This is a genomic window from Pseudomonas sp. KH_017 (assembly GCF_057840285.1).
Window position 1 is genome coordinate 2,943,954 of the sequence record NZ_CM174509.1, and the last position, 56,167, is coordinate 3,000,120.

The 56,167-nt window shown below is 60.7% G+C and carries 54 protein-coding genes (2 of these 54 only partly in view); 23 read left to right on the top strand and 31 right to left on the bottom strand.

The features are described 5' to 3' along the window. A protein-coding gene (gorA, locus tag AC3IT6_RS13430; RefSeq protein ID WP_489356147.1) for a glutathione-disulfide reductase crosses the window boundary here: on the top strand, positions 1–1,311 show its 3' portion. The gene continues 48 nt to the left of window position 1, outside the view; only the last 1,311 of its 1,359 coding nucleotides appear in the window; its start codon lies off the left edge, out of view; its stop codon occupies positions 1,309–1,311. Here the strand turns inward: gorA and AC3IT6_RS13435 are convergent. After that, positions 1,308–2,324: a DNA-binding protein gene (locus AC3IT6_RS13435; RefSeq protein WP_489356149.1), complete on the bottom strand. Its 1,017-nt coding sequence runs from the start codon at positions 2,322–2,324 to the stop codon at positions 1,308–1,310. The genes gorA and AC3IT6_RS13435 overlap by 4 nt on opposite strands. Before the next feature lie 178 nt (positions 2,325–2,502). On the opposite strand from AC3IT6_RS13435, the gene AC3IT6_RS13440 reads away from it, so the two are divergent. The 3 genes from AC3IT6_RS13440 to ahpF all read left to right on the top strand — a co-directional run bounded on the left by AC3IT6_RS13440 (position 2,503) and on the right by ahpF (position 5,845). Beyond that, complete coding sequence (locus AC3IT6_RS13440) at positions 2,503–3,441, top strand: site-specific integrase (RefSeq protein ID WP_489356151.1); 939 nt, start codon at positions 2,503–2,505, stop codon at positions 3,439–3,441. Positions 3,442–3,579: 138 nt separating this feature from the next. Next, on the top strand, positions 3,580–4,143 hold the full coding sequence (gene ahpC, locus AC3IT6_RS13445) for an alkyl hydroperoxide reductase subunit C (RefSeq protein ID WP_007975937.1): 564 nt from the start codon (positions 3,580–3,582) through the stop codon (positions 4,141–4,143). A gap of 139 nt (positions 4,144–4,282) precedes the next feature. After that, positions 4,283–5,845, top strand: coding sequence for an alkyl hydroperoxide reductase subunit F (ahpF, locus tag AC3IT6_RS13450; RefSeq protein WP_489356153.1), 1,563 nt, complete (start codon positions 4,283–4,285; stop codon positions 5,843–5,845). Between the two features lie 190 nt (positions 5,846–6,035). On the opposite strand, the gene gloA is transcribed toward ahpF, so the two are convergent. After that, the gene (gene gloA / locus AC3IT6_RS13455) at positions 6,036–6,557 is read right to left on the bottom strand and encodes a lactoylglutathione lyase (RefSeq protein ID WP_489356155.1); all 522 of its coding nucleotides are present in this window, start codon (positions 6,555–6,557) and stop codon (positions 6,036–6,038) included. Between the two features lie 144 nt (positions 6,558–6,701). On the opposite strand from gloA, the gene AC3IT6_RS13460 reads away from it, so the two are divergent. Further along, on the top strand, positions 6,702–7,220 hold the full coding sequence (locus AC3IT6_RS13460) for a DUF4946 domain-containing protein (RefSeq protein WP_489356157.1): 519 nt from the start codon (positions 6,702–6,704) through the stop codon (positions 7,218–7,220). A gap of 163 nt (positions 7,221–7,383) precedes the next feature. On the opposite strand, the gene AC3IT6_RS13465 is transcribed toward AC3IT6_RS13460, so the two are convergent. The 3 genes from AC3IT6_RS13465 to AC3IT6_RS13475 all read right to left on the bottom strand — a co-directional run bounded on the left by AC3IT6_RS13465 (position 7,384) and on the right by AC3IT6_RS13475 (position 10,497). Next, a complete protein-coding gene (locus AC3IT6_RS13465; RefSeq protein WP_008065377.1) occupies positions 7,384–7,746 on the bottom strand; it encodes a histone-like nucleoid-structuring protein, MvaT/MvaU family in 363 nt (120 codons plus the stop codon). Positions 7,747–7,979: 233 nt separating this feature from the next. Then, positions 7,980–9,512 carry an EAL domain-containing protein gene (locus AC3IT6_RS13470; RefSeq protein ID WP_489356159.1) on the bottom strand — a complete coding sequence of 511 codons (1,533 nt, stop codon included), beginning with the start codon at positions 9,510–9,512 and terminating at the stop codon, positions 7,980–7,982. Between the two features lie 112 nt (positions 9,513–9,624). Further along, positions 9,625–10,497: a LysR family transcriptional regulator gene (locus AC3IT6_RS13475; protein WP_489356161.1), complete on the bottom strand. Its 873-nt coding sequence runs from the start codon at positions 10,495–10,497 to the stop codon at positions 9,625–9,627. A 78-nt stretch (positions 10,498–10,575) separates the two neighbouring features. Here AC3IT6_RS13475 and AC3IT6_RS13480 point away from each other — a divergent pair, with 78 nt between their 5' ends. Further along, on the top strand, positions 10,576–11,553 hold the full coding sequence (locus AC3IT6_RS13480; protein WP_489356163.1) for a DMT family transporter: 978 nt from the start codon (positions 10,576–10,578) through the stop codon (positions 11,551–11,553). Between the two features lie 229 nt (positions 11,554–11,782). Beyond that, positions 11,783–12,859 carry a 4-hydroxyphenylpyruvate dioxygenase gene (gene hppD, locus AC3IT6_RS13485; RefSeq protein WP_489356165.1) on the top strand — a complete coding sequence of 359 codons (1,077 nt, stop codon included), beginning with the start codon at positions 11,783–11,785 and terminating at the stop codon, positions 12,857–12,859. Between the two features lie 125 nt (positions 12,860–12,984). On the opposite strand, the gene rarD is transcribed toward hppD, so the two are convergent. The 3 genes from rarD to AC3IT6_RS13500 form a co-directional block, all read right to left on the bottom strand. Beyond that, positions 12,985–13,866: an EamA family transporter RarD gene (gene rarD, locus AC3IT6_RS13490; RefSeq protein WP_150757029.1), complete on the bottom strand. Its 882-nt coding sequence runs from the start codon at positions 13,864–13,866 to the stop codon at positions 12,985–12,987. 216 nt (positions 13,867–14,082) lie between these two features. Beyond that, the gene (locus AC3IT6_RS13495; RefSeq protein WP_489356167.1) at positions 14,083–15,096 is read right to left on the bottom strand and encodes an aldo/keto reductase; all 1,014 of its coding nucleotides are present in this window, start codon (positions 15,094–15,096) and stop codon (positions 14,083–14,085) included. A gap of 211 nt (positions 15,097–15,307) precedes the next feature. Beyond that, positions 15,308–16,618 (bottom strand): MFS transporter, encoded by a 1,311-nt coding sequence (locus AC3IT6_RS13500; RefSeq protein ID WP_150753539.1) that lies wholly within the window; start codon positions 16,616–16,618, stop codon positions 15,308–15,310. Between the two features lie 170 nt (positions 16,619–16,788). Here AC3IT6_RS13500 and AC3IT6_RS13505 point away from each other — a divergent pair, with 170 nt between their 5' ends. From AC3IT6_RS13505 to AC3IT6_RS13515, 3 genes are all read left to right on the top strand, one after another. Further along, positions 16,789–17,910, top strand: a complete 1,122-nt coding sequence (locus AC3IT6_RS13505; protein WP_489356170.1) for a sugar diacid recognition domain-containing protein — start codon at positions 16,789–16,791, stop codon at positions 17,908–17,910. A gap of 256 nt (positions 17,911–18,166) precedes the next feature. Continuing rightward, complete coding sequence (locus AC3IT6_RS13510; protein WP_489356172.1) at positions 18,167–19,309, top strand: glycerate kinase; 1,143 nt, start codon at positions 18,167–18,169, stop codon at positions 19,307–19,309. 118 nt (positions 19,310–19,427) lie between these two features. Beyond that, the gene (locus tag AC3IT6_RS13515; protein ID WP_489356174.1) at positions 19,428–20,615 is read left to right on the top strand and encodes a pyridoxal phosphate-dependent aminotransferase; all 1,188 of its coding nucleotides are present in this window, start codon (positions 19,428–19,430) and stop codon (positions 20,613–20,615) included. Between the two features lie 116 nt (positions 20,616–20,731). On the opposite strand, the gene AC3IT6_RS13520 is transcribed toward AC3IT6_RS13515, so the two are convergent. The 10 genes from AC3IT6_RS13520 to AC3IT6_RS13565 form a co-directional block, all read right to left on the bottom strand. Continuing rightward, positions 20,732–21,709 (bottom strand): 2-hydroxyacid dehydrogenase, encoded by a 978-nt coding sequence (locus AC3IT6_RS13520; RefSeq protein WP_151213601.1) that lies wholly within the window; start codon positions 21,707–21,709, stop codon positions 20,732–20,734. Positions 21,710–21,730: 21 nt separating this feature from the next. Beyond that, complete coding sequence (locus AC3IT6_RS13525; RefSeq protein ID WP_095053644.1) at positions 21,731–23,029, bottom strand: MFS transporter; 1,299 nt, start codon at positions 23,027–23,029, stop codon at positions 21,731–21,733. Between the two features lie 103 nt (positions 23,030–23,132). Beyond that, complete coding sequence (locus tag AC3IT6_RS13530; RefSeq protein ID WP_489356177.1) at positions 23,133–24,119, bottom strand: sugar kinase; 987 nt, start codon at positions 24,117–24,119, stop codon at positions 23,133–23,135. After that, positions 24,112–24,894 (bottom strand): sugar phosphate isomerase/epimerase family protein, encoded by a 783-nt coding sequence (locus AC3IT6_RS13535; RefSeq protein ID WP_489356179.1) that lies wholly within the window; start codon positions 24,892–24,894, stop codon positions 24,112–24,114. The genes AC3IT6_RS13530 and AC3IT6_RS13535 overlap by 8 nt, the downstream gene beginning before the upstream one ends. Before the next feature lie 150 nt (positions 24,895–25,044). Continuing rightward, positions 25,045–26,070 carry a LacI family DNA-binding transcriptional regulator gene (locus AC3IT6_RS13540; RefSeq protein WP_489356181.1) on the bottom strand — a complete coding sequence of 342 codons (1,026 nt, stop codon included), beginning with the start codon at positions 26,068–26,070 and terminating at the stop codon, positions 25,045–25,047. Positions 26,071–26,210: 140 nt separating this feature from the next. Beyond that, positions 26,211–26,819, bottom strand: a complete 609-nt coding sequence (locus tag AC3IT6_RS13545; protein ID WP_489356183.1) for a LysE family translocator — start codon at positions 26,817–26,819, stop codon at positions 26,211–26,213. A 51-nt stretch (positions 26,820–26,870) separates the two neighbouring features. Then, entirely contained in the window at positions 26,871–27,710 is an 840-nt protein-coding gene (locus tag AC3IT6_RS13550; RefSeq protein WP_489356185.1) for an AraC family transcriptional regulator, read from the bottom strand. Between the two features lie 76 nt (positions 27,711–27,786). Next, positions 27,787–28,428: a DUF1345 domain-containing protein gene (locus AC3IT6_RS13555; RefSeq protein WP_489356187.1), complete on the bottom strand. Its 642-nt coding sequence runs from the start codon at positions 28,426–28,428 to the stop codon at positions 27,787–27,789. 183 nt (positions 28,429–28,611) lie between these two features. Continuing rightward, positions 28,612–31,710: a multidrug efflux RND transporter permease subunit gene (locus AC3IT6_RS13560; RefSeq protein ID WP_489356189.1), complete on the bottom strand. Its 3,099-nt coding sequence runs from the start codon at positions 31,708–31,710 to the stop codon at positions 28,612–28,614. Between the two features lie 15 nt (positions 31,711–31,725). Then, positions 31,726–32,883 carry an efflux RND transporter periplasmic adaptor subunit gene (locus AC3IT6_RS13565; protein ID WP_489356191.1) on the bottom strand — a complete coding sequence of 386 codons (1,158 nt, stop codon included), beginning with the start codon at positions 32,881–32,883 and terminating at the stop codon, positions 31,726–31,728. Between the two features lie 293 nt (positions 32,884–33,176). On the opposite strand from AC3IT6_RS13565, the gene AC3IT6_RS13570 reads away from it, so the two are divergent. Both AC3IT6_RS13570 and AC3IT6_RS13575 read left to right on the top strand, forming a co-directional pair. Beyond that, the gene (locus AC3IT6_RS13570; RefSeq protein ID WP_489356193.1) at positions 33,177–33,878 is read left to right on the top strand and encodes a response regulator; all 702 of its coding nucleotides are present in this window, start codon (positions 33,177–33,179) and stop codon (positions 33,876–33,878) included. A gap of 4 nt (positions 33,879–33,882) precedes the next feature. Continuing rightward, complete coding sequence (locus AC3IT6_RS13575) at positions 33,883–35,184, top strand: ATP-binding protein (protein WP_489356195.1); 1,302 nt, start codon at positions 33,883–33,885, stop codon at positions 35,182–35,184. Positions 35,185–35,231: 47 nt separating this feature from the next. Here AC3IT6_RS13575 and AC3IT6_RS13580 read toward each other — a convergent pair whose 3' ends face one another. From AC3IT6_RS13580 to AC3IT6_RS13610, 7 genes are all read right to left on the bottom strand, one after another. Beyond that, entirely contained in the window at positions 35,232–35,993 is a 762-nt protein-coding gene (locus AC3IT6_RS13580) for an anti-sigma factor (protein ID WP_489356197.1), read from the bottom strand. Further along, positions 35,993–36,475 carry an RNA polymerase sigma factor gene (locus tag AC3IT6_RS13585; RefSeq protein WP_489356547.1) on the bottom strand — a complete coding sequence of 161 codons (483 nt, stop codon included), beginning with the start codon at positions 36,473–36,475 and terminating at the stop codon, positions 35,993–35,995. Before AC3IT6_RS13585 ends, AC3IT6_RS13580 begins: the two co-directional genes overlap by 1 nt. Positions 36,476–36,541: 66 nt before the next feature. Further along, positions 36,542–37,084, bottom strand: coding sequence for a tetratricopeptide repeat protein (locus AC3IT6_RS13590; protein WP_489356199.1), 543 nt, complete (start codon positions 37,082–37,084; stop codon positions 36,542–36,544). A gap of 265 nt (positions 37,085–37,349) precedes the next feature. Next, on the bottom strand, positions 37,350–38,303 hold the full coding sequence (locus tag AC3IT6_RS13595; protein WP_489356201.1) for a D-2-hydroxyacid dehydrogenase family protein: 954 nt from the start codon (positions 38,301–38,303) through the stop codon (positions 37,350–37,352). 12 nt (positions 38,304–38,315) lie between these two features. Further along, on the bottom strand, positions 38,316–39,341 hold the full coding sequence (locus tag AC3IT6_RS13600; protein ID WP_489356203.1) for an alpha/beta fold hydrolase: 1,026 nt from the start codon (positions 39,339–39,341) through the stop codon (positions 38,316–38,318). A gap of 85 nt (positions 39,342–39,426) precedes the next feature. Further along, complete coding sequence (locus tag AC3IT6_RS13605) at positions 39,427–39,861, bottom strand: YqaA family protein (RefSeq protein ID WP_095946089.1); 435 nt, start codon at positions 39,859–39,861, stop codon at positions 39,427–39,429. Beyond that, positions 39,861–40,307 (bottom strand): DUF411 domain-containing protein, encoded by a 447-nt coding sequence (locus AC3IT6_RS13610; RefSeq protein WP_150753558.1) that lies wholly within the window; start codon positions 40,305–40,307, stop codon positions 39,861–39,863. The genes AC3IT6_RS13605 and AC3IT6_RS13610 overlap by 1 nt, the downstream gene beginning before the upstream one ends. Positions 40,308–40,690: 383 nt before the next feature. Here AC3IT6_RS13610 and AC3IT6_RS13615 point away from each other — a divergent pair, with 383 nt between their 5' ends. Beyond that, positions 40,691–41,221 (top strand): hypothetical protein, encoded by a 531-nt coding sequence (locus AC3IT6_RS13615; protein WP_489356206.1) that lies wholly within the window; start codon positions 40,691–40,693, stop codon positions 41,219–41,221. 47 nt (positions 41,222–41,268) lie between these two features. Here AC3IT6_RS13615 and AC3IT6_RS13620 read toward each other — a convergent pair whose 3' ends face one another. Beyond that, positions 41,269–42,264, bottom strand: coding sequence for an aldo/keto reductase (locus tag AC3IT6_RS13620; RefSeq protein ID WP_489356208.1), 996 nt, complete (start codon positions 42,262–42,264; stop codon positions 41,269–41,271). Between the two features lie 117 nt (positions 42,265–42,381). On the opposite strand from AC3IT6_RS13620, the gene AC3IT6_RS13625 reads away from it, so the two are divergent. After that, complete coding sequence (locus tag AC3IT6_RS13625) at positions 42,382–43,308, top strand: LysR family transcriptional regulator (protein WP_489356210.1); 927 nt, start codon at positions 42,382–42,384, stop codon at positions 43,306–43,308. Between the two features lie 7 nt (positions 43,309–43,315). On the opposite strand, the gene AC3IT6_RS13630 is transcribed toward AC3IT6_RS13625, so the two are convergent. Then, positions 43,316–43,453, bottom strand: coding sequence for a hypothetical protein (locus AC3IT6_RS13630; protein WP_223444620.1), 138 nt, complete (start codon positions 43,451–43,453; stop codon positions 43,316–43,318). A 156-nt stretch (positions 43,454–43,609) separates the two neighbouring features. Between AC3IT6_RS13630 and AC3IT6_RS13635 the strand changes: the two genes are divergently transcribed. Further along, positions 43,610–43,798, top strand: a complete 189-nt coding sequence (locus AC3IT6_RS13635) for a hypothetical protein (RefSeq protein WP_489356212.1) — start codon at positions 43,610–43,612, stop codon at positions 43,796–43,798. A gap of 8 nt (positions 43,799–43,806) precedes the next feature. Here the strand turns inward: AC3IT6_RS13635 and AC3IT6_RS13640 are convergent, their stop codons facing one another. Then, positions 43,807–44,178: a fe2+ zn2+ uptake regulation protein gene (locus tag AC3IT6_RS13640; RefSeq protein ID WP_489356214.1), complete on the bottom strand. Its 372-nt coding sequence runs from the start codon at positions 44,176–44,178 to the stop codon at positions 43,807–43,809. 249 nt (positions 44,179–44,427) lie between these two features. Between AC3IT6_RS13640 and pvdQ the strand changes: the two genes are divergently transcribed. Beyond that, a complete protein-coding gene (gene pvdQ, locus AC3IT6_RS13645; protein WP_489356216.1) occupies positions 44,428–46,776 on the top strand; it encodes a bifunctional acylase PvdQ in 2,349 nt (782 codons plus the stop codon). 57 nt (positions 46,777–46,833) lie between these two features. Here pvdQ and AC3IT6_RS13650 read toward each other — a convergent pair whose 3' ends face one another. Beyond that, on the bottom strand, positions 46,834–47,835 hold the full coding sequence (locus AC3IT6_RS13650) for a FecR family protein (RefSeq protein WP_489356218.1): 1,002 nt from the start codon (positions 47,833–47,835) through the stop codon (positions 46,834–46,836). Positions 47,836–48,383: 548 nt separating this feature from the next. Between AC3IT6_RS13650 and AC3IT6_RS13655 the strand changes: the two genes are divergently transcribed. After that, positions 48,384–49,424, top strand: a complete 1,041-nt coding sequence (locus AC3IT6_RS13655; RefSeq protein ID WP_489356220.1) for an Ldh family oxidoreductase — start codon at positions 48,384–48,386, stop codon at positions 49,422–49,424. Between the two features lie 151 nt (positions 49,425–49,575). On the opposite strand, the gene AC3IT6_RS13660 is transcribed toward AC3IT6_RS13655, so the two are convergent. Continuing rightward, complete coding sequence (locus AC3IT6_RS13660) at positions 49,576–49,893, bottom strand: ElaB/YgaM/YqjD family protein (protein WP_489356222.1); 318 nt, start codon at positions 49,891–49,893, stop codon at positions 49,576–49,578. Between the two features lie 164 nt (positions 49,894–50,057). Here AC3IT6_RS13660 and AC3IT6_RS13665 point away from each other — a divergent pair, with 164 nt between their 5' ends. Next, positions 50,058–50,312 carry a hypothetical protein gene (locus tag AC3IT6_RS13665; protein WP_007970091.1) on the top strand — a complete coding sequence of 85 codons (255 nt, stop codon included), beginning with the start codon at positions 50,058–50,060 and terminating at the stop codon, positions 50,310–50,312. A gap of 9 nt (positions 50,313–50,321) precedes the next feature. Here AC3IT6_RS13665 and AC3IT6_RS13670 read toward each other — a convergent pair whose 3' ends face one another. Beyond that, positions 50,322–51,230 (bottom strand): LysR family transcriptional regulator, encoded by a 909-nt coding sequence (locus AC3IT6_RS13670; protein ID WP_150753563.1) that lies wholly within the window; start codon positions 51,228–51,230, stop codon positions 50,322–50,324. An 84-nt stretch (positions 51,231–51,314) separates the two neighbouring features. Between AC3IT6_RS13670 and AC3IT6_RS13675 the strand changes: the two genes are divergently transcribed. The 5 genes from AC3IT6_RS13675 to AC3IT6_RS13695 form a co-directional block, all read left to right on the top strand. Further along, the gene (locus AC3IT6_RS13675; protein ID WP_489356225.1) at positions 51,315–52,238 is read left to right on the top strand and encodes a carbon-nitrogen hydrolase family protein; all 924 of its coding nucleotides are present in this window, start codon (positions 51,315–51,317) and stop codon (positions 52,236–52,238) included. Between the two features lie 136 nt (positions 52,239–52,374). Then, positions 52,375–54,039, top strand: a complete 1,665-nt coding sequence (locus tag AC3IT6_RS13680; RefSeq protein ID WP_489356227.1) for an AMP-binding protein — start codon at positions 52,375–52,377, stop codon at positions 54,037–54,039. A gap of 16 nt (positions 54,040–54,055) precedes the next feature. Further along, positions 54,056–54,817, top strand: coding sequence for an SDR family NAD(P)-dependent oxidoreductase (locus AC3IT6_RS13685; protein WP_489356229.1), 762 nt, complete (start codon positions 54,056–54,058; stop codon positions 54,815–54,817). Positions 54,818–54,829: 12 nt separating this feature from the next. Further along, positions 54,830–56,023 (top strand): acetyl-CoA C-acyltransferase, encoded by a 1,194-nt coding sequence (locus AC3IT6_RS13690; protein WP_150753567.1) that lies wholly within the window; start codon positions 54,830–54,832, stop codon positions 56,021–56,023. 142 nt (positions 56,024–56,165) lie between these two features. Further along, positions 56,166–56,167 carry a 2-nt sliver of an acyl-CoA dehydrogenase gene (locus tag AC3IT6_RS13695; protein WP_489356232.1) on the top strand. Its footprint extends 1,126 nt past the window's final position, so only 2 of the gene's 1,128 nt are visible here; the start codon is cut by the window's right edge — 2 of its three bases fall inside, at positions 56,166–56,167; its stop codon lies beyond the right edge, outside the window.

Sequence of the window (56,167 nt, forward strand, 5' to 3'; positions counted from 1 at the left end):
GTGCGGGCTGCGCGGTTTGCCGCCGGGTTTGGCGCGAAAGTGGCCGTGGCCGAGAGCCGCTACCTGGGCGGGACCTGTGTGAACGTCGGCTGCGTGCCGAAAAAATTGCTGGTCTATGGTGCGCACTTCGCCGAAGACTTCGAGCAGGCTTCCGGTTTTGGCTGGGGTCTGGATGAGGCTCAGTTCGACTGGGCGACTTTGATCGCCAACAAGGACCGCGAGATCAATCGCCTCAATGGCATTTATCGCAACCTGCTGGTCAACAGCGGCGTGACCTTGCATGAAGGTCACGCGAAGATCGTCGACCCACATCGGGTCGAGATCAATGGCGAGCACTTTACCGCCAGAAATATCCTGATCGCTACCGGCGGCTGGCCGCAGATTCCGGAGATTCCGGGGCACGAGCATGCCATCAGTTCCAACCAGGCGTTCTTCCTCAAAGAGCTGCCCAAGCGGGTGTTGGTGGTGGGCGGTGGTTACATTGCGGTCGAGTTCGCCGGGATCTTCCACGGCTTGGGTGCCAAGACCACTCTGCTGTATCGCGGCGAATTGTTCCTGCGCGGCTTCGACGGTTCCGTGCGCAAGCATTTGCAGGAAGAGTTGACCAAGCGCGGCATGGACCTGCAATTCAATGCGGACATCGAGCGCATCGACAAACAGGCCGATGGCAGCCTGAAAGTCACGCTCAAGGATGGTCGCCAGCTGGAAACCGATTGCGTGTTCTACGCCACGGGTCGTCGTCCGATGCTGGACAATCTCGGGCTGGAAAACACTGGGGTCAAACTCGACAGGAAAGGCTTTGTCGAGGTCGACGAGCTGTATCAAACCGCTGAGCCGTCGATCCTGGCGCTGGGCGATGTGATCGGCCGTGTTCAGCTGACTCCGGTGGCCCTGGCTGAAGGCATGGCGGTGGCACGGCGCCTGTTCAAGCCAGAGCAGTATCGTCCGGTGGATTACAAGATGATCCCGACGGCGGTGTTCAGCCTGCCGAACATCGGCACCGTCGGTTTGACCGAGGAAGAGGCTCGCGAAGCCGGCCACGAGGTGCAGATCTTCGAAAGCCGCTTCCGGCCGATGAAGCTGACCCTGACCGAATGCCAGGAGCGTACGCTGATGAAGCTGGTGGTAGACGCCAGGACCGAGAAGGTCCTGGGTTGCCACATGGTCGGCCCGGAAGCCGGTGAAATCGTCCAGGGCCTGGCGATTGCCTTGAAGGCCGGCGCCACCAAGCGCGACTTCGACGAAACCATCGGCGTGCACCCGACGGCCGCCGAAGAGTTCGTCACCATGCGTACGCCGGTCGCCGGTTAATCGTCCTTCGCTGCGTCTGCCGCTGCCGCTGCCGCAAGGGTCGCGGCCAGACGTACGCGTTCTTCCAGATCCGTCCGGGTCTTGGCCAAATCCATTTCCAGTGACCTGCTGAGCTGCGACTGTTCATCGACGTTCTGTTTGAGTGCCTGGCTTTCCAGCAGGGCGACGCGCAGGCGTTCCTGGAGGAGGGTGCGCTCGCCGTCGACGCGAGTGGTCTGTTCCAACAACTGATCCTGGCGGGTATTGCTTTGCTTGAGCTGTTCTTGCAGCAGGCTCAGCTCGCGCAGCGTGCCGCGGTTTTCAGTCAGCAAGCGTTCATTGTCACGGTGCAACTGGGTGATTTCATCCTGGCGTACCAGTGCGCTTTGTTGTGCCTGGCGCAGTTCCATCTGTAGTTGTTGCACCTGGCCTTCATGGCGACTCATTTCCTGTTCGCGCTGTTCCTTGACCGCATTGCGGTAGTGCTCCAGCGCGTCGCGAGTGTGCAGGTGTTTTTCCTCAAGGGAGCGGATCTGCTCGTCCTTGTCTTTCAAGCGCAGTTCGAAATCGGCCAGCGCCTGGTTCAGCCCGGCGTTGCGGGTTTGCTCCGTTTGCAGAATGGCGCGGGTTTCTTGCAGGGCCTCGGATTCCTGGGTCAGCGCCAGGCTTTGAAATTCGTATTGCTGGTGCAGTTCGCTGTTGGCCTCTTGCGCTTTGCCGAGCTGGTTATCCAGCGCCTTGCGTTGTTCTTCGTACTGCGCGCGCGCCTGGTCGATGGGTTCCTGCGCCTGCTCCTTGAGTCGTTGTGCGAGTCGCGCCACCAGCGCCATCAGTTCGTCGTCAATCGGTTCCGCCGGTGCCTCGACAGGTTCGACCCTGTTATCCAGCTCCTTGAGGTAGCGATGGATCGTGGTTTTCGAGCCGGTATTGCCCATCTCGATGCGTACGGCATCGATGCTGGGGTTTTCGCCGCGGGCGAGGATCGCCAACCGAGCGGCTTGAACCACCGCTTTATTTACACCGCCGCGTGCCATGAGATCTCCCGGGTTTTGATGATGTGGTACGTACCACGTAAATACACATTGTACCATTCAATCTATAAAGTTAAATACTGAATGCTGTTAACACGGGATATACTGGTATTACCCCGTGTGATGCACCCAATACCGGTTTTTGACCCGTCAAAGCGGTATGAATTCAAGAGTTGACCCCATGACTGAGCTGGATCGTTACCTGCAAGCAGCGACTCGCGACAACACCCGTCGCAGCTATCGCGCAGCCATCGAACACTTCGAAGTCACGTGGGGCGGTTTTCTGCCGGCCACCGGCGACAGCGTGGCGCGCTATCTGGTAGCCCATGCCGGGGTGTTGTCGATCAATACGCTGAAACTGCGTTTGTCGGCATTGGCGCAGTGGCACAACAGCCAGGGTTTTGCCGACCCCACCAAGGCACCGGTAGTGCGCAAGGTGTTCAAGGGCATTCGCGCGCTGCACCCGGCCCAGGAAAAACAAGCCGAACCCTTGCAGCTTCAGCATCTGGAACAGGTGGTCAGTTGTCTGGAGCAAGAAGTGCAAACCGCCAGGGCCGCAGGCGACCGACCGGGTTTACTGCGGGCCAGGCGCGACATGGCCTTGATCCTGCTGGGCTTCTGGCGCGGCTTTCGCAGTGATGAGTTGTGCCGGCTTCAGGTGGAACACGTGCAGGCCAGCGCCGGTTCCGGCATCAGTCTCTATCTGCCGCGCAGCAAGAGTGATCGCGACAACCTCGGCAAGACCTATCAAACGCCGGCCTTGCAACGTTTGTGTCCGGTTCAGGCTTATATCGACTGGATTACCGAGGCGGCACTGGTGCGGGGGCCGGTGTTCCGTGGCATCGACCGCTGGGGGCATCTGGGCGAGGAGGGATTGCACGCCAACAGTGTGATTCCGTTATTGCGTCAGGCGTTGGCCCGAGCAGGTATCGCCGGCGAGCTTTACACCAGTCATTCCTTGCGTCGCGGCTTTGCCACTTGGGCGCATCAGAGTGGCTGGGATCTGAAGTCGCTGATGAGCTATGTAGGCTGGAAAGACATGAAGTCAGCCATGCGTTACATCGAAGCCAGTCCGTTCCTCGGCATGGCGCGTATCACCGAAAAGCCCGTGTCACCCTAGATACCGTTTTCTTCTATTAATACAGCTGGCTAATAGCGAAAGCCAATCAGCAGCATCAGGTTTGCCAATGAGCCAACCGTCCGTCGAGTGGGTAAAGTTCTCTCCATCAACTTCTTAACCCCTGACGGAGAGTCAACGATGCCTATCATCAACAGCCAAGTTAAACCGTTCAAAGCTGACGCATTCAAAAATGGCGACTTCGTAAAAGTCTCGGACGCTGACCTGAAAGGCAAGTGGTCTGTGGTGTTCTTCTACCCGGCCGACTTCACCTTCGTCTGCCCGACCGAGCTGGAAGACCTGGCCGACAATTACGACGCGTTCCAGAAGCTGGGCGTCGAGATCTACAGCGTTTCCACCGACACCCACTTTGCCCACGCTGCCTGGCACAACACTTCGCCAGCCATCGGCAAGATCCAGTACACCATGATCGGCGACCCGACCCACGCCATCTCCCGCAACTTCGACGTGCTGATCGAAGAAGCTGGTCTGGCTGACCGTGGCACCTTCGTGATCAACCCTGAAGGCCAGATCAAGATCGTTGAACTGAACGACGGCGGTGTAGGCCGTGACGCTTCTGAACTGCTGCGCAAAATCAAGGCTGCCCAGTACGTCGCTGCTCACCCAGGCCAGGTTTGCCCAGCCAAGTGGAAAGAAGGCGAGGCCACTCTGGCGCCGTCCCTGGACCTGGTCGGCAAGATCTAAGTCTGTGATCGCACCATCAGGGCGGAACTCCGCACCTACTTAGTAAGCTGCACCGCCCAATAAAAACGCCCGGGCGAGATTCGCTCGGGCGTTTTTTTATGCCTGCTTTATATGAAACAGCAAAAAGGAAATCGCCCGTATGTTGGACACCAATCTTAAAGCCCAGTTGAAATCGTACCTGGAACGGGTCACCCAGCCGATCGAGATCGTTGCTTCCCTCGACGACGGTGCGAAATCCCAGGAAATGCTCGAACTGTTGAAAGACGTTGCCAGTCTTTCCACCCAGATTACCTTGCTCGACAACGGCGATGATGCCCGCAAGCCGTCGTTCTCGATCAATCGCCCGGGAGCCGACATCAGCCTGCGTTTCGCCGGCATCCCGATGGGCCACGAATTCACGTCCTTGGTGCTGGCCTTGCTGCAAGTCGGCGGTCACCCGTCCAAAGCCAGTGCCGAAGTGATCGAACAGATCCGCTCGCTCAAAGGCGAGTTCAACTTCGAGACTTACTTCTCGCTGTCCTGCCAGAACTGCCCGGATGTGGTCCAGGCGCTGAACCTGATGGCGGTACTGAACCCGAACATTCGCCACGTCGCCATCGACGGTGCGCTGTTCCAGGCCGAAGTCGATGAGCGCCAGATCATGGCGGTCCCAAGCATCTACCTCAACGGCGTGAACTTTGGTCAGGGCCGCATGGGTCTGGAAGAAATCCTCGCCAAAATCGACACCAGCGGTATCGAGCGCCAGGCCGAGAAGATCAGCGCCAAGCAAGCCTTTGATGTGTTGGTGGTCGGCGGTGGGCCAGCCGGTGCTTCGGCGGCGATCTATGCGGCTCGCAAAGGTATTCGCACCGGCGTCGCGGCAGAGCGTTTTGGTGGGCAGGTGCTGGACACCATGGCCATCGAGAACTTCATTTCCGTGCAGGAAACCGAAGGTCCGAAACTGGCCGTGGCGCTGGAAGAGCACGTTAAGCAGTACGACGTAGATATCATGAATCTGCAACGCGCAGACAAATTGATCACTGGCAAAGAAGGTGAGTTGCACGAAGTCCACTTTGCCAGCGGCGCGAAGCTCAAGGCCAAGACCGTGATCCTCGCAACCGGTGCACGGTGGCGTGAAATGAACGTGCCGGGCGAGCAGCAATACCGCAACAAAGGCGTTGCGTACTGCCCGCACTGCGACGGTCCGTTGTTCAAGGGCAAGCGAGTGGCGGTGATTGGTGGCGGCAACTCTGGCGTCGAAGCGGCCATCGACCTGGCCGGTATCGTGTCCCATGTCACGCTGCTGGAGTTCGATGTGCAGTTGCGTGCCGATGCGGTATTGCAGCGCAAGTTGCACAGCTTGCCGAACGTCACCGTGATCACCAGTGCGCAAACCACTGAAGTCACCGGCGACGGCCAGAAGGTCAACGGCCTGCGCTACAAGGATCGTCAGAGCGACGAGTTGCGCAGTGTGGAACTGGAAGGGATCTTTGTGCAGATCGGTCTGCTGCCCAACACCGATTGGCTCAAAGGCACCATCGAGTTGTCGCCCCGTGGCGAGATCATCGTTGACGCTCGGGGTGAAACGTCGGTACCGGGTGTGTTCGCTGCGGGCGATGTGACCACCGTGCCGTACAAGCAGATCGTGATCGCGGTGGGCGAGGGCGCCAAGGCTTCGCTGAGCGCTTTCGATCACTTGATCCGGACTTCCGCCCCGGCATAAACCCTGGCGCTGAAAACAAAAAAAACCATGATTGATCATGGGTTTTTTTGTGTCTTGCACATTACCAATGTGGGAGCGGCGGTGCGGCGATCCGACTTGCTCGCGAAGGCGTAGTGTCAGTCACCTCAATGTCGAATGATACGACGCCTTCGCGAGCAAGCCCGCTCCCACAGGGGATGTGTGGTGGATGTTAGAGCGGTGCCGGCTGAATGATCTCGACCCAGTAGGCGTCCGGGTCCTTGATGAACGCCAGGCTCTTCATGCGGCCATCGCTCAAGCGTTTCTGGAAATCGCAGCCCAGTGCTTCAAAGCGTTCGCAGGCGGCGACGATGTCCGGCACCGAGATGCAGATGTGGCCGAAACCGCGCGGGTCGGTGTTGCCATTGTGGTAGGCAAAGTCCGCATCGTTCTCGGTGCCATGGTTGTGGGTCAACTCCAGAATGCCGGGGATCGATTTCATCCACTCGGTGCGCGCGGCGGCATCGGCCGGGATCTGATTTTTATCAACCAGCGCCAGGAAATACAGGCTGAACTCGGCTTCCGGGAAGTCGCGTTTTTCCACCAGGGTAAAACCCAGAATGCGTGTGTAGAAGTCCAGGGACTTGGTGATGTCCTTGACCCGCAGCATGGTGTGGTTGAAGACAAATTTCTGCGTAGCGGCGTCCGGTTGGGCGGTGACGCCGGGCAAGGTGTTCAATTCGTGCAGGCTCATGGGCCCTCCGGGAAATATGTGGGCTAACGAATGGCGACAATGATACGCAAGGGTTCGGACATCACCAAACCCAAACAGTCGGCTATTGCCTGACAGCCGGCCTGGGCCCAGACTTTACGGCTTGATCCTTGAGTGCCCATTGCAATGATTCGATTCCGTAACGTGCTGTTCATCTTGCTAAGCGTGTTTTCGCTGGCTGGCGTTGCCCGCGCCGATGCGCCAGAAGTGACCTGGCCGGAAGGCTGGCAGGTCGAAGTCGTGCCTGAATCGGCGTCGGGGGTCAGTCGCCAGCGGGCGGTAAAAAATGATCAGAATGGATCGCCGCTCATGGTGATGGAACTGACCATGAGCCCGGTGCAAAGCGATCACCAGGTAAACCTCGAAGGCGTATTGCTGGAGATGCGCAAGTCGGTTCAAAAAGACTTCTTTCAGGGCGGGTATCAAAGTGTCTGCACGCGCATTCATTCGACTACGTTGAGTCGATTGGCCGCGCTGGAAACAACCTGCACCATCACGCAAAACGGCAGGCATGTGCTTTCTCAAACATTGGTGGCCGCGGTGGATGCCGATAAGGCCTATGTTCTTTCCTACGCAGGGCAGGCCGAGGCTTATAAGGCGAGCCAGGATGAAATAGACGCTGCCCGTAACAGCCTGAAACTTTAGTAAGCGACAGTGCTTTTTCGATGCATGAAGAAAATTTTAGATATCCAAATGGATTAAGCACAAAGTTGCTGGCAGTCAGGTAGTTGACGGGTGTCCGCCCCGGGCATTTAGTTAACCCATGAAAAAGCCCTGCATAAGCAGGGCTTTTCTGTCGCCGCGAGAGTTAGCCCCGCAGCCAGGAATCAACGGTGGCTGCACCGTACTGTTCTTTCCAGGCTTTCAGGCCGCGGTGGTTGCCGCCCTTGGTTTCAATCAGCTCGCCGGTGTGCGGGTTCTGATAAACCTTGACCACGCGGGCGCGGCGGGTTTTAGGTGCTGCCTGCTGCAGGCCGGATTTTGCCGGGTTAGGGTCGAGAATGGCGATGATGTCGCGCAGGCTCTTGCCATAGGTTTTCATCAAACCCTGGAGCTTCTCTTCGAATTCGATTTCTTTCTTGAGCCCGGCATCGTTCTTCAGGGATTCCAGCTGCTTGAGCTGTTCTTGAAGAGCCTTTTCGGCTGCACGGAATTCAGCGAGTCTGGACAATATCTTTACTCCAATAGTGTGTTTGGCTGATACCAACCGCAAACAAAGCTATAAGCCAAGAGCCTTGAAGCGACTCGGTGATAGTGGCTCACCTGCCAATTTAGCGCAGGCATGTAAAATTGTAGTAGTTAATTGGCCAAGAGTAAATCCTGTCTTTTTTTTCATGTAACGGCAGTAGTATTTTGATTCAAATTGGTGCGCGTAGTCGTTGTTTTGTCGGTTAAATCCGCTAGTTAATGGTTGCTTAATGCACTAATGAATTCCGCGCCGGGCATGGGTTTGCCGAACAGATAACCTTGCAGGAAGTTGACCTGATGAGCGCTCAGGTAATCACTCTGTTCACGGGTTTCGACACCTTCGGCCACCAGGGCAAGGTCGAGTTTGACCGCCAGTTCGATGATGCTGTCCAGAATGTGGCTGGAGAGTGTGTCGATGCCGATCATGGCGACAAAACTCTGGTCGATTTTCAGAAAATCGACATTGAACTGCCGCAGGTAGCCAAGGCTTGAGTGGCCCGTGCCGAAGTCGTCGATGGCGATTTTCACGCCCAGTTCGCGAAGTTGCTCAAACAATTGCAGGGTGATGACCGTGGGCTCGATCAGTTCGCGCTCGGTCAGTTCCAGTACCAGATGGATCGAGCCTGGTTCAAACGCATCGAGAAACTCGCGGCAATCCTTGATCAGCTCCAGGTCCTGGCAATGGCTGGCGGTGATGTTGATACCAATGTGAAACGGCTTGTTGAATCTGGCGGAGTGCGGCGCGAGCAGGGCGGCGGTTTGTCGCATCAGCGAGCGGGTCATCGGCACGATCAGTCCGCAGTGCTCGGCAAACGGAATGAACAGATCCGGACGCACCAGGCCTTCCTTCGGATGTTTCCAGCGCATCAGCACTTCAGCGCCAGACCAGCTTTTGCTGTCGCCATGCACCACAGGCTGGAAATACGGAATGAACTCTGCAGCTTCCAGTGCCCGTTGCATTTCCTGGGTGGGTGCCGATGAGCGCTTTTGCAGGAAGTGACCAATTGCCCCGGCAATCACACCGAAGAAAATCAGCAGGCTGAACAACGGTGGATATTCGCTGCTCATGTATCGCCAGGTTTCGCCTTTGGGGAAACCCGCTTCCACGGCAAAAGCATAATGTTGGGAGGTCAATCGACTTTGCGCAACGGGCAGGTCAGGCGCAGCGCCCCTGTGAACCTTGCCGTCGGCGGATATCCAGTCCGGGCCAACTTGCAGCAATAGCAAAGTCTCGCGGCTTATCAGGCGCAGGATATTGCTCAAGTGATGACCATAGAGGGTCGTCAGTGCACCTTTTTTTCCTTCGCTCAGGCGGTATACCAGCAAGGCGGTGTCGGGTGTTACCGGGTTGCCGCTCATGAGCCATAAGGCGCCCTGAGTGTAGTCACCGGGGTTGACCTTCTCCTGGTAGTCGCCGAACAGAGAGCTGCAATAGAGGTTGTTGTCCCACACCAGATTGGTTGAGCTCACGAATGGGCGGCGAGTGACCTGTTCGCGCAGGGCCAGGCTGACGTCAGCGCAACGTTGGCCGGCCAGCGGCAGTAGTTCACGAGCGGCCTGGGCGGTGTTGTCGAGCATCAGGTCGAACTGGCGAATCGCTTCTTCGGCAGTTTGTTCGGTGTCTTGTTTGAGCGCACGTCCTGCTTGCATATAAAGAATGGCGGCCCCCAGCAGCACCGGGAGCAATCCACTGATCACGGTGACTGCAATTCTTGTGCTGCGACTGCGGGTTTTGGCTTTCAACGGCATTCGCGAATCCTGTCACGAAGAAGTAAGGCTCTCAAATGATGGCAGGGCAAAGCGCCTCCCATGAAGAGTTCGGGTATGGGCCATGATAGTTGGCCGTTGGCGGTTATGCCGCTCAACGCAAGTCAAGGCTTTCGGCCAGGCTGATAAAGGCCAGTGTCGCGGGTGATGCCTGGCGTCGGTCGAGCACCGCCAGGCCGACCTGGCGCAACACTGTCGGCGACAGCGGTTTTTTCACCCAGCGGCGGTCAATTTGATTGGGCAATGAACCTTCGGCAACGACCGTCACCCCGTCGCCACGAGCGACGACATCGAGGGTGCTGATCAACTGCGAGCAGCGATAACGGATATTGGGCGTCAGTCGGGCGACCGTGAACAGGCGTGAAACCAGCTCCGAAGAACCGGCCTCGGTCAGCACGAACGGGAAATCGCACAGGTCCTTCAGGCTCAGGCTGTCGTGAACCGCTAACGGGTGGCCGACGGGCAGCAGCGCGACCATCTGGTCTTCGATCAGCGCGACCGTGTCGAAACGCTCCTCGGGCAATACCACAAAGCCGATGTCGATCCGTCGTTCCTCCAGCCACTGGAGTACCTGGCGGTCGGGGCCTTCGTCGATATGCACCTCGATGCCGGGATGGGCGGCGCGGTACTGCTGCAGAATCAACGGCAGCAATTTGATCGATGAGGTCGGGCCAAAGGAGCCGATGCGCAGCGTGCCGCGTTTCATTCCCCGCGCATCGGCCGCTTCCTGGCGCAGGGTGTTGGCCAGGCCGAGCATCGCCCGGGCACGCAGCAACAACTGCTGGCCAATGTCGCTCAACTCGACCTGGGATTGATGCCGGCGCAACAGTTCGACACCCAACTCCAGCTCCAGGGACTTCAACGCATGGGACACCGCCGATTGGGAAATACCCAGGCGATTGGCCGCCGCCGTGAAGCCGTGGAGTTCGGCCACCAAGGAGAAAATCTCCAGTTGAGTGAGGGTCATGAGTGTTTGCTCATTTTACGATGACTGGGTATTAGTCGAATGATACGTCATCTCTCCGACATCCGGTCCTGGAATCTTATGACGATCTGCGAGCAAAGCCTGTCAAAACCATCGGATCTGCCGGTGTATCTGAAACTGGCGGCGGTCACCATGGTGTGGGGTGGCACCTTCGTCGCCGGGCGATATCTAGCCGGCGGTCTCAGCCCGTTACTGGCGGCCAGCCTGCGGTTTCTACTGGCCAGCGTGGCGTTGCTGCTGTTTGTACGCATGGCGCGGACACCGCTGGTCCGGCCTAGCCCCCGGCAATGGCTGCAATTGCTTTTGCTTGGCTTTTTCGGGATCTTTTTTTACAACCTGTGCTTCTTTTATGGCCTGCATTACATCAACGCTTCACGGGCGTCCTTGATCGTGGCGCTGAATCCGGCGGTGATCGGCCTGGCTTCCTGGCTGCTGTTCAAGGAGCGCTTGAACCGGGCCAAAGTCGTCGGCATTGCGATCTGCATGGCGGGTGCGAGCATGGTTATCTTTAGTCGCGACCCGCAACTACTGGCCGGCGGTGTCGGTGCCGGTGCCGGTGCCTGGCTCGGCGATCTGCTGATTTTCGGTTGCGTACTCGGCTGGGGTGTCTACTCGCTGTTCTCCAAAGAGCTGAACCACACCCTGGGACCGGTGCAAACCGTGACGTATTCGATCCTGCTGGGCACCGTCATGCTCTGGATGACCTGCATCGTACGCGGTGAGGTGAGTGTCGCCGCGATCGCCCATCTGGGTGTGCAGCAATGGTTGAGCCTTTTGTACCTGGGGGTGCTGGGTTCGGCGCTGGCTTACATTGGCTACTACGACGGCATCCGCAAAATCGGTGCGACCCGTTCCGGGGTGTTCATTGCCTTGAACCCGCTGACAGCGGTGATCCTTGGCGCGCTGCTACTGGATGAGCCGCTGACGCTGGCCATGTGCCTGGGTGGCGGGCTGATACTGGCGGGGATTTTCCTCTGCAACAAACCCCTTGCGCGGGCAAGGAAAAAGGGGATTTTATACAGAAGGCGGACAAACTGATTTACGCTGTGTAGAATCGGTTTACGCATACAATAATAATCGTCTTCTGGCAGCAGAAGCCTCGCCCGCAAGAGCCTTGGGTCGACAATGAAGATATTCGGGTTTCAACTGATCTACGGTGACTTTCTCGCCCGCAGTGTGCGGGGCATCTCCTGTGCGCCACCCACCGGTCTCAGCATTGCTAGCAACTAACATTTGTTAATTCTAAAAGCATGATGAGGCGCCGACCATGGCAGATTTATACGAAAACCCAATGGGCCTGATGGGCTTTGAATTCATCGAGCTCGCATCGCCGACCCCGAACACCCTGGAGCCGATCTTCGAGATCATGGGCTTCACCAAGGTGGCGACCCACCGTTCCAAGGACGTGCACCTGTATCGCCAGGGCGCGATCAACCTGATCCTCAACAACGAACCCCACAGCGTGGCCTCGTACTTCGCGGCCGAGCACGGTCCGTCGGTGTGCGGCATGGCGTTTCGCGTCAAGGATTCGCAAAAAGCCTTCAAGCGTGCCCTGGAACTCGGCGCCCAGCCGATCCACATTGAAACCGGTCCGATGGAGCTGAACCTGCCGGCGATCAAAGGCATCGGTGGTGCACCGCTGTACCTGATCGACCGTTTCGGCGAAGGCAGCTCGATCTATGACATCGACTTCGTGTTCATCGAAGGTGTGGACCGCCATCCGGTCGGTGCCGGCCTGAAGATCATCGATCACCTGACCCACAACGTGTATCGCGGTCGCATGGCCTACTGGGCCAACTTCTACGAGAAGCTGTTCAACTTCCGCGAAATCCGCTACTTCGACATCAAGGGCGAGTACACCGGCCTGACCTCCAAGGCCATGACCGCACCCGATGGCATGATCCGCATCCCGTTGAACGAAGAATCGTCCAAGGGCGCCGGGCAGATCGAAGAGTTCCTGATGCAGTTCAACGGCGAGGGCATCCAGCACGTTGCGTTCCTGTCCGATGACCTGATCAAGACCTGGGACCACCTGAAAAGCATCGGTATGCGCTTCATGACCGCGCCGCCGGAGACCTACTACGAAATGCTCGAAGGCCGTTTGCCGAATCACGGCGAGCCGGTAGGCGAACTGCAGGCACGGGGTATTTTGCTGGACGGCTCGTCCGAGTCGGGCGACAAGCGTCTGCTGCTGCAGATCTTCTCGGAAACCCTGATGGGGCCGGTGTTCTTCGAATTCATCCAGCGCAAGGGCGACGACGGTTTCGGCGAAGGCAACTTCAAGGCACTGTTCGAATCCATCGAGCGTGACCAGGTGCGTCGTGGTGTTCTCTCTACCGACTAAGCCGTTACACCGATAAAACTGTGGGAGCGGGCTTGCTCGCGAAGGCGGTGTGTCAGTCGCCATCTATGCGGACTGACACACCGCCTTCGCGAGCAAGCCCGCTCCCACATTTGTTTTGCGTGGACTTAAGGTCGCCGTTGCCGCACCAGATGCTTGAACCCTTCAAACATCAATACCAGCACCGCCATCCAGATCGGGATGTAGGTCAGCCATTCGCCGGCCTTGATGCTCTCTCCCAGCAGCAACGCCACGCCCAGTAGCAACACCGGTTCGACGTAGCTCAACAAGCCGAACAGGCTGAACGGCAGCAGGCGACTGGCAATGATGTAGATCACCAGTGCCGATGCGCTGATCACGCCGAGCATCGGGATCAACAGCGACAACCATGGATGCTGGTCAAACACACCGAAACCTTGCGCGCCGCTCTGCACGAACCAGAAGGCCACCGGCAGTGTCAATGCCATGTCCAGCCATAACCCGCCGAGGTTGTCCGCCGCCAGCCGTTTGCGCAGGATGAAGTAGGTTGGATAACCAATGCAGACCAGCAAGGTCGCCCAGGAAAAACCACCGACCTGATACACCTCGTTGATCACGCCCAGGCAGGCGAACACCACGGCGATTTTTTGCAGATAGGACAGGCGTTCGCCGTAGGCCAGGCGACCGGTCAAGACCATGGTCAGCGGCAACAGGAAATAGCCGAGTGAAACGTCGAGGCTATAGCCGTTCAGCGGTGCCCACATGAACAGCCACAATTGCACGCCGAGCAGGGCAGAGGAGGCAATCAGCGCGCCGGCAAGTTTCGGATTGGCCATGGCGCGCCGAACAATCTCCAGCACGCGCTTCCACTCTCCGGACACCACCATGAACACGGTCATGCACGGGACGGTCAGCAGCATGCGCCAACCGAAGATTTCCACGCCGCTCAAGGGGGAGAGCAGCGACGTGTAGTAATACATGACGGCAAACAGCACCGAGGCTGAAACCGATAGAGCGATACCTTTAGACAAGCTGTCCTCGCGTGATTTTGAGTGAGAGTGAAACGGGCGCAGAGGATACGTGGTTTTTCAGACGAATATTGACCGATCAATCAACACTGTCCAACTGTGGGAGCGGCGGTGCGACGATTCGACTTGCTCGCGAAAGCGGTGGCTCAAACAACATTGATGTGGCTGACACTCCGCCTTCGCGAGCAAGCCCGCTCCCACATTTTTTCTTGTGTTGTATCAGGTACTGCGCGGTGTACGCCCCGCCACAAAGTGGCTCACATCATTGAACCCCGGTGTCGACGCATGTCCCGGTGTCACCAGCGAATCGATGAACGCCTCATCCTCGACCGTGATCTTCACCGCCTGCGCCTTAGTGTAGGCGTCCCACTGCGCTTCGGTACGCGGCCCGACAATGGCCGAGGTAACGGCGCTGTTGTTCAACACCCAGGCAATCGCGAACTCGACGATGCCCACACCGCGTTCCTGGGTGTATCGCTGGATTTGCTGAGCGATGCGCAGGGACTCGACGCGCCATTCGGTTTCCAGGATGCGTTTGTCCTGGCGTCCGGCACGGCTGTTGGCGTCCGGTTTCACATCCGGCGCGTATTTGCCGCTGAGTACTCCGCGCGCCAGCGGGCTGTAGGGCACCACGCCCAGACCGTAGTTTTGCGCCGCCGTGATCTGCTCGGTTTCAGCCTGGCGGTTGACGATGTTGTACAGCGGCTGGCTGATCACCGGCCGGTCAACGCCAAGCTTGTCGGCCACACGGATGACTTCGGCGATGCGCCAGCCACGGTAGTTGGACAGGCCCCAATAGCGGATTTTGCCCTGGCGGATCAAGTCGCCGATGGCCGATACCGTGACCTCCAGCGGCGTATTGTGGTCTTCGCGGTGCAGGTAATAGATGTCGAGGTAGTCGGTGCCCAGGCGCGTCAGACTGGCATCGATGCCGTTGAACAGATGCTTGCGGCTCAGGCCGCTGCGGTTGGGCACGCCGTCCACGGGACCGAAGCCGACCTTGGTCGCCAGCACCCAATCATGGCGGCGGCTGGCGATGGCCTCGCCGACGATTTCCTCGGAACGGCCGTTGGTGTAGACGTCGGCGGTGTCGATGAAATTGATGCCCTGGTCCCAGGCCTTGTCGATGATTCGCAGGGAATCTTCGGCGCTGGTCTGTTCGCCGAACATCATGGTGCCCAGGGTCAGGGTGGACACCTGCAGACCCGAATGACCCAGCGTGCGGTAGCTCATGAGCAAATCCTTTTACCAGTGGGAAAGGCTCAATCAGATACCAGAATCGCTCGGCGGGGCAAACCGATTTAACTAACAACTCAGATCAAATGTGGGAGCGGCGGTGCGACGATTCGACTTGCTCGCGAAGGCGGAGTATCAGACGACATTTATATTGACTGACACTCCGCCTTCGCGAGCAAGCCCGCTCCCACAGGGGGATTTGCGCTGCTTAGGCGCGCAAGGTACGGGTCATGCGCAACGCCAGCAAACTGCCGCAGACAATCACGCCCGCCAGCAGATACAGCGCCGCATCGGTCGAGCCGGTGCTGTCCTTGACCCAACCCACCAGGTACGGGCTGAGGAAGCCGGCCATCTGTCCCATCGAGTTGATCAGCGCCAGGCCGCCAGCCGCGGCACCCGCACTGAGCAGGGCGGTCGGCACTGGCCAGAACATCGGCAGGCCGGTGAGGGCGCCCATGGTGGCGATGGTCAGGCCGAGAATCGCGATGGCCGGGTTGGCGGCGAAGTTCACCGCAATCAGCAGCCCCAGCGCCCCCATCAACATCGGCACCACCAAATGCCAGCGACGTTCCTGGCGCAGGTCCGCCGAACGGCCGACCATCAGCATGAACACCGCAGCCAGCAGGTACGGAATCGCACTGAGCCAGCCGATCACCAGGTTATCGCTGAAGCCCAGGTTCTTGATGATCGATGGCAGCCAGAAGTTGATCGCATAGACGCCACTCTGGATGCAGAAGTAGATCAGGCCGAAGGCCCAGATCGCGGGGTTCTTGAACACCGCCAGCAGCGAATCGGTCGTGGTTTTCGGCTTGTTCGCCAGATCTTCGGCGTGGTCGGCTTCCAGCACCGAACGCTCGAACGGGGTCAGCCACTTGGCGTTGGCGTAGCTGTCGCTGAGCAGGAAATAAGCCAGCGCACCGAGGATCACGGTGGGAATGCCTTGCAGCAGGAACATCCACTGCCAGCCGGCGAGACCGCCTTGCCCTGCGGCGAAGTGGTTGAGAATCCAGCCGGAGAACGGACTGCCGAGCAGGCCGGAGACCGGGATCGCCGACATGAACAAGGCCATGATGCGGCCACGGCGGAAGGTCGGGAACCACTGCGAGAGGTACAACACAACACCCGGGAAGAACCCGGCTTCGGCCGCGCCGGTGAACAGGCGCAGGGTATAGAACTCGGTCGGCGTGGTGACGAACAGCAGACAGGTCGACAGCGTGCCCCAGGTGATCATCATCAGCGCGATCCAGCGCCTTGGACCGAATCTGGTCAGGGCCAGGTTGCTTGGCACGCCGCACAGTACGTAGCCGATAAAGAAAATGCCGGCGCCGAGGCCGTACACGGTTTCGCTGAACTTCAGCGCGTCGAGCATCTGCAGTTTGGCAAACCCAACGTTCACCCGGTCGAGGTAGTTGAACAGGTAGCAGATGAAAATGAAGGGGATCAAGCGCAGGGTAATGCGCTTGTAGACGGCGTTTTTGTCGTCAGCGATGGCGTCGGACGCTACGGCGCTCTGTGTCATGGCGGCTCTCTCTTTATTATGATTTTTTGCGATGCAAAGGGTAACGTTGATCGCCCAGAGAGTCTCGACCACCCTCAGGGTGGCTGTCTTTGTGCCTGAGCACAGGGTTTGCCACCAAGGCCTGTGCGGGTGAACAACCCGTTCCATCACTGTCTTCAAGGATCACTTGCATGTTCGAACTCGATCACGACCTGGCCCAGGACATCGTCGACCGGGCGATGGCTATCCTGCCGTACAACGTCAACGTCATGGACAGCCAGGGCTTGATCCTGGGCAGTGGCGAGCCGGAGCGGGTCAACACCCGGCATGAAGGCGCGCAACTGGTCCTGGCCAATGGCCGGGTGGTGGAGATCGATGCGCAGACGGCGATTCATCTCAAGGGCGTGCAGCCGGGCATCAACCTGCCGCTGATGCTCGACCAGCGCCTGATCGGCGTACTGGGCATCACCGGCGAACCCGAGCAACTGCGCACTTACGCCGAACTGGTGCGCATGACCGCCGAAATGCTGGTGGGCCAGCGCAACCAGCAGGCCGAACAGCAATGGCGGCGCCAGCGCTGCGATGATCTGCTGGCGTTGTTGCTCAGCGAAGCCGGGGATTCTCCGCGACTGGTCGATGAAGCGGCGCAGCTGGGCCTCAAACCACAGATGACCCGGGTGCCGTACCTGTTCGAACTGGGCCTGGAACACGCGCCAGGGCAAACCGTCGAGGCACTCAGCGCCTGGTTGACCACCCGTTATCCCGACAGTTGGTGCGTGAGCTCGGCCAAGACCTCGTTGCTCTGGTGTCGGCCGGCGAGCCAGACGGTCGAGAACGAGCGCTTGCTGGACAAACTCGACGGCCTGGGCTGGAACATCCTGCGCATTGCCGTGGGTGGGCAGGCCGATGGACTTTCGGGCTTGCGCCGCTGCTATCGCCGGGTCGGTGACTTGCTGGCCTACGGGCGCGAGGTGTTGCCGCGCTCCCGATTGCTGACGCTGAACCGCTATCGGCTACCGGTGATGCTCTGGCGCCACCGCAACGACGACGCCCTCGACGAATTGCTCAATCCGCTGCGCAAGGTCATTGCCAAGGACAACAACGGCCAGTTGCTGGCAACCCTGCGCAGCTGGTGCGAACACGACGGCCAGAGCCAGGCCTGCGCCGATGCGTTGGGCATCCATCGCAACAGCCTGCGTTACCGGATGGAGCGGATTGCCGAACTGAGCGGGGTTGATCCGTTGCGACTGGACGGCATGCTGGCGTTGTATCTGGGTGTGCAACTGCTGCCCCAGACAGACACGAACCCCTGAACCATACACATTCCTTGTGGGAGCGGGCTTGCTCGCGAAGGCGGAGTATCAGCAACATCAATGTTGTTTGACCCACCGCTTTCGCGAGCAAGCCCGCTCCCACAGTTATTTGTGGTGGTGCACAGATTTGTGGACGATGCCGCTCCCGCCGGCTTTGTGGAAATGAACAATAATCCTCAACACCGCTTGTGCAGCGGACCGGCGTTATTGTTCATGGCGGCTGGCAGCATGTGGGCATTGGAACTGGAGAATTCCCATGAAAATCGTGATCGCCCCCGACTCGTTCAAGGACAGCCTCAGCGCTCAAGGCGTGGCCGATGCCATTGCATTGGGATTGGCGCAGGTCTGGCCTGATGCCCAACTGATCAAATGCCCGATGGCCGACGGCGGGGAAGGGACGGTCGAGTCGATCCTGGCCGCGTGCGAAGGCCAGCAGCGCCGCAGCCTGGTTCGCGGGCCACTGGGGGCCACGGTGGAAGCCGCCTGGGGCTGGTTGCCGCAGAGCCACACCGCGATCATCGAAATGGCCGAGGCCAGCGGTTTGCAATTGGTCCCGGTGGCGCAACGGGATGCGTGCATCAGCAGCACCTTCGGTACCGGGCAATTGATCCGCGCCGCGCTGGATGCCGGTGCGCAACGGGTGATCCTGGCGATTGGCGGCAGTGCGACCAACGACGGCGGTGCCGGTGCCATGCAGGCCTTGGGCGTGAAATTGCTCGACGCCCAGGGGCAGACGCTGTCACCGGGCGGCCTCGCCCTTGCGCAATTGGCCCGTGTCGACCTGAGCGAGATTGATCCGCGCCTGGCCCAGGTGCGCTTCGACATCGCCGCCGACGTCAACAACCCGCTGTGCGGCCCCCACGGCGCCTCGGCGATCTTCGGCCCGCAAAAAGGCGCCTCGACCGTGCAGGTCGAACAACTGGACCGTGCCCTGGGGCACTTTGCTGACCATTGCGCGATAGCCTTGAACAATGACGTGCGCGACGAGCCGGGCAGTGGCGCGGCGGGCGGTCTGGGGTTTGCCGCCAAGGCGTTCCTCGGTGCGCAATTCAAGGCGGGTGTTGAAGTGGTAGCCGAACTCGTGGGCTTGGCCGACGCCGTTGCCGGCGCCGATCTGGTGATCACCGGTGAAGGGCGTTTCGATGCGCAAACCCTGCGCGGCAAGACACCGTTTGGTGTGGCGCGGGTCGCCAGCCAGCATGGCGTGCCGGTCATCGTCATCGCCGGCACCCTGGGCGACGGTTATCAGGCGCTCTATGAGCATGGCATCGACGCTGCGTTTGCCCTGGCGAGCGGGCCGATGACCCTGGACCAGGCCTGTGCCGAGGCGCCGCGCTTGCTGCGTGAGCGGGCAACCGATATCGCTCGCGTCTGGCGGATGGCTGTCCGCTGCGGCTGAGGGTTTTTCACAAAAGCCCCGATGGCAGTTTTGGCGGTGGATTTGCACGCCATGGTGGCGCGTTTCGTGATTTGAGATAGGGTTGTGGCTGGGAGCACCCGCGCGACAGGAGACCGAGATGCGCTACTCAGCCTTGACCCAACGAATCGCCGGTGACGGAGCGGCGGCCTGGCAGATTCACGATCGAGCGCTGCAATTGCGCGAACAGGGCGTCGATGTCCTGCTGCTGTCAATTGGCGATCCCGATTTCGATACGCCGCAGCCCATCGTCCAGGCCGCCATCGCCAGCCTGTTGGCCGGTGATACGCACTATCCTGAAGTGCGCGGCAGTCGAGGGCTGCGTGACAGCATCGCCCGCCGGCACGGGCAACGCAGTGGTCAGGTGGTGGACGCCGAACACGTGATCGTCTTTCCGGGGGCGCAGTGTGCGGTGTATTCGGTGGCGCAATGCCTGCTCGATCCGGGCGATGAAGTGATTGTCGCCGAGCCGATGTATGTGACGTATGAGGGCGTGATCGGCGCTTGCGCGGCTACAGTGGTCCCGGTGCCAGTGTGCCCGCAGAACGGGTTTCGCGTTGACCCGGCGGATGTCGTGGCACGGATTACGCCAAAAACACGCGCCATCCTGCTCAACAGTCCGAACAATCCATCCGGTGCCAGTCTGTCGTTGCAGGTCTGGCAAGAGCTGGCGGCGCTGTGCATTCGCCACGATTTGTGGCTGATCAGCGATGAGGTCTACAGCGATCTGCTGTACGAGGGTGAGCACATCAGCCCGGCGAGTCTGCCGGGCATGGCCGAACGTACGGCGACGATCAACAGCCTGTCCAAGTCCCATGCCATGAGCGGCTGGCGAGTGGGTTGGGTGATCGGGCCCAAACCCATGGCCGGGCACCTGGTCAATTTGTCGCTGAGCATGTTGTTCGGCATTCCGGACTTCGTGCAGAACGCTGCGCAGTTGGCGCTGGACCGGGACCTGCCGGAAGTGGCCTCGATGCGCGAGGAGTATCGCCAGCGCCGAGACTTGGTGTGTGCAAGTCTGAGCCAGTGTCCGGGCCTCAGGCCGATTCGCCCGGATGGCGGGATGTTCGTGATGGTCGATGTAGGCCAGACCGGGTTGTCGGCCCAGCGCTTCGCCGAACGACTGCTGGAAGACTATGGCGTGTCGGTACTGGCCGGTGAAGCTTTCGGGCCGAGTGCGGCGGGGCATATCCGCATCGGGTTGGTGGTGGATCAGCTGAAGCTGGCTGATGCATGTCGGCGGATTGCCTTGTGTGCGACGGATTTGCTGGAGGTGCGGCGGGCCTGAGGTCGTTGTGTTGCATGTGCGGGCCCCATCGCTGGCAAGCTCGCTCCTACAGGAGTACGCACTCCAATGTGGGAGCGAGCCTGCTCGCGAAAGCTATCTGTAAAACATCTAATCCCTCAAGCCTTCCACGCTTGAGCATTGACTAAATTGGCCGGCCGCTCACCCGCCAGCGCCGCCAACAGGTTGTCCACCGCGCATCTGGCCATGGCCTCCCGTGTTTCATGGGTGGCCGAGCCGATGTGTGGTGTCGCCACCACGTTGTTCAACTGCAACAACGGCGAGTCCTGATTCAACGGTTCGCGTTCGAATACATCCAGCCCCGCCGCGCGAATCTGGCCTGCACGCAAGGCTTCGATCAGCGCTGCTTCGTCCACCACTTTACCCCGTGAAATATTGATGAAGATGGTCTCGGGACGCATCAGGGCGAACTGTTCTGCGCCGATCAGCCCTTCGGTTTCAGCGGTCAGCGGCAACGTAAGGCAAACGAAATCGGCCTGTTGCAACAGCTCCGGCAGGCTTCGATAGTGCGCATTGAACCGCTGTTCCACCGCCGGTTTCGGTGACTGGCTGTGATAAATCACCGGCATGCCAAACCCGAAATGCCCGCGCTGCGCGAGGGCCTCACCAATGCGCCCCATGCCAATGATGCCCAGGGTTTTACCGTGCACGTCGCTGCCGAAATGCGTGGGGCCGATGTTGCGGGTCCAATTGCCTTCGCGAATCATGTTTGCCAATTCCACTACGCGCCGGGCCGTTGCCAGGATCAGCGCGAAACCAGTGTCGGCGGTGGTTTCTGTCAATACATCCGGTGTGTTGCTGAGCAGGATGCGCCGCTCGGTCAGGTAGTCGATGTCGTAGTTATCGACACCCACCGAGACGCTGGCAATGGCTTGAAGGTTGGGTGCCAGATCGAGCAGTTCGGCATCCAGCTTCAGGCTGGCACCCAGCAAACCATGGGCGCGGGGCAGGGCATCGCGCAGTTTGGCCAGGCCCTGGGCATCAAGGTTTTCGATCAGCGTCACTTCGGTCTGCTCGTGCAGGCGAGCCATCAGCAGCGGCGAGAGTTTCTTGTACAGGACGACCTGCTTTTTCATCTTTGAGATCTCAACTTCAATTCAGGAATGTGCCGTGGCGGTGCGCGTTACTGTGGCCGTGGGTCGCTCCCGATCGCTGGCGCCGGGCTTGAGGCAAATGGTCAGCAACACCGAGAACATCAGCGCGCCGCTCATCAACAGGTACGAGGCGCCGGGCGAGCCGGTGGAACTGTTCAGGTAGCCGACCAGATAGGAACCACCAAAGGAACCGAGGGCGCCCATGCTGTTGATCAGCGCCATGGCGCCGCCCGCGACGTTGGCCGGGAGGATCTCCGGAATGATTGCGAAGAACGGTCCGTAAGGCGCGTACATGCAGGCGCCGGCAATCACCAGCAGGGTGTAGGACCACCAGAAGTGTTCGGCACCCAAGGCGTAGGAGCCATAGAAGGCAATCGAGGCAATCAGCAGTGGCGGCCAGACGAAACGTTTACGTTTTTGCAGTTTGTCCGAACCCCAGGACACCAGCAGCATGCCGATCACCGCCGCCAGGTACGGCAGCGCCGACAGCCAGCCGGCCTGGACCATGTCCATCTGCGCGCCGGCCTTGAGGATCGACGGCAGCCACAACACGAAGCCGTACACGCCAATGCTCCAGCAGAAAAACTGCAGGGCCAGGATGATCACTTTGGGTGAGCGGAACGCTTCGGCGTAGTTCTTTACGGCCTTGATGCCTACCTGTTCGGCGGCCAGTGCGCTTTCCAGGTCCTGTTTTTCCTGATCGTTGAGCCACTTGGCTTGTGATGGACGATCATCGGCCAGGCGCCACCAGATGAATGCCCACAACACCGCTGGCAAACCTTCGACGATGAACATCCAGCGCCAGCTGTAATGCTGCACCAGATAGCCCGAGACCACCGACATCCAGAGCATGGTCACCGGGTTGCCAAGGATCAGGAAGGTGTTGGCCCGCGAGCGTTCGGCGCGGGTGAACCAGTGGCACAGGTAGATCAGCATCGCCGGCATCACTGCGGCTTCGACCACGCCGAGCATGAAGCGGATGACGATCAGCCAGTAGGCATTGGAGACAATCCCGGTCAACGTCGCCAGGCTGCCCCAGAGGATCAGGCTGACGAAAATCAGCTTCTTCACACTGTGTTTCTGCGCGTAGATCGCGCCGGGTACCTGGAAGAAAAAGTAGCCGAGGAAGAACAGCGCGCCGAGCATCGACGACAGGCCTGGTGTGATCATCAGGTCTGCCGCCATGCCGGACGCGGCGGCGAACCCATAGTTGGCGCGATCCAGATACGCCAGGCTATAGGTGATGAACACGATGGGCATGATGTACCACCAGCGGCGGGTGGCGAGCGTTGCGGTTTTCATGGTGGTGCTCCTGAGCTTGTTGTTTTTGTCGCAGCAGGTAACGGTTTGAATCTTCAGTGACTGCACGGGCCTCTTCGCGAGCAAGCCCGCTCCCACAAGGGATCTAGGTTCGACACATATCCCCTGTGGGAGCGAGCTTGCTCGCGATGGCGGCCTCAAATTCGCTGACCATTTCGGATCGGGTCGGCAACCCCTCCATATCCCCCCGGCTCTGCACCGCCCGGCTGCCAATCCAGTTGGCGCGTTTCACGGCCTCGACAACGCTTTGGTTTTCCAACAGCGCGCTGATCATGCCGACGGCAAAACCATCGCCGGCACCCACCGTATCGACCACCGTTTGCACCGGTACGCCAGCCACGAAACCCTGATCAACATGTGTGCGGTAGTAAGCCCCGTGTGGGCCAAGCTTGATCGCCACGGCTTCGGCGCCCTGGTCAAGGTAGAAGGCGGCGATGTCGGCCGGGTCTTCGAAGCCGGTCAACAAGCGACCTTCGCTCAACCCTGGCAGCACCCAATGGGCGAGGGCGGCGAGGCGGTTGATCTCGGTGATCATTTGTCGTTCGCTGGCCCACAGGCTCGGGCGCAGGTTCGGGTCGAAGGACACACTGCGCCCGGCCTCGCGCATGCGGGTCATCAACTCGAACGACATCTGCCGCGCCGACTCCGACAGCGCCGGGGGAATGCCGGTGGCGTGCAGGTGTCGAGCCTTGAGCAATTCGGGCACGATCGAGTGCGGCGACAGGTGGCTGGCCGCCGAACCACGGCGGAAGTACTCGACCACCGGATCGCTGCCATCATCGGTGCGTGACTTGAGCTGAAAACCGGTCGGGTGGGCGGTGTCGATGTCGACGTGGCGGCAATCCAGGCCTTGTTTTTCCAGGGTGTCGACCACGAACCGGCCCAACGAATCGGCACCGACACGGCTCAGCCATGCCACGTTGAAGCCCAGTCGGGAAAGGCCAATGGCGACGTTGCTGTCAGCCCCGGCAATGCGTTTGTGGAAAGCGCCGACGCTGGCCAGGTCACCCGCCTGTTCGGCGACGAACATCGCCATGGTCTCGCCGAAGGACAGAATATCGATCTCAGACATGAACACTCTCCAGCTGCGATTGGCCGAGGTGGGCGAGGGCAGCGACGTGCTCGGTGGTCAGTTGCACCAGGTCATCGCCTTGCAGCGGATATTCCGCGGCTCGCATAACGCCGTGGGCCATGTGCCGCAGCAGGTGTTCCCACTGTTGAAAATCGCTGGCAGCGGGTGGGATGGCCACCAGTTTGCCGTCGGCGCGGCGGGTCACCGCTTTGCAGTGCACATAACCGACGTGACGCCCGAGCAAGCGCGCGGCGCTGGCGGCGGACTGGTCCTGCCAGTGCCAATTGCCGATATCGAAGGTCATCTTGATCGGCAGCTTGTGCTGCTCGACTTCCGCGAAAAAACGCTGGAAGGGTTCAATGCGGCCGCCGTGCAGGGTCTGGTCGTTTTCCACCAGCAACTGCACGGCGCTTTCGCCCAGCACACGGGCGAGGGTTTGCAGATCGCTGTTGTCGGTGAAATAGCCCAGCGACACCTTCAGCCATTTGGCGCCGAACGCCTGGGCACGTTGCAGGGCCGTGATCAGTTCGGGATTGGGTTTGGATTGCCCGGCCAGCCATAGCTCCATGGGCGACGAATACACGCTCTGCAGGCCTTCTGCTTGAGTGGCATCGGCCAGTTGAGCGGGGTCCTCGATGGTCAGTAATTCTTCGCGCCACTCAATGCGCGTGGCGCCGGCGGCGGCGAGAACCTCGATGAAGCTGCCCTGGCCGCGTTGACGCACGAGGTCGGCGCCGTAGCTGGAAAGGCTGATGGAAACGGCTGGTTTTTTCATTGTTTTTCTACCTCTGAAACCGGTTTCATTTTTGTTCAAAAAAATATCAACGCTACTGGGGGCTCTTCGCGAGCAGGCTCGCTCCCACGATGGGCCTGTATTCGCAAATCCACTGTGGGAGCGGGCTTGCCCGCGAAGAGGCCGGAACATTCACCGAGAATTTCCAAGGGTCGACCCTCTAACAATTAACCGCGCCGAAAAATCCAGCGTCCGCACCGCCCCGTCATCCCCGCGCAACCGCTTGAGCAGACAATCAAACGCACTGGCACCCATCTCGGTGGTCGGCTGCGCGAGGGCGGTAATGCCGCTGCCCACCAACGGGTACCAATCCAGGTCATCGAGGGCGATCAAGCCCACGTCATCGAACAGGTTGCACTTGAGTTCACGCAACGCATGGGTGCTGGCTAGCGCCGCAATCCCGTTCGCGCAAAACAGCGCCTTCGGGCCGGGGCCAGGCGTGTCGAAGAAGGTTTTCAGTTGTGCGGTCAGTTCGCTGCCGGTTTCGATGTGCGTGCCGCGAAGCGCCGGGCGTTGCTCGATTTGCGCCTTGAAGCTGCTGACCCGCTCGATCCGCGAACTGGTGCCATCAAACGGCTCGGTCACCAGCAATACATCGCAATAACCGCGCTCTTCAAGGTGGTCAAGGGCCATGTCGATGGCCTGCGGGTTGTTCAGCCCGACCATATCGCTTTCAAGGTGCTCCACCTTGCGATCCACCAGTACCAGGGGCATTTCCCGGTGCAGTTCGTGCAATTCGTCACGATGATGACCGAGGGTGTTCACGATCAGGCCTTCGATGTTGTACGAGCGCAGCAGGGCCAGGTGCTGGCGCTCTTGCTCGTCGTCGCGGTCGGTGTTGCACACCACCAGGCTATAGCCGTGCAGACGGCAGGCGGTTTCCACCCCGTGCATCACGGCAATCGAATAAGGGTTGCGGATATCGGCCACCAGCATGCCGATCAGGCGGGTGCGCCCGCGTTTCAGGCCGCGGGCCATCTGGTTCGGGCGATAGCCGAGTTCGGCAATTGCCTGTTCGATGCGCTGGGCAATGGCATCGGAGAGCAGGGCGCGATCATCGCCAATGAACCGCGAAACGCTGGCCTTGGAGACCTTGGCGTGTTCGGCCACGTCGAGCATGGTCACGCGGCTGCGCTGGGCGGCGGAGAAATCATTCACGGTCTGAAACCTTCTTATTGGATTTATAAGGTCGAGTGCTTCGTGAGATAGCACTGAAACCGGTTTCAGAAGACACCAAAAGCCAATTCGCCGTCAAGCCCCTAATGGTTGATTGTCGAACAATGACCGACTAGTGGCCGTCAGGCCAGCACACTCAACCAGGCCGAACCCAGCAGCAATAGCGCCATGCAGCGATTGAAGCGTTGCATGGCACGGGGTGAGCGCAACCAGCGGCTTGAACCGGCACCGAGCATCGCCCAGACCGCGAGACATGGCAGGGAAACCAGAAAAAACACCAGCGACAAGTACACCACCTGCACTGCGCGATGCTCACCACCCCCGGCGAATACGCTGACCACCGCCAGCGCCATCATCCAGGTTTTCGGATTGACCAGTTGCAGGCTGGCGGCGCCCATCCATCCGAGGCGCGCTTCGCTGTTGCGGGCGGCAATGGCCGTCGCCGGGGCACTGAAAATCTGCCAGGCCAGATAACTCAGCCACGCCACGCCGGCCCATTGCATGACGCTTTGCACGGCGGGCCATGTGGTCAGTGATGAACCGATGCCCGTGCCCACCAGTAACACAAGGGTCGCAGCGCTGGCACAGGCGCCGACGATGATCGGCACAGCCGCGACCCACCCGTATCGAGCACTGTTACTCAGAACCAGAATATTGGTCGGGCCGGGGGTGATCGAAGCCACAAAGGCAAACAGCAGGAAAGGCAGTAACGTCGGGAACGAGGGCAGCATCGCGGGCTAACTCCGGTGAGATCAGTGAAGTCGATCTTCACAATCCCGGGCTTATCTGTCTGGAAGATTTGAGCAGCGCTTGCGGTACAGCGCCGGCGTCAGGCCGTAGGCGCGCATGAACCAGCGCCCCAGATGGCTCTGGTCGGCAAAGCCCAGCGCCATCGCCACCGCCGCTGGTTGTTCGCCACGGGCCAGCAGGCGCCGGGCGGTTGCCAGGCGGAGTTGCACCAGATACGCGTGGGGTGCCATGCCATAGGCAGCCTTGAACGCGCGGGTCAGGCGGAAGCGGTCGACGCCGGTGACGGCTGCCAGTTGATCGAGGCCGATGTCGTATTGCACGTTGGCATGCAGGTATTCCCGGGCTTTCTGCGCCACCCGCGGCAGACGCGGGTCCTGGCCATCGCGGGCGCGCCAGTGCAAGTGGCTGGTCAGGCGTTCGAGCAAACCGTCGAGGGCGGTCTGGCGGACGATCTTCAGTTCACTGCGATGCAGGGTTTCAAACGCCAGGCTGGTGGCCTGGGCCAGGCGCGCATCGCTGGCCAGGGTGGCGGCGAAGCTCAGCTGGCTGTTGTCGGGGGCATGATCGAACACGGCGCTGAGTTCGCGCTGCAACCACTGCGGGTCGAGGTACAGCATGCGGTAGGTGAAACCGTCGGCGGTCGGCGCTTCACCGTCATGGATGTCACCGGGTTCGAGCAGAAACACCTTGCCCGGCGTGCTCTGGTGCCTGGTCCGTCGGCAATTGAATTGCTGGACCCCTTGCTCGGTGACGCCCACCAGATAGCTGTCATGCCAATGCGGGTCGTAGGCGTGGCCTTCGAAATGCGCACGCAGGGTCTCGATGCCGGTGTCGGCATCCTGGGCCAGGTCGATCCAGTTGTGAGACGTCATGCTGCACCTGTGGGACGGATTGCCGAACTATTTAACGCCCGCACCGAGGGCTATGCCTAGAACGTTTGTGCAGTCATCAGCCGAACAGTCCTGCGGCAATATTGATCGAGAACCCGAGAATGGCGGTGTTGAACAGAAAACCGATCAACGACTGCGCCAGCACGATTTTGCGCATGCCCTGGGTGGCGACGCCGACATCCGAGGTTTGCACCGCCACGCCGATGGTGAACGAGAAGTACAGGAAGTCCCAGTAGTCGGGGGTCGTCAGCCCTTCGGCAAAACGCAGTGCCGGCTCCTTGCCGTCCCAGATGTAATACAGCCGGGCGTAATGCAGGCTGAAGATGACCCCGATCAGCAACCATGAACCGATGACGGTCAGGGCGGTGAAGCCGTAATGCATCAGTTTGCGCGTGGTTTCCAGGTCTTTGCTGCCGGCCAGTTCGAAGGTGATCGTCGCTAGGCTGGCCAGTGCCGCAATGCACACCAGCGCCAGCACCAGCCCGGCGTTTTCGTCTTCGATTTCGGCGATGCGTTTCACGTCAGTCGCTTTCGAACGCACGGTGAGCCAGAGCATCAGCAGCAGGTAGATCCAGACGCCGGCATTCCAGCCGATGAGGATCTTGCCGATCGGCGAATCGGCCGGAACCAGAATGCCTACCGCGATGCCCAGCAGGATGGCGGCGGACAGGCGAGGGTGGGTGCGAGGCAGGAAGGACATGGAGGCTCAATGGTTCGGGGCTTTGCAATCACCTTAGCCCAGGTGACCCCAATCTTGAAATCACTGATATCCCCTTGTGGGAGCGGGCTTGCTCGCGAAGGCTGCTTAACATTCAACGTTGATGTTGGCTGGAAAATCGCTTTCGCGAGCAAGCCCGCTCCCACATTGGGACAGTGGTGTTGATCAGGTGTTTTTATGTCGCTTGCGCACCAGCTTCATCACCACCACAAAAAACACCGGCACGAACAGCACCGCCAAGGTCGCCGTGATCATCCCGCCGATCACCCCGGTGCCGATGGCCTGTTGGCTCGCCGAACTGGCGCCGGTCGCGATCGCCAGCGGCACCACGCCAAGGATGAACGCCAGGGAGGTCATGACAATCGGCCGCAACCGCAGGCGTGCCGCTTGCAGGGTGGCGTCGATCAGGTCGTGGCCTTCGTCGTACAGGCTCTTGGCGAACTCGATGATCAGGATCGCGTTCTTCGCCGACAGGCCGATGATGGTGATCAGCCCGACCTTGAAGAACACGTCGTTGGGCATCCCGCGCAAGGTCACGGCCAGCACCGCGCCGAGCACACCCAGCGGCACCACCAGCAGCACCGAGGTCGGGATCGACCAGCTCTCGTACAACGCCGCCAGGCACAGGAACACGATCAGCAGCGACAGCCCAAGCAGGATCGGCGCCTGACTGCCGGACAAACGTTCCTGCAACGACAACCCGGTCCATTCCTGGCCCAGGCCCGCCGGGCCTTGCGCCACCAGCCGCTCGATCTCGGCCATGGCCTCACCGGTGCTGTGGCCCGGGGTCGGTTCACCGGAAATGCTGATCGCCGGGTAGCCGTTGTAGCGGGTCAACTGCGCCGGGCCCTGAGTCCATTTGGCCTGCACAAAGGCCGACAAGGGCACCATTTTTTCTTGGGTGTTGCGCACGTGAATCTTCAGCAGGTCAGCCACTTGACTGCGTTGATCGCCTTCGGCCTGCACCACGACGCGCTGCATCCGCCCCTGATTGGGGAAGTCGTTGATGTAGGCCGAGCCCACGGCCGTGGACAGCACGTTGCCGACGTCGGCAAAGGACACACCCAGCGCGTTGGCCTGCTTGCGGTCGACCACCAGTTGTACCTGCGGTGCCTCGGCCAGGGCGCTTTCGCGCACGTTCATCAGGATCGGGCTTTTTTCGGCCGCCGCGAGTAACTCGGTGCGGGCCTCCATCAACCGCTCATGGCCGAGACCACCGCGATCCTGCAGGCGGAACTCGAATCCGCTGGACGTACCCAGGCCATCCACGGGCGGCGGCAGCACGGCAAAGGTCACCGCATCCTTGATCTGGCTGAGGGCGACGTTGGCCCGGTCGGCAATGGAAGCGGCCGAATCTTCGCTGCCGCGCTCGGACCAGTCTTTTAGCGTGCTGAACGCCAGCGCCGCATTCTGCCCGCTGCCGGAGAAGCTGAAACCCAGAATCACCACGCTGTCGCGTATGCCCGGTTCCCCGGCGTTGTGTGCTTCAACCTGCTCGGCCACCTGCACCGTGCGATTCTTGCTCGCACCCGGCGGCAACTGGATGTCGGTGATGGTGTAACCCTGGTCTTCCACCGGCAGGAACGAGGAGGGCAGGCGACTGAAGGCCAGGCCCAGACCGATCAGCAGCACGCCGTAGATCAGCAGGTAGCGCCCGGTACGTTTCAACGCATAGGCAACCCAGCCCTGATAACGGTCGGTCAGTTGCTCGAAGCGACGGTTGAACCAGCCGAAGAATCCGGACTTTTCATGGTGCTCGCCTTTGGCAATCGGTTTGAGCAACGTCGCGCACAGGGCCGGGGTCAAGGTCAGGGCGAGGAAGGCCGAGAACAGGATCGAGGTGGCCATCGACAGCGAGAACTGCTGGTAAATCACCCCGACCGAGCCCTGCATGAACGCCATCGGAATGAACACCGCGACCAGCACCAGGGTGATGCCGATGATGGCCCCGGTGATCTGCTGCATGGCCTTGCGCGTGGCTTCCTTGGGCGACAGGCCCTCGGTGGCCATGATGCGCTCGACGTTTTCCACCACCACGATGGCGTCGTCCACCAGAATGCCGATGGCCAGCACCATGCCGAACATGGTCAGCACGTTGATCGAAAATCCCAGCGCCAGCATCGTCGCAAAGGTGCCCATCAACGCCACCGGCACCACCAGGGTCGGAATCAGCGTGTAGCGGATGTTCTGCAGGAACAGGAACATCACCGCGAACACCAGCAGCATCGCCTCAAAGAGGGTGTAGACCACCTTGGTGATCGAGACCTTGACGAAAGGCGAGGTGTCGTACGGGATCGAGTACTCGACGTTCGCCGGGAAATAGCGCTTGAGTTCGTCCATCTTCGCCCGCACCAGGGTCGCGGTATTCAGCGCGTTGGCACCGGGCGACAGTTGCACGGCGACGGCGGTGGACGGTTTGCCGTTCAGTCGCGTGGAAAACTGGTATTCCTGGCTACCGATCTCGACCCGCGCCACATCGCTGATGCGCACGGTCGAGCCGTCTGGATTGGCCTTGAGGACGATGTCGGCAAACTCTTCGGGGGTCGACAACTGCCCTTTGACCAGAATGGTTGCGGTGATTTCCTGGGTGGTGCGGGTCGGCAGATCGCCGATGCTGCCCGCCGACACCTGGGCGTTTTGCGCGACGATGGCGGTGTTGACGTCCGCCGGCGTCAGGTTGAAGGCGAGCAGTTTCTGCGGGTCGATCCAGATCCGCATCGCCCGTTCGGCACCGTACAGCTGCGCCTTGCCGACGCCGTCCAGACGCTTGACCTCGTTCATCACGTTGCGCGCCAGGTAATCGCTGAGCGCCACGTCGTCGAGCTTGCCGTCGCTGGACGTCAGGGTGATCAGCAGCAAGAAGCCGGAGGAGACTTTCTCCACCTGCAAACCTTGCTGGATGACTGCTTGCGGCAAGCGTGACTCCACGGCTTTCAGGCGGTTCTGCACATCCACCTGGGCCAGTTCCGGGTTGGTGCCCGGCTGGAAAGTGGCCTTGACGGTGGCGCTGCCCAGGCTGCTCTGGGATTCGAAATACAACAGGTGATCGGCGCCGTTGAGCTCTTCCTCGATCAGGCTGACCACGCTCTCGTCCACGGTTTGCGCCGAAGCGCCCGGGTACACGGCGTAGATTTCGATTTGTGGCGGCGCAACATCCGGGTATTGCGCCACCGGCAGTTGCGGAATGGCCAGCGCACCGGCCAGCAGGATGAACAGGGCAACCACCCAGGCGAACACCGGGCGGTCGATAAAGAACTGCGGCATAAAAAAGCGTCCTGCTTACTGACCAGTTACCTGGGCAAGGGGAAGAGGGGTGTCGTCGATCTGCACTTTCTCGCCGGGGCGGGCGTGCTGCAGGCCCTCGATGACGATGCGGTCGCCGGCTTTCAGGCCGCCGGTGACGATCCAGCGATCGTTCTGCACAGCGCCCAGTTCGACCGGTTGCTGCCCGACTCGCTGTTCGGCGTCGAGCAGCAGCACCTGGGCGATGCCGGCGCTGTCGCGCTGGATGGCCCGTTGCGGCACGCTGATACCCTGCTGGTTGACCGCTTGTTCCAGGCGTACGCGCACGAAACTGCCGGGCAGCAAGTCGAGGTCGGGGTTGGGGAACTCACTGCGCAGGATGATCTGGCCGGTGCCCGGGTCGACGGTGATGTCGCTGAACAGCATCTTGCCCGGCAGCGGGTAGAGGCTGCCGTCATCCTGAATCAGCGTGGCCTTGGCCTGGTCCTGGCCGACCTGCTGCAACTGGCCGGAACGGAAGGCGCGGCGCAGTTCGTTGAGTTCGCGGGTGGACTGGGTCAGGTCGGCATGAATCGGGTTCAGTTGCTGAATCAGCGCCAGCGGCGTGGTTTCGTTCTGCCCGACCAGCGCGCCTTCGGTGACCAGCGCGCGACCGATACGCCCGGAAATCGGCGCGGTGACGGTGGCGTAACCGAGGTTCAAGCGGGCGCGTTCCACCGCAGCCTTGTTGCCGGCGACGTCGGCGGCGGTCTGCCGGGCGTTGGCCCGGGCGTTGTCGTAGTCCTGGCCGCTGATGGCCTTGTCGTCGATCAACCGGGCGTAGCGCTGTTCCTGCAACCTGGCCTGGAACGCGTTGGCTTCGGCCTTGCGCAACGCCGCTTCGGCGCTGTCCAGGTCAGCCTTGAATGGCGCCGGGTCGATGCGGAACAACACATCGCCCTGTTTCACGTCACTGCCTTCACGGAAGGTGCGCTGCAAGACCACGCCCGCCACGCGGGCACGCACTTCGGCCATGCGCGGTGCGGCAATCCGCCCGCTCAGTTCGCTGCTGATGGTCAGTGGCCGCGCTTCGATGGTTTCGATGCGAACCGTGGCCAGCGGCGCCTGTTCCTCGGCGTTCGAGGACTTGTCACACGCGCCCAGCGTCAACGCCAGTGCAATCAGGCTGAGCCTGGCAAGCAGATTCTTCGACATGTATTACCCCAATAAAGACCCCCAGCATCCTACTGGGCGACGGCGAGGGTAGCGGTGAAGTTTTGTTGGTGCTGTGTGAAATTGTGTAAGGGTTTTACTCAGGTGTGCGTCAGGGCGTATATCCTTCAGTCCTTGATTTCTATTGCGCCTGACAGATCGCTTTCGCGGGCAAGCCCGCTCCCACAGTGGTCGGTGGTGTTCATATCATTTGTGTTCACCTCAAATCCCTGTGGGAGCGGGCTTGCCCGCGAAGAGGCCGGAACAGACGCCAAAGCACTTTCTGGAAACACCCCATGCCCAACATCCTCCTGGTCGAAGACGACACCGCCCTCGCCGAACTGATTGCCAGCTACCTGGAACGCAACGGTTATTCCGTCAGCGTGATCGGTCGCGGTGACCATGTGCGCGAACGTGCGCGGCTCAATCCGCCGGACCTGGTGATCCTCGACCTGATGCTGCCCGGCCTCGACGGCTTGCAAGTCTGTCGCCTGCTGCGCGCCGATTCGGCGACCTTGCCGATCCTGATGCTCACCGCCCGCGACGACAGCCACGACCAGGTCCTGGGCCTGGAAATGGGTGCCGACGACTACGTCACCAAACCCTGCGAGCCGCGGGTGCTGCTGGCGCGGGTGCGGACCTTGTTGCGCCGCAGCAGCCTCAGCGAGCCGCAGACCGCCAAAGACCGCATTCTGATGGGCAACCTGTGCATCGATTTGTCCGAACGCACCGTGACCTGGCGCGAGCAATTGGTGGAACTGTCCAGCGGTGAGTACAACCTGCTGGTGGTGCTGGCCCGGCATGCCGGCGAAGTGTTGAGCCGCGACCAGATCCTGCAACGCCTGCGCGGCATCGAATTCAATGGCACCGACCGTTCGGTGGACGTGGCGATTTCCAAGCTGCGGCGCAAGTTCGACGACCACGCCGGCGAGGCGCGCAAGATCAAGACCGTGTGGGGCAAGGGTTACCTGTTCAGCCGCTCCGAGTGGGAATGCTGAGCCGATGTTCAGAATCCTCTTTCGTTTGTACCTGGTGACCATCGTCTCGTTCAGCGCCGCGATTTACCTGGTGCCGGATCTGGTGGTCAAGGTGTTCCAGGAGCGCTTTGTCACCTACAACCTCGATTACTCGCGAGGGCTGCAAACGCTGATCGTCAAACAGTTCCACGGGGTCCCGGCCGAACAGTGGCCGACCCTGGCCGCTGAAATGGACAAGGACTTCTCTCCTCTGCACATCATGCTCAGCAGCAATGACGACAGCAGCCTGACCCCTGATGAACAGCAGCGCTTGCGCCGCGGCGAGAACGTCGTGCGCGTGGGCGACTGGGGCTGGCGCACGCTGGCGGTCGCGCCGCTGAACGAGCGCACCGTGGTGCAAATGGTCGTGCCACCGGATCCGCTGGACGTCAACCTGTTGTACTGGAGCATCAACGTCCTGATCGGCGCGACCATGCTCGCGTGCCTGTTGCTGTGGCTGCGCCCGCACTGGCGTGATCTGGAGCGTCTCAAGGGCGCCGCCGAACGCTTTGGCAAGGGCCACTTGGGCGAGCGCACGCAAATCTCCCCGAGTTCCAACATCGGCAGCCTGGCCAGTGTGTTCGACACCATGGCCGGCGACATCGAGAACCTGCTCAACCAGCAGCGGGACTTGCTCAATGCGGTGTCCCACGAGTTGCGCACGCCGCTGACGCGCCTGGATTTCGGCCTGGCGCTGGCGCTGTCCGACGACTTGCCGGCGGCCAGCCGCGAGCGCCTGCAAAGCCTGGTGGCGCACATTCGGGAGCTCGATGAATTGGTGCTGGAGTTGCTGTCCTACAGTCGCCTGCAAAACCCGGCGCGGCTACCGGAGCAGGTCGAAGTGTCGCTGGATGAATTCATCGACAGTATTCTTGGCAGCGTCGACGAGGAAATGGAATCCCCGGAAATCGTTATCGACGTGCTGCTCCACGGCCAGTTAGAACGCTTCAGCCTGGACCCGCGCCTCACCGCCCGCGCCTTGCAAAATCTGCTGCGCAACGCCATGCGCTACTGCGAGAAGCGTATTCAGATCGGGGTGCAGGTCTATTCCGGCGGCTGTGAAATCTGGGTCGACGATGACGGCATCGGCATTCCGGACGACGAACGCGAGCGGATCTTCGAACCCTTCTACCGCCTCGACCGTAGCCGCGACCGCGCCACGGGTGGTTTCGGCCTGGGGCTGGCGATCAGCCGCCGCGCACTGGAGGCCCAGGGCGGCACGTTGACGGTGGAAGCCTCGCCGCTGGGCGGAGCACGGTTTCGCTTGTGGTTGCCGGCTTCGGCCTGATGCGCTGCGCAGGCGCTGCCGCAGCGCCTGCGTTGAGCCAGGGTTTCTCAGGTGCTCAGGCGACTGCGCAACAGCTTCGCCATCGCCTCCAGATCCGCCATCGATTGATGCCCGATCAGCATCCAGGCGTGTTCCATGTCAGCCCAATACACGATGTTCAGCTCGCGCCGCTGCTCCCGGGCGAATTGGCGGCTGCCGCTGTTGGAGCGGGTGATGCACAGCGCCATGGGGCCGTGCGCCGGATCGAGGTAGGTGATCTGGGCGATGGGCGCGCCGTCGTACTCGAGGATTTGCGCACGCTTGAACTCGGCACGGGGCAGGCTCAGTTTTGCTGGCGCGAGGTTGAGGCCCAGACGCGCATCGATGGTGCGCAGTTGTGCCCGTTGGGCGGCTTCATCGGCGGGTAAATGATCCAGGGTTTCCGGCACGTAGAGCGTCATATAATCGGCCACCAGGCCGCGCCAGTTGTGTGTCTGCCGGCTCGCTTGCCAGCCGAGGAACAAACGGTCCGCCAGCACGCCGCCGGCCAGCAGTCCGGCCGCGGCCGCAAGGAACCAGCGTCGGCTGAGCGCGGGGCGGGCAGGTGAGGGCAGCGTGGCGAGCATGGCTTGCAGGCGATCTACCGGCGCCTGCCGGGCCAGTTCATCGTAGGCGTCCTTGAACGGCAGGCTGCTGCGATCCAGCCATTGCAGGCGCAGGCCGAGCATCGGGTCGGCGATGATGGCCGCGTCGATACGCGCGCGCTGCTCGGTATCGAGTTGGTTGTCGAGGTAAGCCACCAGTTGTTCGTCCGAGAGTATCGCGTTCATCAATGTTCTCCCCGGTAGGGGTTGGGCACCGTGTGCAACGGTGGGTATTCAGCCAGTTTCGCCCGCGCGGCGGCCAGGCGACTCATGACCGTGCCGATGGGCACTTGCAGTACTTCAGCGACTTCGCGGTAGGACAAGCCTTCGACGTAGGCGAGAAACACCGTTTCGCGCTGGGTCTCGGGCAACGCATCGACGCGGCGGATGACCTGCGCCGCCAACACGTGGGTCTGGGCCACGGACTCACCATCGAACGACAAGGCCTGATCGGCGTCCACGCAGCCCTGACCCTGGCGCACCCGCCGGGCGCGGACTTCGTTGAGCCAGATCGAATGCAGAATACTCAGCAGCCAGTGGTCCATGCGCGTCCCCGCCACGTATTGCCCGGCCCGTTCCAGCGCCCGCACGCAAGTGGCTTGCACCAGGTCATCGGCGACATGTCGTTGCCGGGACAGCAGCAGGCCGTAGCGCCATAAACGCGCCAGATGCTGGTTCAGTTCCGTTCGTATTGCCTGATCGCTGGCGATGGCGACCTCCGTCCGCTCGGGTTGTCAGGTTTTCGATGAGCCATTGATGGCTTCGGCCAGATCCTGATACTCCTCGCATTGAGTGCTGCCACAGATGGATTCGATCTGCCGCAGTTGCTCCTGTGCAAGATCCAGCCGGCCTTTGATCACATAGGCTTCGCCGAGGTATTCACGGACCTGCGCATATTGCGGGTCGAGTTTCACCGATTGCAGGTAATAGCCGATGCCTTCGTCGGTACGTCCCAGTTTACGCGTGGCGTAGCCGCGATAGTTCAACGCTTTTGCCGTGTTCGGCTGTTTCAGCGTGTCGAGCAGGGCCAGGGCTTCTTCGTAACGCCCGTCCTTGGCCAGTCGATAGGCATAGTTGGTGCGGTCTTCGTCCGGCACCAGGCTGCTGGTCTGCCTGACGCAACGCTTGGATTTGCTGTCGAACACCTGACCTTTGGGGCAGTTGGGCCTGATGGGCGCGTCGTCGTCCCCGCCACCTCCGTTGGCCAGGGCGAGGGAGCCGGACAACGCAACGCTCAGCAACAGAGGGGGCATCGAAACAGCAAAGCGAATCTTCATGGGCGTTGCTCCACAGTTTCATGGGTTTCGGATCAGGTCGCGCCCTGCCAGATGCAGCGCATGATTGATGTGATGAGAACACCGCAGCATGAACAATTATTCGTTGCGTCCTGGCGGTGTTTTTCAAGGAAAGCTCATAACGCAGCATTGTGCGCGCCGAAGATCCCTGTGGGAGCGGGCTTGCTCGCGAAGGCGGTGGGTCAATCAACATTAATGTCGGCTGATACACCGCTATCGCGAGCAGGCTCGCTCCCACATTGGAGTATCAACCCAGCAAGCGAATCGGAGCGCCCGCGAACCAGGCCTGAATGTCCTCGATCATTTGCGAGAAAAACAGTTGGTAGTTCTGTTGGCTAACGTACCCGACATGGGGCGTCGCCAGTACATTGTCCAGGGTCCGGAACGGATGGTGGGCGGGCAGCGGTTCCTGCTCGAAGACGTCCAGTGCGGCACCGGCCAGCCGTTGTTTCTGCAGCGCCTTGATCAGCGCCGCTTCATCGACAATGGGGCCGCGAGCGGTGTTCACCAGCAATGCCGTGGGTTTCATCCAGCCAAGGGCTTGCGCGTCCACCAGGCCCCGGCTGCGCTCGCTGAGCACCAGGTGCACCGACAGCACGTCGGCCTGTTCGAACAGTTCCTGCTTGCTGACACAGGTCACACCGACCTGCGCCGCACGTTCGGCGGTGAGGTTTTCACTCCAGGCGATGACGCGCATGCCGAACACCTGACCGAACTGCGCGACTCGCTGGCCGATGCTGCCCAGACCGAGGATGGCCAGCGTCTTGCCATGCAAGTCGCCACCCAGGCCTTGTTGCCATTGGCCGGCACGCAGGGCATTGGCTTCGACCACCAGGTTACGGGTCGCGGCCATGATCAGCGCCCAGGTCAGTTCCGGCGCGGCGTGTTTGTAGCTGTCGGTGCCGCCAACCTGAATGCCCAGCGCGGCGGCGGCTTTCAGGTCCAGAGCGGCGTTGCGCATGCCGCCGGTCACCAGCAGTTTGAGCTTCGGCAGGCGGCGCAGCAGGTCTTCATCGAAACGGGTGCGCTCGCGCATTACACAGATCACCTCGAACCCGGCCAGACGCTCGGCCAGGGATGGGGTATCGGAGGGGTAGTCATGGAGAAAACTCACCTGGCCGACGCAGTCCAGCGCCGACCAGTCCACCACGTCCCGCGCCACATCCTGCCAATCATCAAGCACCGCAATCTGCACAGGCATCGTCTTTCCTCTTTAACGCACGGGGTTGGTCTTGTTCAGCCAGGCGAGCAGGGCCTGGTGGAATTGTGCCGGTTCTTCCATTTGCGGCGCGTGGCCCATGCCAGGGAATTCGACCAGCGTGGACTGGGGAATCAGCCTGGCCACTTGCTTGCCAAGGACGTCGTAGTGCCCGAGCTTCGCCTTGATCTCGGGGGAGGCGATGTCACTGCCGATGGCGGTGGTGTCGGACGTACCGATCAACAGCAGGGTCGGCATCTTCAGGTTGTGGAATTCGTAGTACACCGGTTGAGTGAAGATCATGTCGTAGATCAGCGCCGAGTTCCACGCGACTTGCGTATGCCCCGGGCCTTTGTTCAGGCCGGCGAGCATGTCTACCCAGCGATCGAATTCCGGCTTCCAGCGGCCGCCGTAATAGGTGCTGCGTTCGTAGTTGCGGATACCGTCGGCACTGAGTTTGAGTTCGCGTTCGTACCATTGGTCAACCGTGCGGTAGGGCACGCCGAGGGCTTTCCAGTCTTCCAGGCCGATGGGGTTGACCAGCGCCAGTTGTTCGACCTGCTCGGGGTATAACAAGGCATAGCGAGTGGCGAGCATGCCGCCGGTGGAATGCCCCAGCAGAGTGGCTTGCTGGATGCCCAGGGCCTTGAGCAATTGCTGGGTGTTCGTCGCCAGTTGCTGGAAACTGTACTGATGGTGCGCCGGTTTGCTGGAGGTGCAGAAGCCGATCTGGTCCGGGGCGATGACCCGATAGCCGGCGTCGCTGAGGGCTTTGATCGAGTTTTCCCAAGTGGCACCGCAGAAATTCTTGCCGTGCATCAGCACCACGCTGCGACCATTGGCCTTGCCGTGGGCAGCGACATCCATGTAACCCATTTGCAGGGATTGGCCCTGGGATTCAAAGGCGAAGTGCTTGAGGGTGTAGGGGTAGTCGAAACCTTGCAGTTCGGGGCCGTATTCCGGTCCTTCGGCGTGGGCGATGACGGGCAGGGCGGCGGTCAACAGCAGGCCAGGTAACCAGCGGGAAAAGGGGCGCGACATGGGAGAGCTCCATGGAAAATCCGCCGATGCTGGATCGGCTCGATTAGGGCGGCATTAAACACAGGCAACCGCCGCCCTTGATGGTTCAACCCATCCAGCCCAAAGTCGCCATGGCCAGTACGCCGTAGCGGGCACCTTTGGCCAGGGTGACGATCAGCAGGAAGCGCCCCAGCGGCTCGCGCATGACCCCGGCGACCAGCGTCAGCGGATCGCCGATCACCGGCAGCCAACTGAGCAGCAATGACCAATGGCCATAGCGTTGGTAATGCAGTCGGGCTTTTTCCAGGTGTCGGGGGCTCACCGGAAACCAGCGTCGGTCGCGGAACCGCTCGATCCCGCGCCCCAGCCACCAGTTAAGCAGCGAGCCCAGAACGTTGCCAAACGTTGCCACCGCCAGCAGTGCCCAGAGCCAGTACCGATCGCTGAGCAGCAATCCGACCAGCACGGCTTCGGATTGCAACGGCAGCAGCGTGGCGGCACCGAATGCCGCGAAAAACAGCCCGAGGTACGCGCCGGACATCAATGGGCGGGGTAGTCCGCAACCACCACGTCAGTACCGTCCTTTTTCAGGCCGATGACCTGATAGGCATCGCTCATGCCGTCCATTTCCATGCCGGGCGAACCCATGGGCATGCCGGGCGCAGCGACGCCCAGCAGATCGTCGCGCTTGCTCAAGGCCAGGACCTGGTCGGCCGGGACATGACCCTCAACGAATTTGCCGTTGATCAACGCGGTGTGGCACGACGCCAGGCGCGGCGGCACGCCATGCTGTTGCTTGAACTCACTCATGTTGGCTTCGACGTGGTCTTCGACCTTGAAGCCATTGGCCTCCAGATGGGTGATCCATTTTTTGCAGCAGCCACAGTTGGCGTCGCGATGAACCTCGATCGGAATGAGGTCGGCGGCCTGGGCCAGGGAGGACATGAACAGGGCGCTCAGGGCGATCAGACGCAGAGGGTTTCGCATGGGATTCGTCTCGGCTAACGGGCAAAAAACGCATTCTGACCATTTTTATTGGTCAGGCATTCAAGGAGTGTTTCGAATTGCTACAAAGGTCTGCGATTCGATAATGGTAGATCAGCGCTGTCAGGCAGATGAGGGGCACATTACAAAATCGTCAGGTTGAAATGCCGAGGGTAAGTATCGGTGTTGATGCAAGCCAACTAGTCGCTATGTAAGAAAAGTCTGAAAGACCATTCTTTAAGACGCTAAGACCCAATAAACAAGAAGTTTTACAGTATGTATCTTAATTGTACGAGAATTGTTAAAACTCTTAATTAAAGTTTGGTGGCCTCAATGCTCCGGCCGATACTCCTGACCTCCTAACTTGGCCAAACAAGGAGTTTTCAATGACTATCGGATATACCGGCGCCTGGACCGCGAAAGCGGGCCTGTTGGTTCGAGATACCGTCAGCAGATCAAAGCCTGTTCCCCAGAGCGTCAAGGTCAGGCAGATGCTTGACCTGGTGGGCAACAATCCAGTTGAACTGGATACAGTCAAGATGGACAAGATGAAATTGCGCAAGCAGATGAAGGGTTTTGATCCTACTAATGTTTCAGTCAAATCCATGGGCAGTCTCAGTGTCTTTCTGAAAGAGCGCGGCCTGATCAGTGATGTGACGGCGGTCACGCTGAGCAATGCCGGTGACAAGTTCGACCGTTTTGGCATCAAGGACCCTGACGCGAAGTTTAATGCGCTGGAATATTTCGCCACGCAACTGGAGAATATTCAGAATAACAATCTAAAGGGTAACAAGTACGCCAACTACCTGGTCCCCGAGTTCAAAAAAGCGATCTACGTGCTGCAAAACCTGGAAACTTACGGCAAGAACAACGGCCCCATGGTGAGGCCAGGCAGTGTTCTCTCGGAAGAGGCCTGACGCCATGTTGCCCGGCCCGCCCGGTTCATCGAGCGGGCCGGCAACCCTTAGCGGTCGAGCAGTTTCATGACTTCTTCCGGATAACGCAGGCCAGCGGTGGCATTCGCCGGAAAGATCGCTTCCAGCGCGCGCAGTTCTTCGGCGTTCAGCGTCACCTCCAGAGCGGCCACGTTTTCTTCCAGGTATTTGCGTTGTTTGGTACCCGGAATCGGAATCAGGTAATCACCCTGGGCCAGCACCCACGCCAGCGCCAGTTGGCCCGCCGTCACGCCTTTCTCTGCCGCCAGCGCTTGTACCTGTTGCACCAGCAGCAGGTTTTTCGCGAAATTTTCGCCCTGGAAGCGCGGGCTGAAACGGCGGTAGTCGTCGGCCGCGAAATCATCCGGGCTTTTCAATGCGCCGGTCAGAAATCCTCGGCCCAATGGGCTATAAGGCACAAAGGCGACGCCCAGGCGCTGGCAGGCCGCCAGGCAACCGTTTTCTTCCTGATCGCGACTCCACAACGAGTACTCACTTTGCAACGCACTGATCGGATGAACCTTGTGCGCCCGTTCCAGGGTCGCCGCCGAGGCCTCGCTCAATCCCAGATAACGCACCTTGCCGGCACTGACCAGTTCGGCCATGGCGCCGACGGTTTCTTCGATGGCCACCTGTGGGTCGATTCGGTGCTGGTAATACAGGTCGAGGGTGTCCACGCCCAGGCGCTTCAGGCTGCCGTCGATGGACTGGCGAATGTATTCCGGCCGGCCGTTGACGCCACGGGCGGTAGGGTTGGCCGGGTCGCGGACGATCCCGAACTTGCTGGCCAGGAACACCTGATCGCGCTTGCCGGCAATGGCCTTGCCGATCAGTTCTTCATTGGTGTGAGGGCCGTACATGTCGGCGGTATCGAGCAGGTTGACGCCCAGCTCCAGCGCGCGGTGCAGGGTGGCCGTGGCTTCGCGGGTATCCGTGCCGGTGGTGTAGAAGTCGGTCATGCCCATGCAGCCCAGGCCGATGGCCGATACCTGCGGACCGTTTTTTCCCAATTGACGTGTGTGCATGAAATCAGCTCCCTGTGAAATGAATCACCATTGTTCGCCTCGACAGAAACAAGATAAACCGGCTAAAACGGCTATCACTATTCGTTAAATCTAAATAATCAGCCGGTGGAGCCAGCAATGGACCGTTTCAACGCCATGCGCGTCTTTACCCGAATCGTCGAGTTAGGTGGCTTTGCCAGGGCCGCCGACAGCCTGCAATTGCCCCGGGCCTCGGTAACCATCCTGATCAAGCAACTGGAGGCGCATCTGGGGGTGCAACTGCTGCAACGCACCACGCGGCAGATCAGCCTGACGCTCGACGGCGCGGCCTATTACCCACGTTGCGTGCGCTTGCTGGCGGACCTGGAAGAGACCGAAGCGGTGTTCAGCGCCGCACGCCACAATCCCAAGGGGTTATTGCGCGTGGACATGCCGGCGGGCGTGGGGCGCCTGATTGTGATTCCGGCACTGCCGCAATTCACCGCCCGCTATCCCTTGATCGAGCTGGAAATCGGCCTGAATGACCGGCCGGTGGACCTGATTCGCGAGGGAGTCGATTGTGTCTTGCGCGGTGGTTCGCCGCTGGACGATTCGCTGGTGGCGCGGCCGCTGGTGATGATGGATCAGGTGACCTGTGCCAGCCCCGACTACCTGCAGCGGCACGTAGCGCCCCATACGCTGGATGACCTGTGCGGGCACCAGATGGTCGAGTATGTCGCCAGCAACAGTGGCAAACGCTATGGGCTGGAGTTTGTCGTGGATGGCCAGGTGCGGTCGGTCGACCTGCCCAAGCAGGTGGCGGTCAACAGTGCCGATGGTTATTTGGCCGCGTGCGAGGCGGGATATGGCCTGGTGCAGACGCCGTACTATCACGTGGCGCGGCAACTGGAGGAGGGACGTTTGTGTGAAGTGCTGAAGGAAGTGCCGCCACCGGGCATGCCGATGACGGCGCTTTATCCGCCGCACCGCCAGTTATCCCGGCGGGTGCGTGTGTTCGTCGATTGGCTGGTGGAACTGTGTGCCCAGCCCGGCAATGACTTTTACCGCAAGGATTCAGAACGTTGAGCAGCTGTTAACGATGTGGGTAGTAACCCGGTCCGCCATGATTGTCATAGTGATCGTGGTGCCAGCCCCCGTGGGGGAACACAATGCATCCGCTCAGGGTCAGGATGGCCAGCAGGGGAATCAGCAGTGTGATTCGACGCAACATTTGAAAGTCCTCATGGTTATCGCCGCAATGAAGCTAAAACTCTTCATCGGCTGTAACATGAGACCCCGCTTGTAGCCGCTTATCCCCGAAACAGGGTAAGCGCTTGGCATGGGCGTCGATACAAACCGGATACATTTTCAGATTCAGGAACCCGCAATGACTCAGTCGCAACGTTTGAAATACTCGATTCTGATCTCCCTGGTGGTGCTGGGGATCATGTTTGGCCTTTCCTGGTTGCAGAATACCGGCGTCATCAGCGAAAAACTGTTCCAGTACATCGCCATTGGCGTAGCGGTGGTCGTGGTGGTCATCAATGGCGTGATGCGCCGCAAGGTCAAGACCTGATCATTCGATCATCGGTTGTGCAAAATGGCAGCAGCCTGGGGATGCAGGCTGTAGCTCTTGTCGGGGTTGAGGACAATCACGCCTTCGCTGCACAAACGCTTCAGCACTTCACGCACGCTGAGAAAGGACAGGGGAATATCCAGGTCCAGCAATTGGCTGTGCACGCCGCGCACACCAAGGCTGCGGTCGTTTTCGGCGGCCGTCAGCAGGGCGTCGATGACTTTCAGGCGGATCAGGCTGGTTCGAAGGCCAAAGCTTTTGAGCAGGATCCTGATCCGCTCGTTGCGGCGGCGATCGGTACGCGGCTCGAATACGCCGACTCCCATGGAAGTACCCTTTGGCGCGTTGCTGCCATCCGTTGGCAGTTGCGAGTTGTACATTGCAAAACTCCTTTTCAGAGCCTGATCAGGAAAAAATGGGCGCTCTTACAGGACTAGACGTATGAGCAGCCCGAATCATGAAGGTTCGAATGTAGAAAATTTGTCGCCATCGCGTGATCAACCTGTCAGACCATGGGTTGTTGCGCAGTAATTCCTTAAATTTTCGTGGTGAGCTTCGTCCCTACAGGGAGGCACGGTGCGCCTGGATATGCGCAGCTGTGGCCATCGTTTTTTCGATCAGGAGCGAGCGTGATTATTTCCAGCCAGTTAACCAGGTTGAGCCTGGCGGGTGTGACTCTGGGGTTGAGCCTGGGGTTGAGCCTTGCGGCGAGCGCGAGCGCTACGCCTGCGCAAACGAGCGCCGACATCCGCCGAACCGGTTTCGGCGTGCCGCACATCCGTGCCGACAACGAGCGCGGGCTCGGCTACGGCATCGGCTATGCCTACGCCCAGGACAACCTGTGCCTGCTGGCCAACGAGATCACTACGGTCAACGGTGAACGTTCGCGGTACTTCGGGCCGGATCAGTTCACCGTTGAGGAGCGTGAGAACCTGGTCAGCGACATATTTTTCACCTGGCTGAACACCCCGCAAGCCGTCGCCGGTTTCTGGCAGGCCCAGACCCCGCCAGTGCGTGAGTTGGTCGAAGGTTATGTGGCGGGGTACAACCGCGCCTTGAGCGAGCGTCGTGCCCAGGGTTTACCGGCGCAGTGCCAGGGCGATTGGGTGCGCGACATAACCCCCTCGGATCTGGTCAAGCTGACCCGGCGGCTGTTGGTCGAAGGTGGTGTCGGCCAGTTTGCCGAAGCCCTGGCCGGTGCCACGCCACCCAAGGCCGTGACCCAGGCGTCGAGTGCACAGCCAGCGTTCCAGGTGGCCGCCACGCGGATGCAGCGCTTTGCCCTGGACCGGGGCAGCAATGCCGTCGCGGTCGGCAGCGAGCGTTCCTTCAACGGACGCGGCATGTTGCTGGCCAATCCGCACTTCCCGTGGGTGGGCGGCATGCGTTTTTATCAGATGCACCTGACCATTCCCGGCAAACTGGACGTGATGGGCGCGGCGTTGCCCGGCCTGCCGGTGATCAACATCGGTTTCAATCAACATCTGGCCTGGACCCACACCGTGGACTCGTCCAGGCATTTCACGCTGTATCGCCTGCAACTCGATCCCAAGGATTCGACCCGTTACCTGCTCGACGGTCAGTCCTTGGCGATGGACAAGCAGACTGTGACCGTCAACGTCAGGCAGGCGGACGGGCAGGTCCAGGCGATTTCCCACGTGGTCTACAGTTCGAAATTCGGTCCGGTGGTGCAATGGCCGGGAAAACTGGATTGGGATGATCAGTACGCCTACAGCCTGCGCGACGCCAATCTGGATAACGACCGCGTTCTGCAGCAGTGGTACGCGATGAACCGCGCTGAAAACCTCAAGGACTTCCAGGCCTCGGTGCACAAGATCCAGGGCATTCCGTGGGTCAACACGCTGGCGGCGGACGATCAGGGGCAGACGCTGTACATGAACCTCTCGGTGGTGCCCAACGTCAGCCTCGACAAGCTGGCGCAATGCAGCGATCCGCGAGTTGGCTTGCAGATGATCATTCTCGACGGCTCCAACAGCGCCTGTGCCTGGGACATCGACCCGCAGGCGCCACAACAGGGTATCTATGCAGCGGACAAATTGCCGCAATTGCTGCGCAAGGATTTTGTCCAGCACGCCAACGACTCGGCATGGATGGCCAACCCGGCGCAACCGCTGACCGGCTATTCGCCGTTGATCAGCCAGGACAGCCAGCCATTGGGGCTGCGCTCACGCTTTGCCCTGGACCGTTTGAGCACGCTGGCCCAGGCCGGCAAGGTCGGGGCAGCCGACTTGCAAAGCATGGTCATGGACGATCAGGTCTATCAGGCGGATCAAGTGATGCCGGACCTGCTGCAGTTCTGCGCGGCGGATCTCGGTACCGATGCCAAAACGCTCACGCCACTGTGCGCCAGCCTCAAGGCCTGGGACCGCAACGCCAACCTGAGCAGCGGTCTGGGCTTTGTGCACTTCCAGAATGTCATGGAGGCGTTGGAGCCAGTGCCGGACGTATGGCGCGTGGCATTCGATCCACAGGACCCGCAACATACGCCGCGTGGACTGGCAATTGATCAACCGCAAGTGGCGAAGGCGCTACGGGCAGCGATGCTGGCTTCGGCTGAACTGGTCAAGGCATCAGGACTGAAACCCGACAGCCGTTGGGGCGATATCCAGGTGGTCAGCAGCGGCGGACAACAGACACCGATCCACGGTGGACCGGGTGCACTGGGCGTCTATAACGCCATCCAAAGTGTGCCGCGCAGCGATGGCAAGCGCGAAGTGGTCAGTGGCACGAGTTACCTGCAAGTGGTGACCTTTGACGAAAACGGACCGCAGGCCAAAGGGCTGCTGGCGTTCTCGTTGTCCAGCGATCCGGCCTCGAAGTACTCACGGGACCAGACGCAGGCATTCTCCAGGAAGCAATGGAGCGTGCTGCCTTTCACCGAGCAACAGATCCTGTCCGATCCGGACTATCAGGTGCAGACGATCCGTCAGCAGGATGCAAAGGTGACCACGCAGTAAAGTAGTGGAGTTTTGCATGAACGCTGAAGGCCGCACCCCGCAAGGGTGGCGGCCTTTTCAGCTTTTCGGGGACTTTTGCGGAATTGCGTTGACCACCAGATTGCCGTTCTGGTTGCGGGTCAGGTAGACCGGCAGGACCCGCGGCAAGGACTTCACCAGGCCGTTGATCTCCTTGATGTTGTAGATGCCGCCGATATGGATCGAACCGGTGCTGTTGTCAGCCACCATCAACGGTTTGTCCAGGTAGCGATTGATCAATGGCAGCGCATCGCTCAGGGCCAGATCGTCGAGCACCAGCTTGCCCTGGCGCCAGGCCAGCGAGCTGTCATTGTCATAGGTCTGGCTGATGCGGGGGATGAAGTCGCCGTGGCGATAACTGGCCTGCATCGCCGGGCCAAGGCGCAAACCGTCGCCTTGCAGGTCGGCGTTGCTGCTGACCAGTACCGAACCCTCGATCAGGTTGACCTTGACCTGGTCTTCATACATCCAGACGTTGAATTGGGTTCCGGTTACGCGAATCCGTCCTTCGGCGGCCTTGACCACGAAGGGGTGGCGGGTGTCATGGCTGACCCTGAAGAACGCTTCGCCTTTTTCCAGCGTGACTCGCCGCTGATCCTTGTAGTTGCTGTAGGTCAGCTCGCTGCCCAGGTTCAGTTCCACCTGGCTGCCGTCTTTCAAGGTGACCGTTCGAACATTGTCGGACGCTTCGAAATGCTGGTACGCGTTCGGAACCCAGCCCAGGTGCCAGCCGCCATAACCGGCCAAAGGCAGTGCCAGGGCACATATCGCCGCTGCAATAGCCAGGCGGCGCCACGGGTTTACGGGTTGGGTGCGAACCAGCGGCACCACAGGTTCGGGACGGGGCAAGTCGCCGGCGACATCCCAGATCTCGAGCATCGCTTCGTACTCGAAGGCATGGAGCGGATGCGCATCACGCCATTGCTCGAACGCCTGGCGCTCTTGCTCGGTACAGTCACTGGCGTGCAGACGCATGCACCAATGCGCGGCGGCATCGGTGATAGCGTCGAATTCGGCTTCCGAAAGCGTGTGGTCGGTCATTGGCCCTTCCTGATTTCCTGCATTCTAACCTTGGTGGAAGTCTGCGAGAACATCAGTCATGGCATTTAACCATCAATGGGCAGTTTTTTTTCAACGCTTCGTCTCTGGAGCACCTGCTGTCGGGTAGCAGTATCCATGGGGCGCGTGAAAAAAAGATCAAGACAAACACCGCTGTGCAGCGCAGATCCGAGGTTTGCCCGGCAGCAAGCCTGAAATGCACTCGATGCCGGAGCCGAACAAGTGTTTGACGGCCTCCCAGTCAGACTGAGCGGTAGCGTTTGCCTGGCTGCCGAGCATCTTCACCAGCAGTCGGGTGTTGTCATGGAACAAATGGGTGAGCAGGTTGCCACTGTGGATTGAGCATCGAGACTAAAAGCCGGTGCGTTGACGCGGGCGGTAAATAGATAACGCACGGGACGTGGGCATTCGTGACAGGGATATACCTCATCGACCCTGAGCGAAAGGTTGACAGGTCGCACGCCGCGCGTTGTTAATCGGCGGGTCTTTGTACGCTGTTGTTCCCTCCAATAATCAGTCTGGAGCTTCAGATGTCTGCGCCACACGATCACGCCTCTACCGCAGTCTCGTCACACCTGTCATTCGAAGCGCTGAGCGCTTTGCTGGAGAAGATTTTTCTGCGTCACGGCACATCGGCCGAGGTTGCCCGGGTGCTGGCGCAAAACTGCGCCGGTGCCGAACGCGACGGCGCGCACAGTCACGGGGTATTCCGCATTCCAGGTTATGTTTCGACGCTGCAAAGCGGCTGGGTCAATGGCCAGGCCGTCCCGGTGGTCGAAGATGTGGCTTCAGGGTTTGTGCGGGTCGACGCCAATAACGGCTTCGCGCAACCGGCCCTGGCGGCGGCACGCGAGCTGCTGGTGCAGAAGGCCCGAAGTGCCGGCATCGCGGTGCTGGCGATCCGTAACTCGCACCATTTCGCAGCCTTGTGGCCGGATGTCGAACCCTTCGCGGAAGAAGGCCTCGTGGCATTGAGCGTGGTCAACAGCATGACCTGCGTGGTGCCCCACGGTGCCGACCGGCCGCTGTTCGGCACCAACCCGATTGCCTTCGCTGCGCCGCGGGCCGATGGCGGGCCGATTGTCTTCGACCTGGCCACCAGTGCCATTGCCCATGGCGATGTGCAAATTGCCGCACGCGAGGGTGAACGCTTGCCGGCAGGGATGGGGGTAGACAGCCTCGGCCAGCCGACCACGGACCCGAAGGCGATTCTCGAGGGCGGCGCGTTGTTGCCTTTCGGCGGGCACAAGGGCTCGGCGTTGTCGATGATGGTCGAGTTGCTTGCAGCGGCACTGACCGGCGGCAATTTTTCCTTCGAGTTCGACTGGAAGAACCACCCCGGCGCCAAGACGCCCTGGACTGGCCAATTGCTTATCGTGATCGATCCGGACAAAGCGGCGGGGCAAAGCTTTGCCGAACGCAGCCAGGAACTGGTGCGGCAAATGCACGGTGTCGGTCTGAAGCGTTTGCCGGGTGACCGGCGTCATCATCAGCGCGCCAAGTCGCTGGCCAATGGCATTGAACTGGATGCCCGGACGCTGGCGAACTTGCGGGAGCTGGCGGGGGAGTGATTCGAGGTAATGGCAAATAACGGCTAATTAACGCAACCCCTGTGGGAGCGGGCTTGCCCGCGAAGGCGTCGTGTCAGTCGGCATCAACCGTGCTGACACACCGCTTTCGCGAGCAAGCCCGCTCCCACAGGGGTTCAGTGTTTGCCAGTGCTTAGCGACGCCCCAACAACAACCCCACCACCAGGCCAAACCCGGCGGAAATCGCCACGGTTTGCCATGGATGCCCGCCGATATAGGTTTCAGTGGCCTCGACCGCGGGCAGGGTCCGGTCGCGCACGCTACTCACCGAATCCCTGGCCTGCTGGAGTTTCAGGGCGATTTGTCCGTGAAGGGTCTCCGCTTCTTCCCCGACCAGTGAGGCGCTGCTTTTGAGCAGCTTTTCCGACTCTTCGATCAGCGATTGAAGCTCGCTGAACGCTTGATCCTTGATTTGATCTTCGGCGGCTTGCAGGGCGGTTTTGCGGGCCATTGAAGTACTCCTTGCGGGTAAGTGGACAGTGAACAATGGAGTCAGTCGCCGTCGGAAAAGTTGCAGCTATTTTGCCCGGGGCGGCCATCTTGCTGAAAAACCGGCGCAGGACATTTCGTCCTACAGTGTAAGATGTCGCCTATTTTACGCAGCAGGAAATTCCCATGAGCTTCAATCTGGCCGACAAACCCCTCGCCGAGCGCGCTGCGCTTGAAGACGAGAAATCCCGTCTGTTCGAACTCTGGCAAAACAACCTGGGCAAGGCCAAGGGTGAGGCCGCGCGGTTGTTCGGCGAACGGGCCAAGCGCAAAGGCAAGTGGGCGGAATGGGTGCGCGCCGAACTGGACGGCATGTCGCCCCCGGAATACGCCAACATGGTGCGCAGTGAAGTCAATCGCCTGATGGCGGCCAACAAATAACATCGGCTGTCAGGCGAAACTCCTGACAATCGCCTCGCGCACTTTCAACACCACCGGGTCGAGCTGGGTGCTGGTCCGCCAGCCCAGTTCGATCGGGTAGCGCGGCAAGGCCAGGGGGCAGGGCAGCAGCGCCAGCCCGCTGAGCGTTGCGATGCTTTGGGCGGCATGGGCCGGAATGGTCGCCACCGCCCGACTGCCTTTGAGCAAATGCGGCAACGCGGCAAAATGCGTGGTCGAGGCGCACACTCGTCGACTGAGCCCCAACGCCGCCAATCCTTCATCGGTAATCCCGATAAAACCGCCGGACGACACCAGAATGTGTTCGCGGGCCACAAATTCCTCAAGACCGATGCTCTGCTGGCCCTCGACCAGGCTCGACGGGTCCACCAGGCACAGATAACCACCTTCCCCCAGCACCTGACGGCTGAGCAGCCGCTCGGCAAACCCGCCCGCGGTGATCGCCAGGTCAATGCTGCGCTCCATCAGCGCCTGGGCGACGATCTGGCTGTGGGTCTGGCGGAAAATCAGCCGCAGTTTCGGCGCACACCGGGCGATTTCTTCGATCAGCCGCCGGCCGTAGGCAATTTCGAAATCATCCGACATTCCCACGGTGACCGAGCGACCTTCGTACTGTTGCGCGGCCGGATCGACCATCGCCAGGCTCTGCCGGCATTTGTTCAGGGCATCGCTGACCACCGGTTTGAGCTGATTGGCCTTGAGCGAGGGGGCCAGGCCGCGTCCAGTGCGCACGAACAGCTGATCGCCATACACCTCGCGCAAGCGACGCAAGGCCGCGCTGACGGCCGATTGCGTCACGCCCAGGCGCAGTGCGGCACGGCTGGCGCTGGACTCTTCGTGCAGCGCTTCGAAGACTTTGAGCAGGTTGAGGTCGACGTCGGTGATATTCATTTGGCTCATATCATTCAGCAGTGAATCGGTCTTTATTGATGATTGCCTGACGCCGGAGAATGAGCAACACCTGATGCGAATGGAGTTTCCAAGATGCCAAAGTCAATCGTTGCTGCCCTGCAGATCGGCGCCTTGCCCGGCGGCAAGGCTGAAACCCTGGAACAGATCCTGTCCTATGAAAACGCGATCATCGAATCCGGCGCCGGGTTGGTGGTGATGCCGGAAGCGCTGTTGGGCGGTTATCCCAAAGGCGAGGGCTTTGGCACCCAATTGGGTTATCGCCTGCCGCAAGGGCGCGAAGCCTTTGCCCGTTATTTTGCCAATGCCATCGAGGTACCCGGCGCGGAAACCGATGCACTGGCGGGACTGTCCGCACGTACCGGAGCCAATCTGGTGATCGGCGTGATCGAGCGCGCCGGCAGCACCTTGTACTGCACCGCGCTGTACTTCGATCCGCAGGCCGGACTGCTGGCCAAACACCGCAAGCTGATGCCCACCGGCACCGAACGGCTGATCTGGGGCAAGGGCGATGGTTCGACCTTGCCGGTGATCGACAGCCAGGTCGGGCGTGTCGGTGCGCTGGTGTGCTGGGAAAACATGATGCCGCTGCTGCGCACCGCGATGTACGCCAAGGGCGTGGAGGTGTGGTGCGCGCCGACCGTGGACGAGCGGGAAATGTGGCAAGTCAGCATGCGCCACATCGCTCATGAAGGGCGCTGCTTCGTGGTCAGTGCCTGTCAGGTCCAGGCATCGCCGCAGGCCTTGGGTCTGGACATCGCCAACTGGCCGGCGGATCGGCCATTGATTGCTGGCGGCAGCGTGATCGTCGGTCCCATGGGCGACATCCTCGCCGGACCGTTGCGCGACAGCGCCGGTTTGCTCACCGCGCAAATCGACACGGACGACCTGGTACGCGCCCGCTACGACTTTGACGTGGTCGGCCACTACGCCCGGCCGGATGTGTTCGAGCTGACCGTGGACGAACGCGCCAAACCCGGGGTGCGCTTCATCGCTTGATACGCGGTGGGTTTTGGCCAAAGCAGTCAGACAACTTGATAGCTTTGACCATTGCCCGCTAACCCGCGCAGAGCGAGTATTTCCCTGTTGATTACGGTTCCCCCAACCTAATAAAAAACACAGAGGGATTCTGGCAATGCGCGATTACTTGTCTGCTACTTCTCAGTTCAACTATCAGCACACCGTCGATGCCGCACTCGCGGGCGATTTGACGGCACTCAACGCCTGCGTCGAATGCTGTGACCGGCATGCCTTGCCGGGTCGCATCGCACTGTTCTGGGAAGGCCGCGACGGCACCGGTGCGACGTACACCTTCGCCGACTTGCAAGACAAGGCCGCACGTTTCGCCAATTTCCTGCTGGCCCAGGGCGTGAAGAAAGGCGACAAGGTCGCCGGCCTGTTGCCACGCAATATCGAACTGTTGATCACCGTGTTCGCCACCTGGCGCATCGGCGCGGTGTATCAACCGCTGTTTACCGCGTTCGGCCCCAAGGCCATCGAGCACCGCCTGAGCTGCTCTGGCGCCAAGGTGGTGGTGACCGATGCAGTGAACCGGTCGAAACTCGCCGAAGTCGCCGATTGCCCGACCACGGTGACCGTCACCGGCGCCAAAGGGCAGGGCCTGGTGCGTGGCGATTTCAGTTTCTGGGCCGAACTGGCCAACTATTCCGCCGACTGCGAACCGGTGCTGCTGACCGGCGAAGATCCGTTCCTGCTGATGTTCACCTCGGGCACCACCGGCCCGTCGAAAGCACTGTCGGTGCCGCTCAAGGCCATCGTCGCGTTCCAGAGCTACACCCGCGATGCGGTGGATCTGCGCCCGGAAGACGCGTTCTGGAACGTCGCCGATCCGGGTAGGGCCTACGGTATTTATTTCGGTGTCACCGGGCCAATGGCCATGGGCCATCCGATCACCTTTTACGATGGCCCGTTCACCCTCGAAAGCACCTGCCGGGTAATCAACAAGTACGGGATCACCAACCTCACCGGTTCGCCGACGGCCTACCGTTTGCTGATTGCCGGCGGCGATGAATTCGCCAGATCGATCAAGGGCAAGCTGCGTATCGTCAGCAGCGCCGGCGAGCCGCTGAACCCGGAAGTGATCCGCTGGTTTGCCGATAACCTCGACGTGGTTATCCACGACCACTACGGCCAGACCGAACTGGGCATGGTGCTGTGCAATCACCACGGCCTTGAGCACCCGATTCACATGGGCGCAGCCGGTTTCGCCTCGCCGGGCCACCGCATTGTGGTGCTGGATGACGACTACAAGGAACTCGGCGTTGGCCAACCGGGCATCCTGGCCATCGACCGCAGCCAGTCGCCGATGTGCTGGTTCGCCGGCTACGAAGGCGGGCCGACCAAGGCCTTTGTCGGCAACTACTACCTGAGTGGCGACACCGTCGAGTGGAACCCGGACGGCAGCATCAGCTTCGTCGGTCGCAGTGATGACGTGATCACCACCTCCGGCTATCGGGTTGGCCCGTTCGACGTGGAAAGTGCGCTGATCGAGCACCCGGCCGTGGTCGAGGCTGCAGTGGTCGGCAAGCCCGATCCGGAGCGCACCGAACTGGTCAAGGCGTTCGTCGTGCTCAGCGCGCAATACCGCGCCGCCCCCGAGTTGGCCGAAGAGCTGCGCCAACACGTGCGCAAGCGTCTGGCGGCGCACTCGTACCCTCGTGAAATCGAATTTGTCAGCGAATTGCCGAAAACCCCAAGCGGCAAATTGCAGCGCTTTATCTTGCGCAACCAGGAAATCGCCAAGGCTCAAGAGGCTGCGGCGAAGAACCTTCCAGCTTGAATCCAGGGAAACAATGATGCAGATCGAGAACAAGATTTTTATCGTCACCGGTGGCGCTTCCGGCCTCGGTGCAGCGACTGCCGAGGTACTGGTCGCCGCTGGCGCGAAAGTGATGCTGGTGGATATGAACGCCGAAGCCGTTGCAGCCCAGGCCCAGCGCCTTGGCGCGCACAGCGTGGTGGCGGACATCAGCGACGAAGCGGCGGCCGAAGCCGCGGTGCAAGCGACGGTCAGGGCTTTTGGCGGCCTCAATGGCCTGGTCAATTGCGCCGGCATCGTGCGTGGCGAGAAGATTCTCGGCAAGAATGGTCCACACGCGCTGGCCAGTTTCAGCCAGGTGATCAACGTCAACCTGATCGGCAGCTTCAACATGCTGCGTCTTGCGGCAGCGGCGATTGCCGAGACCGAAGCGGATGCCGATGGCGAGCGCGGCGTGATCATCAACACCGCGTCTGCCGCGGCTTACGACGGTCAGATCGGCCAGGCGGCTTACGCGGCGTCCAAGGGTGCGATTGTCAGCCTGACCTTGCCGGCGGCCCGCGAACTGGCGCGTTTCGGCATCCGTGTCATGACGATCGCCCCAGGCATCTTCGAGACGCCGATGATGGCCGGCATGACCCAGGAAGTCCGCGATTCCCTGGCCGCTGGCGTGCCATTCCCGCCGCGTTTGGGCAAACCGGGCGAGTATGCCGGGCTGGTCAAGCATATTATTGAAAACAGCATGCTCAACGGCGAGGTGATCCGTCTCGACGGTGCCTTGCGCATGGCCGCGAAGTAAGGAGGATTTGTCATGACTATTTCCAACGATCCAATCGTTATCGTCAGCGCCGTCCGCACCCCGATGGGTGGCTTCCAGGGCGAACTGAAAAGCCTGACCGCGCCGCAACTCGGTGCGGCCGCCATCAAGGCCGCCGTCGAACGTGCCGGCGTTGCCAGTGATAGCGTCGACGAGGTGTTGTTCGGCTGCGTACTGCCGGCAGGCCTTGGCCAGGCCCCTGCACGTCAGGCGGCGTTGGGCGCGGGGCTGGATAAATCGACCCGCTGCACCACTCTGAACAAGATGTGCGGTTCCGGCATGGAAGCGGCGATTCTGGCCCATGACATGCTGGTGGCGGGCAGTGCCGACGTGGTGGTTGCCGGTGGCATGGAAAGCATGTCCAACGCGCCCTATCTGCTGGACCGCGCCCGTGCCGGCTACCGCATGGGCCATGGCCGGGTGCAGGACTCGATGTTCCTCGACGGCCTCGAAGACGCCTACGACAAGGGCCGCCTGATGGGCACCTTCGCCGAAGAATGCGCCGAAACCAACAGCTTCAGCCGTGAAGCCCAGGACGCGTTCGCCATTGCCTCGACGACCCGCGCACAGCAGGCGATCAAGGACGGCAGCTTCAAGGACGAGATCGTGCCGCTGACCGTGACGGTCGGCAAAGAGCAGGTGGTGATCAGCAATGACGAGCAGCCGCCAAAAGCCAGGCTGGACAAGATCGCTTCGTTGAAACCGGCGTTCCGCGAAGGCGGTACGGTGACGGCGGCCAACTCCAGTTCGATCTCCGACGGTGCCGCTGCGTTGGTGCTGATGCGCCAGTCGCAGGCACAGAAACAAGGCCTGAAACCGTTGGCGGTGATCCATGGACACGCGGCGTTCGCCGACACCCCGGGTCTGTTTCCAGTGGCGCCAATCGGTGCGATCAAGAAATTGATGAAGAAAACCGGCTGGTCGCTCAATGACGTCGATCTGGTGGAAGTCAACGAGGCCTTCGCCGTGGTCGGCATGGCCGCGATGACTCATCTGGAAATCCCCCACGAGAAACTCAACGTGCACGGCGGCGCTTGCGCCCTAGGGCACCCGATCGGCGCGTCCGGTGCGCGGATTCTGGTGACCCTGCTTTCGGCCCTGCGCCAGAAAGGCCTGAAACGCGGCGTTGCGGCGATTTGTATCGGCGGCGGTGAAGCGACGGCCATGGCCGTGGAATGCCTCTACTGAAACTGACGCCAATCCCATGTGGGAGCGGGCTTGCTCGCGAAGAGGCCGTGTCAGTCGACATCTTTGTTGAATGACACACCGCTTTCGCGAGCAAGCCCGCTCCCACAGGGTTCTGCGTCGTAACCAGATTCAAGGATTCACCAT

Excerpts from the sequence above, each read along its gene's own strand:
- AC3IT6_RS13435 (WP_489356149.1), bottom strand. The coding sequence starts at position 2,324 with ATGGCACGCGGCGGTGTAAATAAAGCGGTGGTTCAAGCCGCTCGGTTG.
- AC3IT6_RS13440 (WP_489356151.1), top strand. The coding sequence starts at position 2,503 with ATGACTGAGCTGGATCGTTACCTGCAAGCAGCGACTCGCGACAACACC.
- ahpC (WP_007975937.1), top strand. The coding sequence starts at position 3,580 with ATGCCTATCATCAACAGCCAAGTTAAACCGTTCAAAGCTGACGCATTC.
- ahpF (WP_489356153.1), top strand. The coding sequence starts at position 4,283 with ATGTTGGACACCAATCTTAAAGCCCAGTTGAAATCGTACCTGGAACGG.
- gloA (WP_489356155.1), bottom strand. The coding sequence starts at position 6,557 with ATGAGCCTGCACGAATTGAACACCTTGCCCGGCGTCACCGCCCAACCG.
- AC3IT6_RS13460 (WP_489356157.1), top strand. The coding sequence starts at position 6,702 with ATGATTCGATTCCGTAACGTGCTGTTCATCTTGCTAAGCGTGTTTTCG.
- AC3IT6_RS13470 (WP_489356159.1), bottom strand. The coding sequence starts at position 9,512 with ATGCCGTTGAAAGCCAAAACCCGCAGTCGCAGCACAAGAATTGCAGTC.
- AC3IT6_RS13475 (WP_489356161.1), bottom strand. The coding sequence starts at position 10,497 with ATGACCCTCACTCAACTGGAGATTTTCTCCTTGGTGGCCGAACTCCAC.
- AC3IT6_RS13480 (WP_489356163.1), top strand. The coding sequence starts at position 10,576 with ATGACGATCTGCGAGCAAAGCCTGTCAAAACCATCGGATCTGCCGGTG.
- hppD (WP_489356165.1), top strand. The coding sequence starts at position 11,783 with ATGGCAGATTTATACGAAAACCCAATGGGCCTGATGGGCTTTGAATTC.
- AC3IT6_RS13495 (WP_489356167.1), bottom strand. The coding sequence starts at position 15,096 with ATGAGCTACCGCACGCTGGGTCATTCGGGTCTGCAGGTGTCCACCCTG.
- AC3IT6_RS13500 (WP_150753539.1), bottom strand. The coding sequence starts at position 16,618 with ATGACACAGAGCGCCGTAGCGTCCGACGCCATCGCTGACGACAAAAAC.
- AC3IT6_RS13505 (WP_489356170.1), top strand. The coding sequence starts at position 16,789 with ATGTTCGAACTCGATCACGACCTGGCCCAGGACATCGTCGACCGGGCG.
- AC3IT6_RS13510 (WP_489356172.1), top strand. The coding sequence starts at position 18,167 with ATGAAAATCGTGATCGCCCCCGACTCGTTCAAGGACAGCCTCAGCGCT.
- AC3IT6_RS13515 (WP_489356174.1), top strand. The coding sequence starts at position 19,428 with ATGCGCTACTCAGCCTTGACCCAACGAATCGCCGGTGACGGAGCGGCG.
- AC3IT6_RS13520 (WP_151213601.1), bottom strand. The coding sequence starts at position 21,709 with ATGAAAAAGCAGGTCGTCCTGTACAAGAAACTCTCGCCGCTGCTGATG.
- AC3IT6_RS13525 (WP_095053644.1), bottom strand. The coding sequence starts at position 23,029 with ATGAAAACCGCAACGCTCGCCACCCGCCGCTGGTGGTACATCATGCCC.
- AC3IT6_RS13530 (WP_489356177.1), bottom strand. The coding sequence starts at position 24,119 with ATGTCTGAGATCGATATTCTGTCCTTCGGCGAGACCATGGCGATGTTC.
- AC3IT6_RS13535 (WP_489356179.1), bottom strand. The coding sequence starts at position 24,894 with ATGAAAAAACCAGCCGTTTCCATCAGCCTTTCCAGCTACGGCGCCGAC.
- AC3IT6_RS13545 (WP_489356183.1), bottom strand. The coding sequence starts at position 26,819 with ATGCTGCCCTCGTTCCCGACGTTACTGCCTTTCCTGCTGTTTGCCTTT.
- AC3IT6_RS13550 (WP_489356185.1), bottom strand. The coding sequence starts at position 27,710 with ATGACGTCTCACAACTGGATCGACCTGGCCCAGGATGCCGACACCGGC.
- AC3IT6_RS13555 (WP_489356187.1), bottom strand. The coding sequence starts at position 28,428 with ATGTCCTTCCTGCCTCGCACCCACCCTCGCCTGTCCGCCGCCATCCTG.
- AC3IT6_RS13560 (WP_489356189.1), bottom strand. The coding sequence starts at position 31,710 with ATGCCGCAGTTCTTTATCGACCGCCCGGTGTTCGCCTGGGTGGTTGCC.
- AC3IT6_RS13565 (WP_489356191.1), bottom strand. The coding sequence starts at position 32,883 with ATGTCGAAGAATCTGCTTGCCAGGCTCAGCCTGATTGCACTGGCGTTG.
- AC3IT6_RS13570 (WP_489356193.1), top strand. The coding sequence starts at position 33,177 with ATGCCCAACATCCTCCTGGTCGAAGACGACACCGCCCTCGCCGAACTG.
- AC3IT6_RS13575 (WP_489356195.1), top strand. The coding sequence starts at position 33,883 with ATGTTCAGAATCCTCTTTCGTTTGTACCTGGTGACCATCGTCTCGTTC.
- AC3IT6_RS13580 (WP_489356197.1), bottom strand. The coding sequence starts at position 35,993 with ATGAACGCGATACTCTCGGACGAACAACTGGTGGCTTACCTCGACAAC.
- AC3IT6_RS13590 (WP_489356199.1), bottom strand. The coding sequence starts at position 37,084 with ATGAAGATTCGCTTTGCTGTTTCGATGCCCCCTCTGTTGCTGAGCGTT.
- AC3IT6_RS13595 (WP_489356201.1), bottom strand. The coding sequence starts at position 38,303 with ATGCCTGTGCAGATTGCGGTGCTTGATGATTGGCAGGATGTGGCGCGG.
- AC3IT6_RS13600 (WP_489356203.1), bottom strand. The coding sequence starts at position 39,341 with ATGTCGCGCCCCTTTTCCCGCTGGTTACCTGGCCTGCTGTTGACCGCC.
- AC3IT6_RS13605 (WP_095946089.1), bottom strand. The coding sequence starts at position 39,861 with ATGTCCGGCGCGTACCTCGGGCTGTTTTTCGCGGCATTCGGTGCCGCC.
- AC3IT6_RS13610 (WP_150753558.1), bottom strand. The coding sequence starts at position 40,307 with ATGCGAAACCCTCTGCGTCTGATCGCCCTGAGCGCCCTGTTCATGTCC.
- AC3IT6_RS13615 (WP_489356206.1), top strand. The coding sequence starts at position 40,691 with ATGACTATCGGATATACCGGCGCCTGGACCGCGAAAGCGGGCCTGTTG.
- AC3IT6_RS13620 (WP_489356208.1), bottom strand. The coding sequence starts at position 42,264 with ATGCACACACGTCAATTGGGAAAAAACGGTCCGCAGGTATCGGCCATC.
- AC3IT6_RS13625 (WP_489356210.1), top strand. The coding sequence starts at position 42,382 with ATGGACCGTTTCAACGCCATGCGCGTCTTTACCCGAATCGTCGAGTTA.
- AC3IT6_RS13630 (WP_223444620.1), bottom strand. The coding sequence starts at position 43,453 with ATGTTGCGTCGAATCACACTGCTGATTCCCCTGCTGGCCATCCTGACC.
- AC3IT6_RS13635 (WP_489356212.1), top strand. The coding sequence starts at position 43,610 with ATGACTCAGTCGCAACGTTTGAAATACTCGATTCTGATCTCCCTGGTG.
- AC3IT6_RS13640 (WP_489356214.1), bottom strand. The coding sequence starts at position 44,178 with ATGTACAACTCGCAACTGCCAACGGATGGCAGCAACGCGCCAAAGGGT.
- AC3IT6_RS13650 (WP_489356218.1), bottom strand. The coding sequence starts at position 47,835 with ATGACCGACCACACGCTTTCGGAAGCCGAATTCGACGCTATCACCGAT.
- AC3IT6_RS13655 (WP_489356220.1), top strand. The coding sequence starts at position 48,384 with ATGTCTGCGCCACACGATCACGCCTCTACCGCAGTCTCGTCACACCTG.
- AC3IT6_RS13660 (WP_489356222.1), bottom strand. The coding sequence starts at position 49,893 with ATGGCCCGCAAAACCGCCCTGCAAGCCGCCGAAGATCAAATCAAGGAT.
- AC3IT6_RS13665 (WP_007970091.1), top strand. The coding sequence starts at position 50,058 with ATGAGCTTCAATCTGGCCGACAAACCCCTCGCCGAGCGCGCTGCGCTT.
- AC3IT6_RS13670 (WP_150753563.1), bottom strand. The coding sequence starts at position 51,230 with ATGAGCCAAATGAATATCACCGACGTCGACCTCAACCTGCTCAAAGTC.
- AC3IT6_RS13675 (WP_489356225.1), top strand. The coding sequence starts at position 51,315 with ATGCCAAAGTCAATCGTTGCTGCCCTGCAGATCGGCGCCTTGCCCGGC.
- AC3IT6_RS13680 (WP_489356227.1), top strand. The coding sequence starts at position 52,375 with ATGCGCGATTACTTGTCTGCTACTTCTCAGTTCAACTATCAGCACACC.
- AC3IT6_RS13685 (WP_489356229.1), top strand. The coding sequence starts at position 54,056 with ATGCAGATCGAGAACAAGATTTTTATCGTCACCGGTGGCGCTTCCGGC.
- AC3IT6_RS13690 (WP_150753567.1), top strand. The coding sequence starts at position 54,830 with ATGACTATTTCCAACGATCCAATCGTTATCGTCAGCGCCGTCCGCACC.